This is a genomic window from Pseudomonas sp. BB438 (assembly GCF_057180225.1).
Genome location: NZ_CM170001.1, coordinates 4,710,892 through 4,767,005, shown reverse-complemented (window position 1 = coordinate 4,767,005; position 56,114 = coordinate 4,710,892). Strand labels below are relative to the sequence as shown.

Here is a 56,114-nt window from a genome sequence, read left to right as displayed (position 1 = left end):
TAGTGCGGGCGCCAGTCCAGCAGGCCTTCGAGGTAGGCGATGTCTGGCACGCCAGGCAGGAAGTTGCCCATCAGCAGACGCCCGCCGGGAAGCAGGCGGGCGAACAGGTTGCGCGTCAGGTCGCGGGCGTCATGGTCGTCCAGCACCTCGTACAGGCCCGGCGAGTAGATCAGGTCGAAATGGCTCAGGTCCTGGCGTCCGTAGAACAGGTCGTCCAGCGTGCATTGCTGTGCCTGAACGCCGAGCGCGGCGTAGCTGGCCTCCACCGTCTGCAGCGACAGCGCCTGGGCATCCAGCGCTGTGAACTGGCGGAAGTGGCCATGGCGCAGCGAGCGCGCGAGCTCGACCTCACGCAGGTGTCCGCAGCCCACGCAGAGGATGCGCGCCTGCCCGCTGAGCTGTTCACAGCAGCGGTCGATCTCCCGCGCCAGCAACTGGCGGCGTGAGCGCAGCGCGCGCGATGCGGGGGCAGAGCTGGCGTAGCGGAACAGTTCTTCGGTGGGGCCGTCGGGCAGCAGCGAGCGCAGGGTGCTGTCGATGCCGTAGAGGTAGTCCATCAGCACGGCATTGCCGGCGCCTTCGCCCATCGGCCGTTCGCGGCGGCGGGGGAAGGGCACCACGCGGGGGGCTTCCGCTGGCGGCGCAGTGCCGCTGGCGAGCGCCAGCAGGCCGGTTTCGTCATCCCGGAGGTGACGCAGCTGCTGTTCGAGTTGCTCGATGGCTTCGGTGAGTGAGTCCGGATGTTGCTGGGTGCCGTTGTCCATGCCGTTCACCTGGGATACCGCTCAGTGAGAAGAAAGCGCCACCGGCTCGGCCGGTGATCCGTTCAACACCTTAGGGGGCGGTTGGCCCCGGGCCATCATCTGAATGAATGACGGCCGCGAAAATTCAGCGTTGCCCCAGCCTCACCAGCAGGCTGACCAGCTCGGCCTGGCGGCTGGTGTGAGTCTTGCGGAACAGCGCGCGCAGCTGGCTGCGCACCGTGTTGATCGAGGTGCCGAGCTGGTCGGCGCATTGTTCGGGGGGCAACCCGCGAACCAGCAGGTCACCCAGGCGCTGTTCGGCCGGGGTGAGGCCGAACAGCTCGCCGAGCAGGCGGCTCTGGCGGTGCGCATCGAGCAAGGCCAGCAGCACCAGCGGACGCTGAAACGGCTGGTTGAAGCTCGCCTCGGCGGGGACCGGCGTGACCAGCAGTTCCTGCCCGCTGCCATCATCCAGTGGCAGCCAGCCGGCCCTGGCCTTGCCGGTGCGTGGTGCGGCATGGCGGACCAGGGCCTGGAGCTTCGCGTCGTGCCGGCGGCAATGCAGACGGCCGAAGACTTCATGGAACAGCCCGACACGCCGCCCCAGCAACTGCCGCGCCGCCTGGTTGGCGTAGAGCACGCGGGCGTTCCCCTCGAGGAGCCACAACGGCGTGGGGTGCTGGTCGAGCAGCAGGTCGCGGTGGGCCAGCTGCTGGCGCATGTCGTCGATACGTCCGAACATCTGCGCGGCGCGGATCAGGTGTTGACTCAGGCGGGACAGCAGGGTCTGTTCCAGCGCATCGGGATAGCGTGCGCCAAGGCTGGTCAGCACCGACAGGTAGACGCCCGAGTTGGCTTGTTCGTGGAGCTTCAGGCAGGACACGTTGTGCATTCCGTTGGGCCGCTGGAACTCCTGGTAATAAGGGTCCCGGGCCATGCGCTGCGAGCCGAATTCCTCGCGGTCGTGGTACCACTGGCCGACTGGGCGGTGGAGCATGAAGCCCTTGGATGGATCGATGGTGCAGAACTCGCGGTTGTAGATCTCGATGGCGCCGGGGTCGCACAGGTTGATCTCGCTCGCCAGTGCGCCACTTTCGGTCTGGTCCCAGAACAACAGGGCGCCCTGCTGGCGACCGCTGGCGGAAATCAGCTCGGTGAGCAGCGGCAGCCAGTTCGCCTCGTCGAGTACGCACTCATAGGTCAGGCCCACCAGCCGGTCGTACTGCCTGTCCATATCCCGACGTGGCATGGCGGCTCCATCCATTGATTGGGATTGCCCGGTCTACCGTGCAGATTGCACTTTGCAGATTGCACGATCGTCTGAGGTATGGCACATGGCCTTCGCTGTCGCAAGGCCATTAATCGGCTGGCGCTGTTCGCTGCCGGGTGGCGATCGAGGGCCTTTCACGCTGTGGAATCGAACTTTTCCGCCGGACGGTGCGCGTAGGGCCTATCCAGCTCATGCCGGACGGTTTGAGGAATTCCCGCGATCGGCTAGAAGTTAAGGAAGGGGCGGCCTGACAGAAAAGTCCCGGGGTGAGGCGTTAGCGCCCCACCTGTGGCCTGCCAGGAATTGATAGAAGGAAGCCGAAACTGGTGATGGATGCAATGGGACTGTTGCCGACCCGGCGTACGACGCGTCTGCTGAAGCTGGTCTGGCCGTTCATGGTCGTTGTCCTGCTACAGACGCTGATCGGCAGCGGAAGCTTCTTCATCCTCTCCGGTGTGCGCGCCTACGTCGGTGGCGAAAGCCTCTGGTCCAAGGGTCAGAAGGACGCCATTCATTACCTGCAGCTCTATGGCCAGAGCCATGATCAGAATGATTACGAGCGCTACCGCACGGCCATTGCCATTCCCCAGGGCGACCGCATGTTCCGCGCCGCCCTCGACCTCAGCCAACCCGATCTGGAACTGGCACGTGCCGGCGCCTTGCAGGGCGGTATCCATCCCGATGATGTCGGCGCGCTGATCTGGCTGTACCGCTGCTTCCACGAGTACAGCTACTTCGACCAGGCGGTGCGGATGTGGATCATCGGCGACGCCTACCTCGACCAGTTGGAAGAACTCTCCGACGAGATGGTCGCGAAGATTCGCGCGAACGACGTGCGACCCGGTGACCTGAGCTATTGGAACGACCGTATCCAGGCGATCAACGATGGTGTCACGCCGGCTGCCATGGCGTTCTCCGCCGCGCTGGGGCAGGGGTCGCGGATGATCATGTGGGTCCTGCTGGTGGTCAACGGCCTGACCGGCCTGGCACTGATCCTGCTGGCGGTCTGGCGCACCCGCAAGCTGCTGCACCAGCAGCGCGCCTTCGAAAGTGCCCTGGACACCGAACGGGAGCGCGCGCAGACGACCCTGGCGGCCATCGGCGATGGCGTGGTGACCCTCGATGCGCACGAATGCATCGCCTACTTCAACCCGGCCGCCGAACGCTTGATCGGCTGGGACAACTCCATGGCCGTCGGCCTGCCGCTGCGCTCGCTGCTGCGGGTGTTCGACGAGAACTCCCAGGTCGAGGGCCTGCCTCTGGTGGGGCAGATCCTGCGGGGCGAGGTCGATGGTGGCAGCGAAACCAGCAAGCTGATCCAGCGCCTGGACGGCACCAGCGTCGCGGTGACCCTGGTGGCCACGCCCATCCATGCCGATCGCCGGGTGGTCGGCGTGGTGCTGGTGCTTCACGACATGACTCGCGAGCGTCAATACATGGCGAGCCTGTCCTGGCAGGCTACCCACGATGCGCTGACCGGCCTGACCAACCGCCGCGAATTCGAATTCCGTCTGAAGCAGGCCCTGGAAAGCTCGGCGGACTCCCACGACCCGCATTCGCTGATGTACCTGGACCTGGACCAGTTCAAGCTGGTCAACGACACCTGCGGCCACGCCGCCGGCGACGAGCTGCTGCGCCAGGTCTGCTCCGTGCTGCAGCAGTGCCTGCGCGACGGCGATACCCTGGCGCGCCTGGGTGGCGACGAGTTCGGCATCCTCCTGGAGCACTGCCCGGCCGATCTCGCGGTGCAGATCGCCGAACGCATCCGCCTGACCGTGCAGGCGCTGCACTTCATGTGGGAAGGCCGTGGCTTCAACATCACCGTGAGCATCGGCGTGGTGCATATTTCCACCCTGCTGGTGTCGGTGGAGGAAGCCCTGCGCTGCGCGGACATGGCCTGCTACATGGCCAAGGAAAAGGGTCGCAACCGCGCCCAGGTGTTCCGCCCGGACGACACCGAGCTGTCCAACCGCGTCGGCGAGATGGCCTGGGTGCAACGCATCCGCCTGGCGCTGGAGGAAGAGCGTTTCTGCCTTTATGCCCAGTCGATCTTCCCGGTCGAGCCGCGGGCCATGGAAGGGGCTCACGTCGAGTTGCTGCTGCGCCTGAACGACGAGTGCGGCCGGCTGGTGGCGCCGATCAACTTCATCCCCGCGGCCGAGCGCTACGGGCTGATGCCGGACATCGACCGCTGGGTGGTCGAGAACGCCTTCAGGACCCTGGCCGAACGCATCGCCGACGGTGGTTACGAACCGATCCACACCTGCGCCATCAACCTCTCCGGCGCCACCATCGGTGACGAGACCTTCCTCGACTTCCTCCGCGAGGTCCAGCCGCGCTACGGCATCGAGCCGTCCAGCGTGTGCTTCGAGATCACCGAGACCAGCGCCATCGCCAACCTGGTCAACGCCACGCGTTTCATCCAGGAACTCAAGTCGCTGGGCTACCGTTTCTCGCTGGATGACTTCTGCGCCGGCATGTCGTCCTTCGTGTACCTCAAGCACCTGCCGGTGGACTACCTGAAGATCGACGGCAGCTTCATCAAGGACATGCTCGAGGACCCCATCGACCGCGCCATGGTCCAGGTCATCAACCAGATCGGCCACGTGATGGGCAAGCGCACGGTGGCGGAGTTCGTCGAGACCCAGGAAATCCTCGAACTGCTGCGCGAAATCGGCATCGACTACGCCCAGGGCTACGGCCTGGCCCGGCCGCAGCCGTTCAATGACAGCTTCCTGCGTGAGACGCACGTCGCAGCCGTAGCATCTGACACAACCTCCGGACGGTGACGCGCCGCCAAGACAGGACTAACCTGAGGCCTGATTTACCGGTGCTTGCATGGATTGACCAGCAACGGAGTCCTGGATGAACGACACCTTTGTTCGCAGTGGGCCGCTCAAGGAGCTTTCCAGCTATCCGCACTGGGCCCAGCGCCTGGTGCAGGAGTGCGAGGCCAGTCGCCTGGCCGTCGTCGAGCACCCCCTCTACGCGCGAATGCGTGACGGCCAGCTGAGCCGCCAGACCATGCGCGCCTTCCTCATCGGTGGCTGGCAGGTGGTGGAGCAGTTCCCCCTGTACATGTCCCACAATCTGCTCAAGACGCGGTTCGGTCGCAGCCCCGGCGAAGACATGGCACGGCGCTGGCTGATGCGCAATATCCGCGTCGAGCTCAACCATGCCGACTACTGGGTACGCTGGGCCGAGGCCTACGGTGTCACCCTGGCTGAACTCAAGGCCCAGCTGGTGCCCGCCGAACTTCACGCCCTCGGCCACTGGTGCTGGCACAGCTGCGCGACCGAAGAATTGGCGCTGGCCATGGCGGCCACCAACTACGCCATCGAAGGCGCTACCGGCGACTGGTCGGCGCTGGTCTGCTCCACCGACACCTACGAACGCACCCTGCCGGCCGGCACCCGCAAGGACGCCATGCGCTGGCTGAAGATGCACGCCCGTTACGACGACGATCATCCCTGGGAGGCCCTGGAGATCATCTGCACCCTGTGCGGCCCGCAACTCGCCATGCCGCGCTGCCTGGCCCTGCGCGAGGCGATCTGCAAGAGCTACGGCTACATGCGCATGTTCCTCGACCAGTGCCTGGCGCTGGAACAGGTGCACGGGGACAAACGGCGGGGGCCGATGCAGATCGCCGGCTGAGAGGTGGACCTCCCAGCCGTATCCGCACTCAGGGCACGAGAATGATCTTCTCGCTGCTGCCTTCGTTGATCTCGTGGTAGCGCTGCACGCCTTCGCCCAGCGGCACTTCGCGCAGGCCGGTTGGTAGTGGCAGCCTGCCATCGTCGAACCACTGGCCGAACTGACGCAGCATCGCGGCGCAGGCCACCGTGTCGTACAGCAGCGAATTCACGCCCACCACCGAACCGCCCCGGCGATACAGCGCCAGGGCCGGCAGCTGCACGTGGCCGTCCACGGGAGCGGCGATGATGGCGATACGTCCGAAGGTGGCCAGGGCAGAAACCGCGGCCGGTAGCCAGAAACCGGTGGTGTCGAAGATCACCTCGGCGCCGCCGGGAAAGTGTTCTTCCACCTGCGCCGCCAGGGTGTCGGCCGACCCCAGCAGGAGGCTCGGCACGCCCTGGGCCTGCAGCTCCACCTGCGATTCGGCGCGGCGCACCGCGCCCAGCACCTGGGCGCCGCGCGCCTTGGCCAGGGAAATGGCCGCCGCACCGACGGCGCCGGAACCGATCACCAGCAGGCGGGTGCCGGCGCCGACCTGGCTGCGCTCCAGTGCGTCCCAGGCGGTGGTGAAGGGCACACCGCAGCTGGCCGCCTGGGCGAAGCTCATGCGCTTGGGCATCAGGGCCACGCCGCCGGCCGGCACGCTCATCAGCTGGGCGTGGCTGCCGTTGCGGGTGAAGCCCAGGCCCTTGCCGGTGCCCCAGACGGACTTGCCCAGCAGTTCGGCCGGGCCTTTCACCACGGTGCCGGCGAAGTCGCGGCCGGGCACACGGGGCAGGGTGGTGTAGGGGAAGCGGCCGAGGACGTTCTTCACGTCGCTGGGGTTCAGGCCGGCAGCCTGGATTTCCACCAATACTTCCTCGGCGGCGGGCACCGGGTCGGCGATCTCGGTGAAGCTCAGGGCGGCGAGGTCGCCGGTGCGGTCGAACTGCAGGGCTTTCATGGGCACGGGTCCTTGGCAATCAGTTGTAGGGGGGGACTCAGTGGAGCCAGCGGGTCAGCAGCGGCAGGACGTTCTCGCCGATCTGCATGCCCAGCAGGCCGACCAGCGCCACCAGCGGCGGCGCTGGCGAGCGGAAGTCGAGGAAGTGGTAGGCGAGGCCGACGGCGATGCCGATGGCCAGGGAAATCAGGTAACTCATGCTGTCCTCCGCGGGTGGTTCCGGCGGCTGGCGGGAATGGAGCCAGTCTAGGAGCCGCGCCGGGGCGCCGCCGGTCATTGGCTTCGGAATATCGGACAGATGTCGGTGGGGAGTATTGGATGGGCGTGTGCCCGCGTAGGAGCGGACTTCGTCCGCGATGTGCCTCCTCGCTCTGAAGTGTCCTGCGTCGCTTCGGTGTGCGCTGACGGATGGGGTTTCGCCTCTCGGCGAGTCCCTTTTGTCAAACGCCACAAAAGGAACCAAAAAGTCTTGCCCCTCCATCCGGTTTTTCGCTTAGGCGAAAAATTCCCTCGTTGAAGCGGAGTTTCAGGGGCATTCCGGAGCGCTTGGAGGTTTCTCTGGAAGTCTTCTAGAAACTGGAGCCAGAACCAGAACCAGAACCAGAACTAGAGCCAGAGCGTGTAGCAAGCTCGCTCCTACGAAAGGCCCGGCTTACCGCGCGCAATACTCTGAAGGCGCCACACCCAGCTCGCGGCGGAACATCTCGCTGAAACTCCCTGGCTGATACCCCAGCCCATCGGCGATCTGGCTCACCGCGATGCCTTCGTTGAGCTGCGCCACCGCGGTGGCCAGCTGCACCTGCCGGCGCCATTGGGCGAAGCCCATGCCCAGGCTGCGCTGGAACAGCCGGGCCAGGGTCCGCACGCTAGCGCCGGCGTCGGCGGCGTGCTGTTCGAAGGAAACCTCCTGGCTCGGCTCGGCCATCACTGCCAGGCACAGGTTCAGCAGGCGGCGGTCGGAGTCGTCCGGCAGCGGCACGCGCAACAGCAGGCTGCGGGCGCGTTGCAGCTCCAGCACGGCCAGTTGCGACAGCGCCTGGTAGTAGTCGGTGTCCGGCTCGTGCTCCTGTTCCACCAGCCGGACGATCAGCTCGCGCAGCAGTCCGCCCACTTCGAAGGCCTGCACCTGCTCGCCGAGGGCGTCCGCCGTTCCCGGCCGCAGGTAGATGTTGCGCATCTGCAATTCGCTGACCACGCGGATGCCGTGGGGCACCTGCGGCGGTAACCAGACGGCGCGGTTGGGCGGCACCAGCAGGGCTTCGGAAGGTGTCTCCAGCCACATCACCCCGGACATCGCGTAGAGCACCTGCCCCCAGTCGTGGGCGTGCGGTTCGATGTGCAGCCCACGCGGGTAGCTGCGGGCCAGGGCGCGAAGCGAGGCCGGTGTGGCGTCGAAATCAGGGGGAGCGGCGCGGGCCATAGTCCGATTCGGGCAGGGGAGATGGGCCGCATGGTAGCTGCCGCACGGCGCCCTGACGAGAGCGCGGCACTCGCACTGGCAGGCGGGCGCACCACCTTGTCACGATTTCTTTACGGTGCGGCGGCATGCCGCACGGGGCTGTGAGCGGTGTAAGGATTTCTTGCCGGGCGACCGTCGCCACTGCGTCGCGGGTGGTCCGTACCCGGCTTGTTCCGGGGCTCGCCGGCGGGTGAGATGAAGGCATTCCAGACGCCTGGACGGCCCTGTGCCGATCCAGCCGATAACGACAACGAGGAGGCCGGATGAACGCCGTGACCAAGATCGAACAACACAACCCCATCGGCACCGACGGCTTCGAGTTCGTCGAATTCACCGCCCCTGACGCCCAGGGTATCGAACAGCTGCGCCAGCTGTTCACCGGCATGGGCTTCACCGAGACCGCCAAGCACCGTTCCAAGGAAGTCTTCCTGTTCCAGCAGAACGACATCAACATCGTGCTCAACGGCAGCCCCACCGGCCACGTCCACGAGTTCGCCAAGAAGCACGGCCCGAGCGCCTGCGCCATGGCGTTCCGGGTGAAGAACGCCGCGCAGGCCGCCGCCTATGTCGAATCCCAGGGCGCGAAACTGGTGGGCAGCCACGCCAACTTCGGCGAACTGAACATCCCCTGCGTCGAGGGCATCGGCGGATCCCTGCTGTATCTCGTCGACCGCTATGGCGACAAGAGCATCTATGACGTCGACTTCGAGTTCATCGAAGGCCGCAGCGCCAACGACAACGCCGTCGGCCTGCTCTGCATCGACCACCTGACCCACAACGTCAAGCGCGGCCAGATGGATGTCTGGTCCGGCTTCTACGAGCGCATCGCCAACTTCCGCGAGATCCGCTACTTCGACATCGAAGGCAAGCTCACCGGCCTGCTGTCCCGCGCCATGACCGCGCCCTGCGGGAAGATCCGCATCCCGATCAACGAGTCGGCGGACGACAAGTCGCAGATCGAGGAATTCATCCGCGAGTACCACGGCGAAGGCATCCAGCACATCGCCCTGACCACCGAGGACATCTACGCCACCGTGCGCCAGCTGCGCGCCAACGGCGTGGACTTCATGAGCACCCCGGACACCTACTACGCCAAGGTCGACACCCGTGTCGCCGGCCACGGCGAGCCGCTGGATCAGTTGCGCGAGCTGAACATCCTGATCGACGGCGCACCGGGTGACGACGGCATCCTGCTGCAGATCTTCACCAACACGGTGATCGGCCCGATCTTCTTCGAGATCATCCAGCGCAAGGGCAACCAGGGCTTCGGCGAGGGCAACTTCAAGGCGCTGTTCGAATCCATCGAGGAAGACCAGATTCGCCGTGGCGTGATCTCCGACCAGTAACGCGCTTGCAGGGCGGCCGCGCAGTCAGCGTGGCCGCCTGCGGAGAACCGCCATGCTCACCCTGTATTCCTACTGGCGTTCCAGCGCTGCCTACCGCGTGCGCATTGCCCTCGGCCTCAAGGGCCTGGCCTACCGCCAGGTGCCGGTGCACCTGGTGAAGGACGGCGGCCAGCAGCATGCCGCCGAGTACAAGTCGCTCAACCCGCAGGCGCTGGTGCCGCTGCTGGTGGATGGCGACGCGCGCATCGCCCAGTCCCTGGCCATCCTCGAATACCTCGACGAAACCCATCCGCAACCCGGCCTGCTGCCGCGTGATGCGCTGCAACGCGCTCAAGTCCGCGCGCTGTCCCTGCACATTGCCTGCGATATCCATCCGCTGAACAACCTGCGCGTGCTGCACTACCTCAGCGGCCCGCTGGCGGTGACGGACGAGGCGAAGAACGCCTGGATCCGCCACTGGGTCGAGACCGGCCTGCGCGCGGTGGAGGAGGGCGTCGCCCACTGGAGCGGCCCGCTGTCCCTCGGCGAGCGCCCCGGCTATTTCGAGGCCTGCCTGATTCCCCAGCTGTACAACGCCCGCCGCTTCGATTGCGACCTCAGCGGATGCCCGCGCCTGCTCGCCATCGCCGCGCGCTGCGAGACCCTCGACGCCTTCCAGCAGGCCGCCCCGGAGGTGCAGCCCGACGCCCAGTAAGCCCCAGATCAGCCCGCTCGTTCCACCGCTCTTTAGCCTTGCCTTGCCCGCACCGTCTGGCCACAAGCCGGGCGGCCGATTCCCGTCACAGATAAAAACAACAGGTGACGCATGACGCGTGAAACTCAACACGCAGGCCAGCTCCAGCGCGGCCTGAAGAATCGCCATATCCAGTTGATCGCCCTCGGCGGCGCCATCGGTACCGGGCTGTTCCTCGGCTCGGCCGGGGTGCTCAAGTCCGCCGGCCCGTCAATGATCCTCGGCTACGCCATTGCCGGTTTCATCGCCTTCCTGATCATGCGCCAGCTCGGCGAGATGATCGTCGAGGAGCCCGTCGCCGGCTCCTTCAGCCACTTCGCACACAAGTATTGGGGCGGATTCGCCGGTTTCCTCTCGGGCTGGAACTGCTGGGTGCTCTACATCCTGGTGGGCATGTCGGAGCTCACCGCGGTGGGCAAGTACATCCACTACTGGTGGCCGGACGTGCCGACCTGGGCGACCGCCGCGCTGTTCTTCGTGGTGGTCAACGCCATCAACCTGTTCAACGTGAAGGCCTTCGGTGAGGCGGAGTTCTGGTTCGCCATCATCAAGGTCGCGGCCATCGTCGGCATGATCGCCCTGGGCTGCTACCTGCTGGCCAGCGGCACCGGCGGCGAGCAGGCAGCGGTGAGCAACCTGTGGGCCCATGGCGGCTTCTTCCCCAACGGCATCAGCGGGCTGGTGATGGCCATGGCGATCATCATGTTCTCCTTCGGCGGACTGGAGATGCTCGGCTTCACCGCCGCCGAGGCCGATCAGCCGAAAAAGGTGATCCCCAAGGCGATCAACCAGGTGATCTTCCGCATCCTGATCTTCTACATCGGCGCGCTCGCCGTGCTGCTCTCGCTGACGCCGTGGGACAGCCTGCTGCAGACCCTGAACGCCTCCGGCGACTCCTACAGCGGCAGTCCCTTCGTGCAGATCTTTTCGATGATCGGTAGCGGCACCGCCGCCCACGTCCTCAACTTCGTGGTGCTCACCGCGGCGCTGTCGGTCTACAACAGCGGGACTTATTGCAACGGCCGCATGCTGGTGGGCCTGGCGGAGCAGGGCGATGCCCCGCGTGCGCTGGCCAAGGTGGATAGCCGCGGCGTGCCGGTGCGCTCGCTGATGGTGTCGGCGGCGGTGACCTTCCTCGCCGTGCTGGTGAACTACCTGGTGCCGGCCCGTGCGCTGGAGTTGCTGATGTCCCTGGTGGTGGCCGCGCTGGTGATCAACTGGGCGATGATCAGCCTGGCGCACCTGAAATTCCGCGCGCGCATGGATGCCGACGGCACGCGCACTGCCTTCCGCGCCGTGGCGTATCCGGCGGCCAACTGGCTGTGCCTGGGCTTCGTGGTGTTCATCCTCGGCGTCATGCTGCTCACCCCGGGCATCCAGGTGTCGGTCTACGCGATCCCGGTCTGGCTGCTGGTGATGTACGGCTGCTATCGCCTCAAGCGCCAGGATTCGGTGCGTGGCGAAGCGCCGGCGGCGCTGGTGGACTGAGTCGCCCGACTTTGAGACGGGCCGCCCGTGATTGACCGCGCGGCCCGACCTTTCCTAGAGTGACCGGGCCATTTTTCGTCAGAGGGATACTCATGAAAAAAGCACTTTGGCTGCTCGCGGCCGCCGTGCCGGTCCTCCTCGTCGCCTGCGGCGGCGAAGAGAAGAAAGCCCCCCAGGTCGACGCGCTGGTCCTGCCCGGCGACGCCAAGCTGGACTCGCGCAGCGTCTCGTACAAGTGCGAGGACGGTCGCAAGATCAGCGTGCAGTACCTGAACAAGGGCGACAACAGCCTGGCCGTGGTGCCGGTGACCGATGCCTCCAGCCTGGTCTTCGCCAACGTCATCTCCGCCTCCGGCGCCAGGTACGCTGCTGGCCAGTACGTCTGGTGGACCAAGGGTGAAGACGCCACCCTGTACAAGGACTGGAAAGGCGGTGAACCCGCCGACGGCGTGGCCTGCAAGGAACGCTGATTCCTCTTGTGGCACCCGAACGAAAAAGCCCGGCAGATGCCGGGCTTTTTCATGGGCGGGCAGGAAGCGAACCCGCTGCCGGTCGGGTTCGCGAGCTCGCTCCTACAAGAGCAGGCCTACGCCAGATCCGTTTTTCGTAGGAGCGAGCTTGCTCGCGAACCACCGTCGCACCTGCCGCTAGAAGGTGAACTCCAGGTTCACCGTCGGCGTCGAGGTGCGCGTACCGCGTCCGCCATCCACGCCGAACTTGTTGTGCCAGTACTCGTAGCCCACGCCCAGCCACAGGTTCGGCTGGCGCTTGGTGCCGGGCAGGGTGGCGAACATCAGCGAGGTGCGGACCAGCGTTTCCGGCGCGGTGTCGTTGTCGTTGTAGTCCTCGCCCTTTTCCCCGGTGTAGTTCACGAAACCCTGGAACTTCGCCCCGTGGTCGCCCAGCTGGAACGGACGCAGCCACGTCAGGTTGACCATGTAGGTGGTGTCGAAGGTGTGGTCCGGGTGTTTCGCGTTGGGGATGCCGGAGTGGTTCTTCTCGCGGTAGTAGAACAGCGAGAGGTCGAGCACGCCGGGGCTGTTGAACTTGAGGGTGGGGCCGAACACCAGGGCGCGCTTCTTCGCCGAACCGAGGTTGTTGTTGCGGCTGGCGTCGAAGCCGAAGGTGAAGGCGTGATCCTTCACCAGGCCCGTGCCCTGCGGCAGGTCGAACACCCGCGAGGCGTACAGCTGGCTGCGGAATACGCCGTAGACCTCGCTGCTGCCGTGGTCGGTGCCCTTGCGCGGGTCATTGCTGTCGGACTGCAGCACATCGAGGTGGAAGAAGTTGCTGCCGTAGCGGTAACCGTCGGCGTGGCTGAAGCTGAAGATGCGCTTGCTGATGTCGTGCGGGTTGTTCGGGTTGGTGAAACCCTTGCCGTAGCGGAAGCCCAGCGTGTTGCTGGTCCACTCGAAGAAGCGATCATCGTCATCGGCCTGCGCCATGCCCAGCGGGGCAAGCACCAGCGCGGTACCGAGGGCGAACCGGCGGCCGTTGCTCAGGCGGCGGCTGGAACGCGGTTGGGAGCGGGCGGCGCCAAGGGCCGTCATCGCGGAAGAAACCATGCTGCACCTCTGTTCTTGTTTTTGTGGCTTCGGGGCCGGCGTCCCGCCGGGTGAACGGCGGTCGGTGACAGGCTGGGTTCTAATGGTGAATTGATGACATTGCAAGAAAAACTTGTACACAAATCCGTATACAAAAATTGACGCAAAAGTCAGGAACGGGCGCTTTGGCGCGAACCAGATGGCTTCGGGACAGGTGCGTTGGTGCGCGGTATCCTGACCTTCATTTCCGTACTGAATCCTTCCCATGCTGCAGATTTCCAACACCGTGCAGATCCCCGACGCCGAGATCGAGCTGAACGCCATCCGCGCCCAGGGTGCCGGCGGGCAGAACGTCAACAAGGTGTCCAGCGCCGTGCACCTGCGCTTCGACGTGCACGCGTCCTCCCTGCCGGCCTTCTACAAGGAGCGCCTGCTGGCCCTGAGCGACCAGCGCATCACCAGCGATGGCGTGGTGGTGATCAAGGCGCAGCAATACCGGACCCAGGAGCAGAATCGCGAGGACGCGCTGAACCGACTGGCGGCGTTGATCCTCAGCGTCACGAAGGTGGAGAAGAAGCGCCGCCCGACCAAACCGACGCTGGGCTCGAAGACGCGCCGGCTGGAAGGCAAGAGCAAGCGTGGGGCGATCAAGGCGGGGCGGGGGAAGGTGGATTTCTGAAGCATCGCCGCCCCTGTAGGTGCGGGCCATGCCCGCGATTGCGCGCATGGCGCGCTCCTACAGGGAACTGTGTCGCGGGACGTCAGTGCACCAGCATTCCGGTGAACACATACGCCTGCGCCAGCGTGATCAGCCCGATGAACGCGGCGAAGATCAGGCTGTGCTTGACCGTGAAGCGGAACAGGTCCGACTCGCGCCCGACCATCCCGGTCGCTGCGCAGGCCACGGCGATCGACTGCGGCGAGATCATCTTGCCGGTCACACCGCCGGTGGTGTTGGCCGCCACCAGCAACGTGTCGCTGACCCCGAGCTGGTGCGCGGTGGTTGCCTGCAGTGAGCCGAACAGGGCGTTGGACGAGGTGTCCGACCCGGTCAGAAACACCCCCAGCCAGCCGAGGAACGGCGAGAAGAACGGGAAGGCCGCGCCGGTTCCTGCCAGCACCAGTGCCAGGGTCGTGGACATCCCCGAGTAGTTGGTGACGAAGGCGAACGCCAGCACCATGCCGATGGTCAGCACCGGCCACTTCAGCTCCTTCAGCGTTTCGCCGAAGGTCGCTGCGCCGCTCTTCACGTCGATGCGCAGGATGGCCATGGCGATCAGCGCCGCGAGGAAGATCGCCGTACCGCTGGCCGACACCAGGTCGAACTTGTAGATCGCCGGCATGGGCGTCGGATTGGCGACAATGGGCGCGGCCTTGAGCACCAGCTGATCGAGATAGGGCACGGCAATCACCGCCACCCAGTTTTCCAGCGTACCGCCGGGCAGGAACAGCGCCTTGAACGGCTTCATGGTCCAGAGGGTCACCAGCACGGTGAGGATCAGGAACGGCGACCAGGCCTTGAAGATCTGCCCGATGCTGTACTGCGATTCCCGGCGTTGACCGCCACCACCACCGACGCCGCCCAGCGTCGCGGTGCCGTCGGCGTTGAGGCTGGAGAACTCGGTCTCACGCACGTTCGCCGGCTGCCACACGCGCAGGAACAGGGTCAGGCAGACCATGCTCAGCAGTGCCGAGGTGATGTCAGGCAGTTCCGGGCCGATGAAGTTGGAGGTGAGGAACTGGCTGATGGCGAAGGTGCCGCCGGCCACCAGCAGCGCCGGCCAGGTCTCGCGGATGCCGCGCCAGCCGTCCATCATCGCCACCAGCCAGAAGGGTACGATCACTGACAGGATCGGCAGCTGTCGCCCGGCCATCGCGCCGATCTTGAAGGCGTCCACCCCCGATACCTGCCCGGCGACGATGATCGGGATGCCCAGTGCGCCGAAGGCCACCGGCGCGGTGTTGGCGATCAGGCACAGCCCGGCGGCGTACAGCGGGTTGAAGCCCAGGCCGACGAGCAGCGCCGCGGTGATCGCCACGGGCGCGCCGAATCCCGCCGCGCCTTCGAGGAAGGCACCGAAGGAGAAGCCGATCAGCACCACCTGCAGGCGCTGGTCGACAGTGATCGACAGCACCGAGCTGCGGATGATCTCGAACTGCCCGCTCTTCACCGTCAGCTTGTAGAGGAACACCGCCGCCACGATGATCCAGGCGATCGGCCAGAGTCCGTAGAAGAAGCCGTAGACCGCCGAGGCCAGCGCCTTGTCCACCGGCATGTGGTAGACGCTGATGGCGATCAGCAGCGACAGCACCAGGGTGATGGTTCCGGCGACGTGGCCCTTCAGGCGCAACACCGCCAGGGCGAGGAAGAAGAAGATGATCGGCACGAGGGCCGCCAGGGCCGACAGGCCGAGGCTGCCAAGCGGGGTATAGAGCTGCTGCCAGGTTTGCATGGGGATTGTCCCTTGTTGTTGTCGGAGGCAAAGCGTCAGCGGTGGATAACTCTTCTCGGTGGTTCACTTCCGGGAGGCGCATGCCTGGGCGGCGCACGCGCCGGCAGGCATTGAAAAAGCCCCGCAACGCGGCGCGTAGCGGGGCTTCTGCAAGCGGATTCAGGCAAGCTGTTCGGGGTGTCGTCGCCGGCTCGCTTGAGGCCGGCGACGACCACCTCCCGGCTGGTGGCTGTCCGTCGCCAGGGGCGCGTGAGCGCTTTCAAAGCGCGGCCACTCCGGCGCTGGCGACCTGCGCATCCTCGCCGGCCCTCACCCCGGAAACGCCCACCGCGCCGATCACCTGGCCGTCCAGCACGACCGGCACGCCGCCTTCGAGCGAGGTGATCAGCGGCGCGCTGACGAAGGCGGTGCGGCCGCCGTTGACCATGTCCTCGTAGCCCTTGGTTTCGCGCCGGCCGAGTGCCGCGCTACGGGCCTTCTCGGTGGCGATGTAGGCGCTGGCCGGGGCGCAGCCGTCGAGGCGTTCCAGGGCCAGCGGGTGGCCGCCGTCGTCGACCACCACAATGGATACCGCCCAATGATTGCGCTGCGCTTCGGCACGCGCGGCGGCGAGGATGCGGCCGACTTCCTGCTGCGTCAGAACGGCTTTGTTGAGCATGCTTGCACCTCGCCTTGGGGTTGCGGCGCGTCGGCCAGGGCTTCTTCCACCAGTTCGATCCAGTGCCGCACCGGTGTGCGGCCGGCACCGCCCAGGTGCGTCTGGCAGCCGATGTTGGCGGTGACGATGACTTCCGGAGCACCGCTCTCCAGCGCCTTCAGGCGGTTGTCGCGCAGTCGTTTCGACAGCTCCGGCTGGGTCAGCGAATAGGTCCCGGCGGAACCGCAGCACAGGTGGCTGTCCGGCACGCCGGTGAGGCTGAAGCCCAGGCGCGTGAGCACGCCTTCCACCGCACCGCCAAGCTTCAGCGCGTGCTGCAGCGTGCACGGGCAATGGAAGGCCAGGCGCCGGTCGCCGTGCAGGTGCAACTCCTCCAGCGGCTCGTCGCGCAGCACGTCGGACAGGTCGCGCGACAGCTCGCTGACCCGCCGGGCCTTGGCCGCGTACTGCGCATCGCGCGCCAGCAGATGGCCGTAGTCACGGACGAAGGCGCCGCAGCCGCTGGCCGTCTGCACGATGGCCTCGGCGCCAGCCTGGATCGACGGCCACCAGGCGTCGATGTTCCTGCGCGCCCGCTCCAGCCCCTGTTCCTGGGCGTTCAGGTGATAGTCCACGGCGCCGCAGCAGCCGGCATCCGCCGCCGGGATGATGCTGATGCCGAGGCGATCCAGCACCCGCGCGGCGGCGGCATTGGTGTTGGGCGAAAGGGCCGGCTGCACGCAGCCTTCGAGCATCAGCATGCGCCGCGCGTGACGCGGCTTCGGGCGCTCCACGGGCGGGTGCGGATGACGCGGGAGTTTGCTCTGCAGGCCTTCTGGCAGCAGCGGATAGAACGTTCGCCCGGCCTTGGCCAGCGCGCCGAACAGTGCGGCATTCGGCACCACGGCGCGCAAGCCCTGGCGGATCAGGCGTTCGCTGAAGGGGCGCGGCACCTGCTCCTCGACCACTGCGCGACCGATATCCAGCAGGTTGTGGTAATCCACGCCGGAGGGGCAGGTGGTTTCGCAGTTGCGGCAGCTCAGGCAGCGGTCCAGGTGCTCGCGGGTGCTGGCGCTGGGCTCGGCGCCTTCGAGCACCTGCTTGATCAGGTAGATGCGCCCGCGCGGGCCGTCCAGTTCGTCGCCCAGCAACTGGTAGGTCGGGCAGGTGGCGGTGCAGAAGCCGCAGTGCACGCAGGAACGCAGGATGCGCTCGGCTTCCTCGGCGCGCGGCAGGTGCCTGGCCTGTTCGCTCAGGTTGGTTTGCATCAGAGCTCCCTGTACATCCGGCCGGGATTGAAGATGCCCTGCGGGTCGAGCTGTTGCTTGAGGCTGCGGTGGTAGCGCAGCAGCGCGGCGGGCAGTGGGTGGAAGCCATCGTCCCCCGGTGTGTAACGCGTGGCATGGCCGCCGACTTCGGCGACGCTGTGGCGGATCAGGCCCGCGTCCGCTTCGGACTTGAGCCAGCGCTGTGCGCCGCCCCAGTCGATCAGCTGTTCGCCCGGCAGGGAGAGTGCCGGCGTGGCGTTGGGCAGTGACAGTCGCCACAGCGTGCCGGGACCGGCGAAGAACCCCAGGCGCTGCTCGCGCAGGTCCTGCCAGTAGCCGCTGTCGATCTCCTCGCCACCCAGGCGCAAACGTGCGGAGCACACCGAGCCTTCGCCGCCTTCCAGGCGCAGGTTCAGTGCGCTGCCGTCGTGGCAGGCGGCAGTGATCGGGATCGGCTGCACGCCCCATTCCGCGAGTTCCCCCAGCGCCTGGTGAACATCCATTTCCAGGCGCAGGCTGGCGCACATCCGGGGTTTGGGCAGCACCTTCATCGAGACTTCGGTGATCACCCCCAGGCAACCGAAACTGCCCGCCAGCAGGCGCGACAGGTCGTAGCCGGCGACGTTCTTCATCACCTCGCCGCCGAAGCGCAGCAGCTTGCCGTGGCCGGTGATCAGCCGGGTGCCCAGCACGTAGTCGCGTACCGAGCCGGACCAGGGCCGGCGCGGCCCGGACAGACCGGCGGCGACCATGCCGCCGAAGGTGGCGCCGCCCCCGGCGGAGCCGTTGGAGTAGTTTGGGGGCTCGCACGGCAGCATCTGGCCGGCGTCCTCCAGCGCGGCTTCGATCTCCGCCAGCGGGGTGCCGGCGCGGGCGGTGAGCACCAGTTCGGTCGGGTCGTAGCGGACGATGCCGCAGTGGGGGCGGGTGTCCAGCTCCACGCCGTTCACCGGGCGGCCGAGCAAGGCCTTGCTGTCGCCGCCACGGATGCGCAGCGGTGTTCGCAGGTTGAGCGCGTGGTTCACCTGCTCGAGCAGGTCGGCGCTGGCATCGGGCATCAGAAGCGCTCCAGGTCGGGGAAGGGCAGCTGCCCGTGGTGCACGTGCAGTGCGCCGAATTCCGCGCAGCGGTGCAGGGTCGGTATGTTCTTGCCGGGATTGAGCAGACGGTCCGGGTCGAACGCCGCCTTCACGGCGTGGAACAGGGTCAGCTCGTCGCTGTTGAACTGCGCGCACATCTGGTTGATCTTCTCGCGCCCGACGCCGTGTTCGCCGGTGATGCTGCCGCCCACCGCCACGCAGAGTTCGAGGATCCTGCCGCCGATGGCTTCGGCGCGTTCCAGCTCGCCGGGCACGTTGGCATCGAAGAGGATCAGCGGGTGCATGTTGCCGTCGCCGGCATGGAACACGTTGGCCACGCGCAGGCCGAATTCTTCCGACAGCTCGGCAATGCCGTGCAGCACACGTGGCAACTCACGGCGCGGGATGGTGCCGTCCATGCAGTAGTAGTCCGGCGAAATACGCCCCACCGCCGGGAAGGCGTTCTTGCGCCCGGCCCAGAAGCGCACGCGCTCGGCCTCGTCGCAGGCCAGGCGCACGTCGGTGGCGCCGGCCGCGCGCAAGACGCCGTCGACGCGCTCGCAGTCGTCCTGCACATCGGCTTCCACGCCGTCCAGTTCGCACAGCAGGATGGCCGCGGCGTCCACCGGATAGCCGGCGTGGATGAAGTCCTCGGCGGCGCGGATCGACAGGTTGTCCATCATCTCCAGTCCGCCGGGGATGATGCCGGCGGCGATGATCTCGGCCACCGCACGGCCGGCCTTTTCCACCGAATCGAAACTGGCCAGCAGCACCCGTGCCACCTGAGGGCGCGGTAGCAGCTTGACGGTGACCTCGGTGACGATGCCGAGCATGCCCTCGGAACCGGTGAACAGCGCCAGCAGGTCGAGCCCGGGGCTGTCCAGGGCGTCGCTGCCCAGCGTCAGGTGCTCGCCCTCGACGGTGAGGATGTCCACCTTGAGCAGGTTGTGCACGGTCAGGCCGTACTTCAGGCAATGCACCCCGCCGGCGTTCTCGGCGACGTTGCCGCCGATGGAGCAGGCAATCTGCGAGGAGGGGTCCGGCGCGTAGTACAGCCCGTGCGGCGCGGCGGCCTGGGAAATCGCCAGGTTGCGCACGCCGGGCTGCACGCGGGCGAAGCGCCCCTGCGGGTTCACTTCGAGAATGCGGTTGAAGCGCGCCATCACCAGCAGGATGCCTGTCTCCAGCGGTAACGCACCGCCGGAGAGCCCGGTGCCTGCGCCACGCGCCACCACCGGCACCTTGCGCGCATGGCAGAGCCTGAGCAGCGCCTGTACCTGCTCGATGCGCTCGGGCAGCGCCACCAGCATGGGCACGGTGCGGTAGGCAGACAGGCCGTCGCATTCGTAGGGCCTGAGGTCCTCGGCGCGGTGCAGCAGTTCGAGGTCGGGCAGGGCTGCGCGCAGCTCGGCCAGCAGGGCGGATTTGTCGACGGCAGACAGCGCGCCATCGACGCGCTCGTCGTAGAGAATGTTCATGGGCTGACGGTGCTCTGATCTTGTTCTTGTTCGATGGCATCAAGCTTCGCGTCGCCAGGCGGTCGCGCGGAGCCACGGCACCGTGAAAATGCGACCGCCGATCAGGCGGCGTCCACCGGCGGCGGCACTGGTCCTACCAGTTCTTGTACGGGCGCCCACTGGAAAGGCCCCGTCCTGACGGCTAGGGTTCTGGGCAGTTGTGCAGGCGAGAGCCTGCTGGTCCTACCAGTGACGGAGAGCCGTGATGACGACGTATGCACAGGGCAAGCCGCGCGTTGCCGACCAGGTGGCCGAGAAGATCGAGCGGCTGATCGTCGATGGCGTGCTCAAGGTCGGCCAGGCGCTGCCCTCGGAGCGGCGTCTGGTGGAGAAGCTCGGCTGCTCGCGCTCGGCGTTGCGCGAAGGGCTGCGGGCGCTGCGGGGGCGCGGCATCGTCGATACTGAGCAGGGTCGCGGTTCGTTCGTCGCCGACCTGAATGGTTCCGAGGATGTGTCGCCGCTGCTGCACCTGTTCCGTTCGCAGCCGCGCACGCTCTACGACCTGCTGGAGGTTCGCGCGCTGCTGGAGGGGGAATCCGCGCGCCTGGCCGCGCTGCGCGCCACCGAGGCCGATCTGGTGCTGATCGGCCGGCGCTTCGAGGAAATGCACGCCGCCTACGACCAACCGCAACCCCTGGACCCGCGTGAGCATGCGCGGCGCGACCATGCTTTCCACCAGGCGATCAGCGAGGCGTCGCACAACCCGGTGCTGGTGCACACGCTGCAATCGCTCAACGAGCTGATGCTCAGCACTGTGTTCGCCTCGGTGAACAACCTCTACAACCGCCCGCCGCAGAAACGCCAGATCGACCGCCAGCACGCGCGGTTGCACCGCGCCATCAGCGAACGCCAGCCGGAGCAGGCCCAGCGCGCCGCCCGAGAACATATCCACAGCGTGCGGGACAACCTGCGGGAGATCGAGCAGGAGGAGCAGCGGCTGGTGCGCGCGACTTTGCGGCTGGAAGGCTGGACATAACCTTTGGGGCGCGTGAGAAGTACCCCATCGGAGCGGACCATGCTGGCGATCGCGTGACAGGCAGGCCAGCGGCCGGACCGCGAAATCAGGGTTCGGTGGGGGCGGGGCGCTTGGCTGAAGCAGCGGACTTGGTCTGCTCGTCGCGGGCATGGCCCGCTCCTACAGGTTTCGCGGAATGGCTCCGGGTTTTTCGTTCGCGCATCTCGGCCAGCATGCGCTCGGCATTGGCCTGGCAGCCCATACCTTCGGGCTTGTTCTCGATATCGTCGATCACCGCCAGCAGGCGCTCGCGGTTCTGCCGCAATTGCTGTTCCATCGCTTCGATCTCCGCCACCTTGCGGCGCAGGCCGGCGACCAGTTCGCCGTGGCCGTTCTCGACAGGGTTGGTGTGCGGCAGCAGGTTGCGAATTTCCTCCAGGCTGAAGCCGGTCTGCTGGGCGCTGCGGATGATCTCCAGCAGGTCGAGGGTTTCCGGCGGATACGCGCGGTAGCCGTTGGCCAGGCGGCGCGCTGGGGCGATCAGGCCGCTGGCTTCGTAGAAGCGGATGCGCGAAGGGGCAAGGCCGCTGAGGTTGGCCAGTTCACCGATTTTCATGAGGGTCTCCGAAAGGGGCTTGACCTTGAAGTGAACTTTAAACTTAACCTCGCCGGCACCACAACCAAGGAGCCGCGCCATGTCGCCCTTCCAGCCCCTGCGCCTGCCCAACGGCGGCGAAGTTCCCAACCGTATCGCCAAGGCCGCCATGGAAGAGAACATGGCCGACGCCGACCAGGCGCCCTCGGCGGCGCTCCTGCATCTGTACCAGGCCTGGGCGGACGGCGGTGTCGGCCTGATCCTCAGCGGCAACGTGATGATCGACGGCCGCGCGATGACCGGCCCTGGCGGCGTGGTGCTGGAAAACGACCGGCATCTGGATCGCTTCCGTGAATGGGCACGCATCGGCCGTTCCCACGGTGCGCAGTTCTGGCTGCAGCTCAACCATCCCGGTCGCCAGGTGCAGACCAACCTCGGCCAGGGCGCCATCGCGCCGTCGGTGGTGCCGCTGGAGATGGGCAAGTTCTCCAAGCTGTTTGCCGTTGCCCGCGAGATGACCGAAGGCGATATCGCCGAGGTGATCCAGCGTTTCGTCCGCGCCGCCAGGCTCGCCGAACAGGCCGGTTTCACCGGTGTGCAGATCCACGCGGCGCACGGCTACCTGCTCAGCCAGTTCCTCTCGCCGCTGGCCAACAAGCGCCAGGACCGCTGGGGCGGCTCGCTGGAAAACCGCGCGCGGCTGTTGCTGGAAGTCGTCCGCGCGGTGCGCGCGGAGGTGTCGCCGGCGTTCTGCGTGGGGGTGAAGATCAATTCCGCCGATTTCCAGCGCGGTGGCTTCGACGCCAGCGACGCGCGCCAGGTGATCGAGTGGCTGAACGACGAGAAGGTCGACCTGGTCGAGCTCTCCGGTGGCAGCTACGAAGCACCAGCCATGCAGGGCGACGCCCGTGATGGCCGTACCCTGGCGCGGGAGGCCTACTTCCTCGAATTCGCCCGCGAGATGCGCGACGCAGCACGCATGCCGCTGATGGTCACCGGCGGCATCCGTCGCCTGCCGGTGGCGGAGCAGGTGCTGGACAGCGGGCTGGAGATGGTCGGTATCGGCACCGCCCTGGCGCTGGAGCCGGAGCTGGTGCTGCACTGGCAGCGCGGTAGCCAGACCCAGCCGGAGCTGCCGGCAATCCGCTGGCGTTCCAAGCCGCTGGCGGCGCTGGCCTACATGGCGCTGGTCAAGCTGCAGTTGCACCGCATCGGCGCCCGCCGCGCGCCCAACCCGCAGGCTTCGCCGTGGCGCACGCTGGTGATGGAGCAATGGCGCACGCTGCGCCGGGCCAAGCAGTACCGGCGCTGGGCGGCGCGCCAAGCGGTTTGATCCTCACCGACTGACGCCTTCGCAGGATGGCGTGGAGCGAAGCGATATCCATCGACTCCTGCCGCATTGGGTATCGCTTAGGCTCCACCTATCCTACGGGGCTGTAGGAGCGGGCCATGCCCGCGATCGCGCGCATGGCGCGCTCCTACATTCAGGTTGATCAGGCCTGCTGCCGGGTCGCCGCGAGCACGATCTCACGGATGCACACGCCCTGCGGCTGGTCGTAGGCGTAGCGAATGGCGTTGGCCACATCGTCGGCGCTGAGCACCTTGCCACCCATCTCGCGCTTCCAGTCCTGGTAGCCGCTCTTGATCGCCTCGTTGGTGGTGTGGCTGAGCAATTCGGTCTCCACCGCGCCGGGGGCGATGGTGACGACGCGGACATTGTGCGCCGCGACTTCCTCGCGCAGGTTCTCGGAGATCGCATGCACCGCGAACTTGGTGCCGACGTAGGCGACATGGTTGGGGAAGGTCTTGCGCCCGGCCACCGAGCTGACGTTGATCAGCGTGCCGCGGTTGCGATCCACCATGCCCTTGAGTACGGCGTGCACGCCATTGAGCAGGCCCTTCACGTTGACGTCGAGCATGCGCTCCCACTCGGCCGGGTCCTGCTCGACCATGTTGCCCAGCAGCATCACGCCGGCGTTGTTCACCAGCGCGTCGGCCGGGCCGAAGCGCTTCTCGGCGTCTTCCACGGCGGCCAGCAGGGCGTCGCGGTCGGTCACGTCCACGGCGCGGCACAGTGCGTTGGGTAGTTGCAGTGCCTCCAGGCGCTCGATGCGGCGGGCGAGCAGCAGCAGTGGGTGGCCCTGTTGGGAGAAGAGGCGGGCGGTCGCTTCGCCGATACCGGAACTGGCGCCGGTGACGATGATCAGGGGCTTGCTCATGGGATTCTCCTGCTATCGGAAATCTGGATGACTGAACGATGCAGTGAAGTATATTGAGCGCTATTCAGCCTGAAAAATGGCTTATTCCTGTGCCTGGTATCGGGTTTGCCTATGGATATCCGACAGCTGGCCGCCTTCGTCGCGGTCTTCGAAGAACGCAACATTACCGGCGCCGCGCAGCGCCTGTTCGTCAGCCAGCCGACGCTGTCGGTGACCATCCGCCAGCTGGAGGAGGCGCTGGGCACCGAGCTGTTCCTTCGCCAGGCGCGCGGGGTGGAAGTCAGCGAAGCGGCACGCGCCTTGTATCCGCGCGCCCGCGCTTTGCTGGCCGAAGCCGAGGGGCTGCGCAACATGTTCCGCCAGTCCACGGCTCGACAGCCGTTGCACCTGGGCGTGGAGGGCGACGTCAGCGCCGAGCAGGTCGAAGGCTTCGTCACCCTCGCGCAGCAGGCGGTGCCCAATCTGCTGCTGCACCTGGAAGAGGGCTGCGTCGGCGATGCGCGGTTGGCGGTGGAGGAATTCTGCTGCGAGGACGAGCTCTTCGTGCCGGTCTGGGAAGACCCGTACGTGCTGGCGTTGCCGCCGGGCGTGGAGGATACGCTGGGCTGCGGCTGGATCACCTGCCCGACGCACCCGTCCCATCAGCGGCTGATGACCGCCTACGGCGGCGCGCCGGTGATGGCTCAGGCCGGCACCCTGAACCTGGCGCTGCGTCTGGTCAGCGCGGGTATTGGCGCGGCGATCCTGCCGGCATCGCTGTTGAGCGGGGCGCCGGCAGTACGCAGCGGCACGTTGAACCTGCCGCTGCCGATCCGACGCATCGGCCTCTGCCACTCCGCCCAGGCGCTGGAGCACCCGGCAGTGCGCGGGCTCTACGACTTCCTGCGGGCCCGCGAGGCGGCTTGAGTCAGGCCTGCGCCTTCTGCGCAGCGGGCGCGCGCAGGGACAGTAGCAGGACCAGCGAGGCCGCCAGAATCTGCAGGCTGGCATAGCCGTTGGTGGTGGCGATCAGGCCGTAGCGCTGGATCGCCAACCCGGCGAGGATCGCCGGTACGCTGAAGGCCAGGTAGCTGAGTACATAGAAGCTCGCCATCAGTGCGCCGCGCTCGTGGGCGTGGGCCAGCGGCACCACCGAGCGCAACGCGCCGAGGAAGGCGCCGCCGAAGCCCAGCCCGGCCACCGCGGTGCCGAGGAAGAACAGCCAGAGGTTGGCGCTGTCCACGCCGAGCAGGGTGACCAGCAGGCCGAAAATCAGCGCCAGGCCGCCGCGGCGCAGGATCACCGTCGCCGATTGATTGCGCAGGCAGACGATCGCCAGCGCGCCGCACAGGCACAGCAGCGACACCAGCCCCCCACCGATCATCGGCACCTGCAGGCCGGTGACCTGGCGCGCCAGGGTCGGCCCCAGCGACAGGTAGAAACCGCCCAGCGCCCAGAGGCTGGCGTTCAGCGGCGCCACGCTCCAGAACGCGCGACGTGCCTGCGGCGGAATGCGGATGCGCGGCTTCAGCGAGGCCAGTGCGCCGGGCTGCCGGCTGATGCTTTCCGGCAGCCAGCGCAGCAGCACGATGCCCAGGGCGAACACCGCCAGCAGCCAGACGTAGACCTCATGCAGCGGATCAGCGCCGAACTGCACCAGCGTGCTGCTGCCCAGCGCGCCCATGGCCATGCCGAGCATGGGCGCGACACTGTTGATCAGCGGGCCGCGCTCGCGGTCGATGTCCAGCATCGCCGCGCCCAGCACGCTGGTGGCGATGCCGGTGGCAAAGCCCTGGAGCAGGCGCGCGATGATCAGCAACTCGACCGAGTTGGCGTAAAGGAACACGGCCATCGCCAGCAATTCGAGGATCAGCGCGGCGCGGATCACCGGGCGCCGGCCGAGGTGGTCCGACAGCGAGCCAAGCACCAGCAGCGCCAGCATCAGGCCGCCCGCGTAGATGCTGAACACCAGGGTCAGCAGGGCCGGGGAGAAGTGCCAGGACTCGCGGTACAGCGCATACAGCGGCGTAGGCGCGGCGGCGGCGGCGAGGAAGGCCATGAGGATGGCTGTCAGCAGCCAGGCGGAGACTCCGGGCGAGAAGCCGGACGCGCTTTTCGATTGGGTGTGTGCCATGATTCAGCTCGCAAAGGCTAAGATTTTGCTTTTGCGTGATGCTGGACCCGTTTCGGGATAAAAGCAAATTCTTTGCGTTAAGGTGCTTATGGCAATCAATCAGGGTGTTCGACCGGGCGGTCGCAGCGCACGGGTGCAGGCCTCGGTGCACAAGGCCGTGACGGAGTTGCTGGAGGAGCGCGAGCGCGCCGAGCTGACGGTTCCGCTGATCGCCTCACGGGCCGGCGTCACGCCGTCGACCATCTACCGGCGCTGGGGCGATCTCAACGAACTGCTCGGCGACGTCGCCCTGCAGCGCATCCGCCCCGACGCCGAACCGGCGGACACCGGCAGCCTGCGCGGCGACCTGCTGGCCTGGGGCGAGCAGTACATGGAGGAAACCGCCTCGGTGCCTGGCCGCGCGGTAGTGCTCGACCTGCTGGCAGCCGGTGGCGGCTGCTCGGGGCGCTGCATGGCGATTGCCTGCGGCCAGTTCGACATCATCCTGCTGCGCGCCAGGAAGCGCGGCGAAAAGCTGCCGGAGCTGGACCGCATCGTCGACCGGCTGATGGCGCCGCTGGTCTATCGCATCCTGTTTTCCGGCGAGGAACTGGAAGTGGCCTATGTTGAGCGATTGGTCGATTTGACGCTGGAAGGGTTGTAACGGATTCGTGGGCAAGCTCCGCGCCTGCCATTGACCTATTCGTAGGATGGCGTGGAGCGCAGCGATACCCATCGATCCCGACACCTGTTACCCATGTCTCCAGGCAGAACACCTAGGCTCCGCCCATCCTACGTTTCAGTTCGGCGCTCCTGCAGGTCAGCGCCGTTGTTTCGAATGGCACCTGCCCACGCTTGCAGAGCTTTGCAAGCCGCATGCGCAATTTCCTCATCGCTACGCCCGGCAAACACCCGCTCCAGCGCATCCGCCGCGATCAGCCCGGCAACGGTCGGCGTGCCCACGGCGTCGGTGAGGTCCAGCCACTCGCCGAAGCTGGCCGGCGTGTCGTACCAGCGCAGGTAACCTGACGGCGAAACCGGCCACCAGCGCTCGTCGAATTGCAGCACGACTTTCTCCAGTTGCCCCATGCCCAGGTGGTCGAGCGCATCCTGTTGCGCTGCCGGCAGGGGCGGGGTGAAGCGGATGGCGGGGAGTACGCCGAGGGGGGTGGTACAGATGCAGAAGTCGGCGCTTTCAGCACCCACACGTACCTGCTCGCCAGACCAGTCGATAGCGGTCACCGGCTGGTTGAGGCGGATATCCAGCCCTCCGGCGAGCTGCTCGACCAGTTGTGAATAACCCTGCGGCAGGAAGCGGTCGCCGGCGCCGACGCCTTCTTCGTCGAGGGCATCGACCGACAGCGACTCCAGCGGCAGGCAGGCCTCCAGGACCAGGTTGGCGTCCAGGGCGAAACGAGTGGCGCGACGGGTTTCATCGTCGCGATCTGCGAGATAGCGCGCGACACCGTCCACCAGCGGCAGGTTGCGATCGATCCCGGCGCGCAGGGCTTCCCAGGCTGAGTCGATGTCCGGAACCGGACCGTCCGCCGCGGCAGCCAGGGGCTGGCTGAAATCAGTTTCCCGCAGCGGCAGGCCGAGCTGCCGGGCGCAGGCGGCCAGCGGGTTGTCGTCGAAGTGCTGCAGCCAGGCGGCGCCTTCGTCCACCCGTACCGGGCCGAGGGCGATGCTGTGGACACGGCCACCGATGCGGGCGCGGGCTTCCAGCACCACGCAGTCGATGCCGGCTTCGCGCAGTCGGCGCGCGGCGGCGATTCCGGCGAAGCCCGCGCCGATCACCAGCACCCGGCGGGCGCCATTTTCAATGGCAACGTCGGCCGCGCGCAGGCCGTCGTTCCACGCACCGTGGGTCATGGCCGGCGCGACGGGATTGCAGGCCTCGCCGGCCAGCACCAGCTTGCCGCCGATGACCTCGCCCAAGCGGCGTCGATGCGCCGGCGTGCCACCGGGCAGCAGGGTGCTGTAGGCGCCGCGGCTGAACGGATCGTCGCTCCAGTGGGTGACGTGGAAGGCGGCAGGGCGGTGGCGAAGGCTGTCCATGGCGGTCTCGCTCAGTGAAAGAGCGACGACCTTAGAGGTGCGGCGGGGAGCAGTTCAAGACTCAGATGCCGCGTTCTTGGCAGAAGCAGCATCAGGCGCGGCTCAGGCGGATCACCGTGCGAGCGACCGAGACGCCGGTGAACAGCACCACGAACAATCGCAGCGTCTGCATTGCCAGCACCAGGCCGACGTCGGAGTGGGTGTCCACCGCGATGATCGCCATGGCATCCAGTCCGCCGGGGCTGGTGGCGAGGTAGAGGGAGAGGAAGTCCATCCCGGTGATGGCGGCCAGCGCCCAGGCGAACAGCGCGCAGCTGGCGATCAGCCCCAGTGCGCTGACGATCATGGCCGGCAGGTGCCGGCCAACGTAGGCCAGGCTTTCGCGGTCGAAGCGCAGGCCGATGTAGCAGCCGATCACGCCATACGCGGTGGCCAGCAACCAGTGCGGCAAGGTGATGTGCAGCACGCCGGTGAGGTGCAGCACGGCGCCCGCCACCAGCGGCACCAGCAGCGGACCGGCCGGTAACTTCGCGCCGGCGGTGGTGCAGACGAAGATCAACAGCAGGCAGTTGATCAAGTCGGGCAGGGTGGCAGTGTCGATGATCGGCGTGCTGTGCGCCGTTGAGCCTCCCCCTTCGATGCCCAGCAGGCGACCGACCAGGGCGCCGGCCATGACCACGCAGACCACCCGCACGTATTGCATGGTGGCGACCACGCGCGGGTCGGCGCCGTTGGCTTCGGCCATCGACACCATGGCCGCCGCGCCGCCCGGTGCGGTGCCCCAGGCGGCGGTGCTGCCGGGGATGCCGCCGAAGCGCACCATGGCGTAGCTGACCACGGCCGAGAGCAGCACGGTGAGTACGGTGGCGCTGAGCATCAGCGGCCAGGAGGCGACCATCGCCTGCAGCACCGACCAGCTCATGGCGTGGGCGACCAGCAGGCCGATGCAGCCCTGGCTCAGGCGGAAGGCGCTGCGCGGCAGGCGGATTTCCGCACCGCTGACGCCGAAGGCGATACCCACCAGCATGGGCCCGAGGAACAGCGCGGCGGGAATGCCGAGCCAGGTCAGCAGTTGCCCGGCGCCTCCGGCTCCGAGCACCAGGACCAGCCATTGCAGACTGACGGGGATGCGGGCGACGGACAGGGCAGGACGGCTGGACACGGACGGCTCCGGGCGGGGAAGACGGGAGAATTATCGGTAGCCGAATCGATCAAGTCTATTTTCTAATAGTCATGAATCCATTCCTGGAATTTATCGGTTGGCCGCCATGGACCTGCGTGATCTCGCCTACTTCGAAACCATCGCCGAGCTCGGTCACCTGGGCCGCGCCGCCGAGCGCCTGGGGCGAAGCCAGCCGGCGCTGACCAAGAGCATCCAGCGCCTGGAGGAATCCCTCGGTGCGCGGTTGTTCCAGCGCGACGGCCGACGTATTCGCCTGACACCGGCCGGCGAACTGATGCTGCAGCGTGCGCGGCAGTTGCGTCAGGACATCGAGGAAACCCGCCGCGAGGTGCGCGATTTCGCCAGCGGCGTGGTGGGCAATATCCGCCTCGGCTGCGCCGCGACCATGGCCGAATACCTGTTGCCGCGCCTGACCGAGGACCTGCTGGCGCGCGCACCGGACGTCACCATGAGCCTGGTGCTGGGCCAGGACGACGTACTGCGCGAAGCATTGCGCAGCGGTCGGCTGGACATGGCGATCTGCTCGCGGATCGTCGACGACCCGCAGCTGAGCAGCGAGCCGCTGTTGCAGGACCAGGTGGTGGTGGTCGCCAGTCGCGACCATCCGATCTTCGACGGCCCGGTCGCCATGGCCGACCTGTGCCGCTATCGCTGGGTGTTGCCGGCCACCGGGGTGTCGTCGCGGCGCTGGATGGACTCCACCTTCCAGGCCCACCAGCTACCCATGCCGCAGGTGCAGATCGAGACCAACGCGATTCCCATGTTGCCCAACCTGATTGCCCGAACTCGTTTGCTCAGCTTCATCGCCCGCGAGGCGCTGGCCGGCGGCCACGGCATGGACCAGCTGCGCGAGGTGGAGCTGGCCGAGACGACATTGACGCGGACCATCGGTCTGGCGGTGCGGGAGGGCGCCTACCTGTCGCCGGCGGCCCAGTTGCTGCGGGGGATGCTGCGCGAGCATGCGCAGCGGTTTGGCGCGGCGTTGTAACCGCCGGCGGAGCACCCTGCAGGAGCGGACCATGCCCGCACCTGCAGGGTGGCGCGGGATCACGGCGCGTCGGGCTAGCGGCTCGGCACTTCGCCGACGACGGTCGTGCGATACATCTCCCGCCGCATGCCGTGGTAGTCCGACACTGGATAATGCCAGGTACTGCGATTGTCCCAGATCGCCAGGGTACCGGCGCTCCAGCGCATGCGGCAGGTGAACGCCGGCTGCGTGGCGATGCTGAACAGGTAATCCAGCAGCGGCTGCGATTCGGCCGGACGCATGCCCTTGATGCCGCTGGTGTACGCCGGATTGATGTAGAGGATCTTCTTGCCGGTCTCCGGGTGCCGGATCACCAGCGGATGCGAGCGCACTTCGCCCTCATGGCTGCCATAGCGCACCGCCATGTTTTCCATCAGGTCGTTGTGCTTGGCCTCGGCGCCATAGGCGCGTTCGGGGCTGTGGATGGCGTCGAGGGTCTCCAGTTGCGCGCGCAGTTTCGGCGACAGCCATTCGTAGGCCAGCGCCAGGTTGGCGTAGAGGGTGTCGCCGCCAAACGGCGGGATGTCGTGGCCGTAGAGCAGGGTGAAGGCCGGCGGGCGCTCCTGGAAGGACCAGTCGCTGTGCCAGGCGCCGCCGAATACCACCGGGGTCTTCTCGTTGGCTTCCTTCACCACCCGCACCACATGCGGGTGATCGTCCATGCCGACGACATAGGGCTCGCGGCCGAACTCGCCAAAGCGCAGGGTCACGGCTTCGAGGTTTTCTACGCTCAGGTTCTGCCCGCGGATGAACAGCACCTTGTGCGCCAGCAGCGCCTGGCGCAGCTCGGAGTAGCCGGCGTCGTCCAGCGTGGTCAGGTTGACGTCGCTGACGTCCGCGCCGATCGCGCCGGTGGCGGGGACGATGCGGAAGTGACGGTAGTCGGCCGCGCGGTTCTGGCTCGGCAGTGCGTAGAAGAACTCGAACATGGGGACGCCTCTTGTGTGTGTTATTGGCACCTGAAGCATGGTCAGCGCTGGCGCTTTCTTCCATGATCAACTCCGCCAAAAATTGATGTTCTCCGCCATGTCGTACTTTCCCGCCACAGGAGTCCGCGATGGACTGGCGTCAGACCCGCGAGATCACCGGAGTGCGTTACCTGCTCGACAGTGCCCGTGAAGAGGGACTTGGCGCGGACGAGTGCCTGGTGGGCAGCGCGATCTCACCGGCCGACCTGCAGGCGCGCGCCGGGCGCATCCAGGCCTGGCAGGAACTGGCGGTGATCCGCAACCTGTTGCAGCACACTGGCAGGCCAGGGCTGGGACTGATCACCGGACGGCGCTATCACCTCACCTCGCTGGGCTTGCTCGGTTTCACCATGCTCGCCAGCCGCACGTTGCAGGAAGCCTTCGAGACCTTCGGGCGTTTCCAGAGCCTGGCGCTGACGCTCTGCCCGGTAAGCAGCGAGGTGGATGCGCGTGGGCTGTGGCTGGTGTACGACGACCGTGTGCTGCCCGAGGATGCCCGCGCCTTCGTGGTGGAGCGCGGCATTGCCGGATGCTGGCAGCTGTCCGGCGAACTGCTGCAACGGCCGCTGCAACCCCTGGCCATCGACCTGCGCTGTCCGGCGCCGGGCGATACCCGCGCGTTCCGCGAGACCTTCGGCATCGAGCCGGTGTTCGCGGCGCCACGCAACGCCATGCTCTTCGCCCAGGAGGACCTGCTCGCGCCGTTACCGCAGGCGCAGATCAGCGCGCGCGACAGCGGTGAGGCACTCTGCGAACGCCTCTGTGGCGAACTGGCGCTGACCCTGGCGACTTCACCCACCGCGCGGCAGGTGCAGCAACTGCTGCTGCGCGACTCCGCCAGTCTGCTCGGCGCGTCGGCAGTAGCCGAACGCATGGGCCTTTCCGAGCGCACGCTGCAACGGCGTCTGGCGGAGGAGGGGCAGAGCCTGCAGGGGCTCAACGATGGCATCAAGCAGCGTCTCGCCGAGCGCCTGCTGCGTGAATCGCGGATGGACCTGCACGGCATAGCCCAGTGCCTGGGCTATGCCGAGGCGGCAAGTTTCTCCCGCGCGTTCCAGCGTTGGACGGGGCAGTCGCCCGGGCGTTGGAAACGTCAGTCCGGAACCCTCCCGGCGCACTGAAGTCGAACCGCCCGCGACGCCTCTGGCACGGGTGAAAGACGCGAGATAGAGCCTTCCGGTGTGGCTGATTGCCATCGCTCACGGGCTAATTTCGCACGCTTCCCATCCGTTGCCCTCAAGAGGCGCGTCGCCTTTTTTCGCGAGGCGTCCAACAAGAAAAGGAGAAACCATGTCCTCAGCAACCTGCCTGCGCGCGTGCCTCGGAAGGCGCGGCGCGATGACCTTCAGCGCACTGCATTGGCGGCCGTGAACCGCCATCCACTCCTCGCACCGGCACCGCGCGAGCGGCGCGGCCGCGTGCCACTGGCCGGGCATCCGGCCGTCATCCGAGCATTGAGGGAATCAATGAGCAAGACCTTCCGACTGGCCGCCGTGGCCGGCAGCCTGATGGCTGCCGGACTGCCTGCGCTGGCCCATGGCGCCGAACTCGAAGCGCAGATCCGCTGGACCCGCTATGGCATCCCGCATATCCAGGCCAGGGACGAACTGGGCCTGGGCTATGGCATCGGCTACGCCTATGCCCGCGACAACGCCTGCCTGCTGGCCGAGGAAGTCCTCACCGCGCGGGGCGAACGCTCGCGCTACTTTGGCGTCGACGGCAGGACCTCCGCCGGCATCGGCAACCTGCCTTCGGACTTCTTCTATACCTGGCTCAACGACAACGAATCCCTGCGACGCATGCGCAGTGCCCAGCCGCAGCCGATCCGCGACCTGCTCGATGGCTACGCGGCCGGTTACAACCGCTGGTTGTGGGACACCCAGGCCGCCGGCACGCAGTGCGCAGGCAAGGCCTGGCTGCGTCCGCTGGAGGCCGACGACCTGTTGCGCCTGACCCGTCGCCTGCTGGTGCAGGCCGGCGCCGGGCAGTTCGCCGAGGCGATGATGGCGGCCACGCCGCCGGGGCAGGCAACCTCCTCCGTCGTCAGCGACGGCGAGGTACTGGCGGCGATGGACCGCCGCGAGAATTTCCACCGCGACCACGGCAGCAACGCCGTCGCCGTGGGGCGCGAGCGTTCTTCGGACAGCAACGGCCTGCTGCTGGCCAATCCGCATTTTCCCTGGTTCGGCGCGCTGCGCTTCTACCAGCTGCACCTGACCATTCCCGGCCAGCTCGACGTGATGGGCGCCGCCCTGCCGGGCATGCCGCTGGTGAACATCGGCTTCAGCAAGGACCTGGCCTGGAGCCACACGGTGGATACCTCCAGCCACTTCACCCTGTACCGCCTCGACCTCGATCCGCAGGACCCGCACAGCTATCGCGTCGACGGCCAGTCGCGGCCGCTGAAGGAAATCACCCTGCGCGTTCGCGTGCTGGAGCCCAATGGCCGCGTGGGTTCGCGCAGCCATACGTTGTACGAGTCCGAGTACGGCCCGCTGCTCAGCGTGCCGGGCAAGCTGCCCTGGAATGCCAGCGAAGCCTTTGCCGTGCGCGACGCCAACCTGGGCAATGACCGTGTCCTTCAGCAGTGGTACGCCATCGATCACGCCCGCAGCCTCGACGAACTGCGCGACAGCATCGAGCACGTGCAGGGCATCCCCTGGGTCAACACCCTGGCGACCAGCGCCGAGGGTACGGTGCTCTACCTGAACCAGTCGGTGGTGCCGCACCTGAGCCCGCAGCAACTGACCGACTGTGCCATTGCCGAGTACCAGCAGCAGGGCCTGCCGGTGCTGCAGGGCGGGCGCCGCGCCTGCAACTGGTCGAGCGCGCCAGGCACCCGCCATGCCGGGTTGACGCCGCCGGAACAGATGCCGGCGCTCGAGCGCCAGGACTTCGTGCAGAACTCCAACGACAGCGCGTGGCTGAGCAACCCGGCGCAGCCGCTGACCGGGTTTTCACCGCTGGTGAGCCGCGATTCGGTGCCGGTCAGCGCCCGCGCGCGCTTCGCCCTGGAGCGTTTGAAGGGCGACGGCAAGATCGGCCCGGACGACCTGCAGAAGATGGTCACCGACAACCGCGTCTATGTGGCCGACATGCTCCTCGACGACCTGCTGCAACTGTGCAAGCCGGCTCCGGCGGGCACCGAGGCAGCCTGCGCCGCGCTGGGTTCGTGGGATCGCCACGTCAACCTCGACAGCAACCCCGGCTTCGCCTACTTCCAGGCCTTCGTTACGCGCTTCCTGAAGATCGACGGCGGCTGGCGCCTGCCTTTCGATTCCAAGCTGCCGCTGGCCACGCCGTCGGGCATCGCGCTGGACAAGCCGGATGTGCGCCAGCAGGCACAGCAGGCGCTGGTGGCGGCGGCGCAGGAGATCGACGGCCGCAAGATCCGCGCGGACGAGACCTGGGGCGAGCTGCAACTGACCGGCGATGTCGCCAACCCGCTGGGCATCCCTGGCGGCGCAGGCAACGAGGGCGTGTACAACGCCATCACGTCCGAGTGGCAGGGCGACCATTACCGCGTGCTCAGCGGCAGCAGCTATATCCAGCTGGTGGACTTCACCGCTGGTGGACCGAAGGCGCGCGGATTACTGGCGTTCTCGCAGTCCAGCGAACCCGGCTCGCCGCATCACCGTGACCAGACCGAGCTGTTCGCCCGGCAGCAGTGGCCGGAGCTGCCGTTCACCGACGAGCAGATCAAGGCCGATCCGGAGCTGAAGATGATGGAGTTGCGCGAGCGCTAACGCCTGCATATACGGCAGGCGTGCTTTTCGTAGGACCGAGGGGGACGCCTAGTCCTTGCTCGCGAACCGCTCAACTCCGAGTCACCGGGGAGCACCGTTCGCGAGCAAGCTCGCTCCTACAGCTCTACCGAACGCTGTCACCAGCCTGACACCGAGCACACCTAGTCTGGCGGCAAAGCCCCGACGTGTAGGCCGCCGACATGCCCCTGACCCAAGAATCCGTGATCCGCCGCATCCATCGCGAACTGCTCGACCACAGCGACGAAGAGCTGGAGCTGGAGCTGCTGGAGGACGTGCGTAACCTCGATGAACTGTTCGACGAGCACGCCGATGTCGACGAGGAAAAGCTCGCGCGCCGGCGCTACTTCAGCGAGCTGTTCCGCTTGCAGGGCGAGCTGGTGAAGCTGCAGAGCTGGGTGGTGAAGACCGGCCACAAGGTGGTGATTCTCTTCGAGGGCCGCGATGCGGCGGGCAAGGGCGGGGTGATCAAGCGCATCACCCAGCGCCTCAATCCGCGCGTCTGCCGGGTCGCCGCGCTGCCCGCGCCGAACGACCGCGAGCAGACCCAGTGGTACTTCCAGCGCTACGTCTCGCATCTGCCGGCGGCGGGGGAGATCGTCCTGTTCGACCGCAGCTGGTACAACCGCGCCGGGGTCGAGCGGGTGATGGGCTTCTGTTCGGACGACCAGTACGAGGAGTTCTTCCGCAGCGTGCCGGAGTTCGAGCGGATGCTGGCGCGCTCGGGCATCCAGCTGATCAAGTACTGGTTCTCGATCTCCGACGACGAGCAGCACCTGCGTTTCCTCAGCCGCATCCACGACCCGCTCAAGCAGTGGAAGCTCAGCCCGATGGACCTGGAGTCGCGGCGGCGCTGGGAGGCCTACACCAAGGCCAAGGAAATCATGCTCGAGCGCACCCACATCCCCGAGGCGCCCTGGTGGGTGGTGCAGGCCGACGACAAGAAGCGCGCGCGACTGAACTGCATCAGCCACCTGCTGAACCTGATTCCCTACGAGGATGTGGAGCACCCGACGGTGATCCTGCCGCAGCGCCAGCGCCACGAGGATTACGCACGCACGCCGACGCCGCGCGAAATCGTCGTGCCGGAGGTTTATTGAGGCTCGTTGCGCAACGCTTGACGTGGCAGCGAGCTTGCCCGCGAACCAGCACTCGCTCCCTGGTGCCAGTCGGTTCGCGGGCACGCTCGCTCCTACACTGTTCGACTCTGCGTAGAGACATAACTTGTAACATTCCCTGCCGATCATGACCGGGACATCCCACCACGCGGACTCCCAGCATGACCACCGATACCCTGGCCGCCGGCGACCTTCCCGTCGTCGAAGACCGGCCCCACCTGGAACACAAGCCCGGCCGCATGACCGCCTTCATCTTCTTTGCCGTGCTCGCCGTCGGCCTGTTGTTCTCGGCCTGGAGCCTGGTGCGCGACGTCGATGACGTCACCGCCGCGGTGACCACCTGGACACCGTTCCTGCTGCTCGGCGTTGCCCTGTTCATCGCCCTGGGCTTCGAGTTCGTCAACGGCTTCCACGACACCGCCAACGCGGTGGCCACTGTCATCTATACCCACTCGCTGCCGCCGCACTTCGCGGTGGTCTGGTCGGGCTGCTTCAACTTTCTCGGCGTGCTGCTCTCCAGCGGCGCGGTGGCCTTCGGCATCATCGCCCTGCTGCCGGTGGAGCTGATCCTGCAGGTCGGTTCCTCGGCCGGCTTCGCCATGGTCTTCGCCCTGCTGATCGCCGCCATCCTGTGGAACCTCGGCACCTGGTGGCTGGGCCTGCCGGCGTCGTCCTCGCACACCCTGATCGGCTCGATCATCGGCGTGGGGGTGGCCAACGCATTGATGCACGGCCGCGACGGCACCAGCGGCGTGGACTGGGCGCAGGCGACCAAGGTCGGTTACTCGCTGCTGCTGTCGCCGTTGATCGGCTTCGTCTGCGCCGCGCTCCTGCTGCTGGCGCTGCGACTGCTGGTGAGGAACCGCGCGCTGTACAAGGCGCCCAAGGGCAAGACGCCGCCGCCGTGGTGGATTCGCGGCCTGTTGATCCTCACCTGCACCGGCGTGTCCTTCGCCCACGGTTCCAACGACGGGCAGAAGGGCATGGGCCTGATCATGCTGATCCTGGTCGGCACCCTGCCGATGGCCTATGCGCTGAACCGCACCATGCCGGCAGACCAGACCGTGCAGTTCGTCGCCATCGCCGAAGTTACCCAGCAGGCGCTGGTCCGCGCCGCGCCGCAGCCGGCGCCGGCCGACCCGCGAGCGGTGCTGTCGGAGTACGTGCGCACCAAGGAAGCCAAGCCGGAGCTGGTTCCGGCCCTGGCGGCGCTGACCGGCGCCATCGGCGCGGAAGTGAAGGGCTACGGCAGCCTGGCCCGCGTGCCGGCCGAAGCCATGGGCAACGTGCGTAACGACATGTACCTGACCAGCGAGGCGATCCGCCTGATGGACAAGGACAAGGTCGGCAATTTCGACGCGGATACCACCGGCAAGCTGGCCGCGTTCAAGGGCAAGATCGACGAGTCGACCCGCTTCATCCCGCTGTGGGTGAAGGTCGCCGTGGCCATCGCCCTCGGCCTCGGCACCATGGTCGGCTGGAAGCGCATCGTGGTGACGGTCGGCGAAAAGATCGGCAAGACCCACCTGACCTACGCCCAGGGCGCGTCGGCGGAGCTGGTGGCGATGATGACCATCGGTGCCGCGGACATGTACGGTTTGCCGGTGTCGACGACCCACGTGCTGTCGTCCGGCGTCGCCGGCACCATGGCAGCCAACGGTTCGGGTCTGCAGATGCGCACCATCCGCAACCTGCTGATGGCCTGGGTGCTGACCCTGCCGGCGGCCATCGTGCTGTCTGCGTCGCTGTACTGGCTGTTCACCCACCTGTTCTGACCTGGGGTGATGCAGTGAAGACGCCGCTCCCTTGAGCGGCGTTCTCTTTGGCATCGAGGCCCCTGTAGGAGCCGGCCCTGCCCGCGATTCGCCGGCAGGGCCGGCGCTTTCTTTTGCTCTGGTGTTGTTGGTCTACTGTGTTGGCTTGGGTGTTCCAGCGTCGCTTTGGCGTGCGCGCGGACTGACTGTTTCGCCCCCTCGGGCGACCCACTTTGGCAAACGACGGATGGCCGCTCCACCCAAAGTGGGCAAAGGTCTCGCCCCGGACATCCGGTTTTTCACCTAGGCGAAAAATTCCCTCGTTGAAGCGAAGTTTCAGGGGCACGCTGCGAAGGGCCGTCCCTGGCGCATCGCAGCTCTCGCGACATCCATGTCGCTCACCCCCTGAAACTCCAATTCAACGAGGCCTCCTGAACGGGGCATTCGGTGCGTGCGGATGTCTCTCTGGAAGTCTCGTCAGAGCCAGAGCCAGAGCCAGAGCCAGAGCTGGAGTGACGTTGCTCTTCGTAGGACCGAGGGGGACGCCTGGTCCTTGCTCGCGTACCAAACAACGCCGAATTCCCCTCTAGGAGCGGGCCATGCCCGCGGTCGCGCGTATGGCGCGCACCTACAGGGAGCTTCCGCGTTTCCTGCTGGCCCCGCTTGAAATATCGAACGCGTGGTGCGTATTTTGTACGGGCTCGCGCACCTCGCGCGGCGTCCTGTTACCAGGACAAGAAGAACAAGGATAAGAAGTCATGAGTAGCGATCTAGGCATCCCGCTCGCCGAACGCCTGGCTGGAGTGGAAGAGATCGAGTGCGTCACCCCCGACCTCAACGGGGTGCCGCGTGGCAAGGTGATGACCGGCGAAGGTTTCCTCACCGGGCGCCGGTTGCAGCTGGCGCGCGGCGTCCTTCTGCAATGCATCATGGGCGGCTACCCGCCGGCGAAGTATTACGGCAGCGATGACGGCGACCTCGCCCTGGTCGCCGAGCCGACCCAGATCCATCGCCTGCCCTGGAGCGACGAACCCCGCGCCTTCGCCATCTGCGACGCGGTGGAGCTCGGCGGCAAGCCCTCCGGCCTGTCCACCCGCGGCCTGCTCAAGCAGGTCGTCGCGCGCTACGCCGAACGCGGCTGGAGCCCGGTGGTGGCAACGGAGCTGGAGTTCTTCGTCTTCGCCCCCAACCCTGACGCCAATGAAGCCTTCCTGGCGCCGCTCGGCCTCGATGGCCGCCGCGAGATCGGCCACTCGGCGTTCAGCGTGTCCTCCAACAACGGCTTGCGTCCGTTCTTCCAGGATGTCTACCGCTGCATGGACGCGGTAGGGCTGGAACGCGACACCTTCATGCACGAGATGGGCACCACCCAGTTCGAGATCAACTTCCTGCATGGCGACCCGGTGCTGCTGGCCGACCAGACCTTCCTGTTCAAGCACCTGCTCAAGGAAGTGGCGCTCAAGCACGGACTGATCGTGGTGTGCATGGCCAAGCCGCTGGCGCACACGCCGGGCAGTTCGATGCACATCCACCAGAGCGTCGTCGATGGCGAAGGCCGCAACATCTTCACCGATGCCCAGGGCGAGGCCACGCCGGCGTTTCGTCATTTCATCGGCGGCCAGCAGGCCTGCCTGGCGGATTTCACCCTGCTGTTCGCGCCGAACGTGAACTCGTTCCAGCGCCTGTGCCACCCGTACGCGTCGCCGAACAATGCCTGCTGGTCCCACGACAACCGTGCCGCCGGCCTGCGCATTCCGGCCAGCGCACCGGTGGCGCGACGCGTTGAGAATCGCCTGGCCGGCGCCGATGCCAACCCCTACCTGGCCATTGCCGCGAGCCTGGCGGCCGGTCTGCACGGCATCGAGCAGGCGCTCGAGCCCACCGCGCCGATCCAGGGCGAGTTCGAGGTTCCTGATGAGTTGCGGCTGCCCTGCACGATGTACGACGCGATGCAGCGCCTGAAACGCAGCGAACTGGCCCGCGAGGTGTTCGGCAATGAATTCATCGACGGCTACTGCGCGACCAAGTCCATGGAGCTGACCAGCTTCTTCGACGAAATCACGCCGTGGGAGCGCCGCGTCCTCGCTGCCCAGGCCTGATGCTGGGAGCCTGACGCGCGTGCCCGCCGACACAGCTGCGGCGAAAGTCTGATGCAGCTGTGATCGGCGGCTATTTCCAGGGGATCTTCCTGTCATCCTCGTTCATCCCGCCGACATCCGTAAAAGTGTCCTCCGACGGGCCTCGCGACCCGCTCTGTTCCAGGCCCGGCAGCCCTCTCGACGCGCCGATTGGCAAGCTCTAAGGTGTGAGCGCAAGTCCCGCTTTCCGCTGCCCGGACGTTGTGCCGGGGTTGTCCTGGACCAGGAGGTCCAATGCTTCGGATCGTCACTGCCTTCCGCGCTCTGTACTTCGCCGCCGTCATGCTCCTGACCGGTTCCGGTCTGCTCAGTACCTATCTCGCGCTGCGCCTGGGCGCGGAGAAGGTCGATGGGCTGTGGATCGGCGCCATGATGGCCGCCTATTACCTCGGTCTGGTCTTGGGCGGCAAGATCGGCCACCGGCTGATCGCCCGCGTCGGCCATATCCGCGCCTACGTCGCCTGTGGCGGGTTGGTGACCGCTGCGGTGCTGGGCATCGGCCTGCTGCCGTGGATCGGCTTCTGGCTGGTGCTGCGGGTCGCCATCGGCCTGGGGATGATGTGCCAGTACATGGTCATCGAGAGCTGGCTGAACGAGCAGGCCGAGGCGCGTCAGCGCGGATTGGTGTTCGCCGGCTACATGGTCGCTTCGTACCTGGGACTGGTACTCGGCCAACTGGTGCTGGTGGTGCACCCGGGGCTGGGGCCGGAACTGCCGATGCTGATCGCGCTGTGCTTCGCAATGTCGCTGATTCCGGTGGCGATCACCCACAAGGTCCACCCCGCACCGTTGCGCCCGGCGCCGCTGGAGCCGCGCTTCTTTATCCAGCGGGTACCGCAGTCGCTGACCACGGTGCTGGTGTCCGGGCTGGTGGTCGGTTCGTTCTACGGCCTGGCGCCGCTCTATGCGGTGGACCAGGGCCTGAGCACCGAGGAAATCGGCCTGTTCATGGGCGGCTGCATCTTTGCCGGACTGGTGGTGCAGTGGCCGCTGGGCTGGCTGTCGGACCGCATTGACCGCGCTGTGCTGATCCGCAACGCCGCCATCCTGCTGCTGGTGGTGGCCTTGCCGCTGGCGGCGCTGCCACTGCTGCCGGTGCCGCCGCTGAGCCTGGCGTTGCTGCTGCCAATGGGGTTCCTGGTCTGCCTGGTGCAGTTCACCCTGTATCCGCTGGCGGTGGCGTTCTCCAACGACCACGTCGAGGGCGAGCGCCGCGTCTCCCTCACCGCCATGCTGCTGGTGACCTTCGGTGTCGGCGCCTGTATCGGCCCGCTGGCAGCCGGCGCACTGATGAAGCTGTTCGGCGCCAACATGCTCTACGCCTTCGTCTGCGCCTGCTCGCTGATCCTCATCTGGCGCGTGCAGCCGGAGAAGGTCAGTGGTGTGCACCGGGTCGACGAGGCTCCGGTCAAGCACGTCGCCACGCCGGACAGCCTCGCGTCTTCGCCGCTGTCCGCTGCCCTCGACCCGCGGGTTGACGAAGCGGCCGTGGAAGAGCAGATGAAGGGCAATGACACCAGCGCGTCGGTACCCGAAGCGGAAACGGAAGCAGAGGAAGAAAGCCGGCCCGCATGAGGTGGCAAGGGACGGGCGGCAAGTGCTTGCCGCCCCAGGCGAACTAGAACAGTTCGTCCTTCTCGAAGCGCCGGGCTTCGCGTTGCAGCTGGTAGACGAAGCGCTCGATGTTGCGCTGTGCGAGGCCGCTCATCTGGTGGAAGCGCATGCCGGCGAAGCTGTAGCCGACCTTCTCTTCGAAATGCACGTGGCGCAGTTCGACTTCCATGGTCAGGGCGCCAAAGGGCAGGCGCGCGGTGAATTCTTCGTAGACCTGGCCGGGTTGCAGGCGCTCGGCCGCGTTGCCTTCCAGGCGAATCTTGCAGCCGGTGGCGGAGATGTCGATCAGGTTGCCCTTGAGCGGCGACTTCAGCTTGCTGCCGCCGATCTCCACGGGCACCGGCTGGCCCTGGCCGACGGGCGCGCGGAAGGCGTTGCGGCGCTGGTGGTAGAGCATCTCGGCCGGTACCGGCAGCCAGTAGCAGCGGGCGCCGTCGATCTCGGAGAAGAAGGCGTTCTGGGTGTTTTCCCAGGCGATGCGTACGCCTTCGTGGAAGGCTTCGATACGGAATTGTTCGCCGTTCTGCAGGAAGCGCTCGCCGTCGTTGGGAATCAGCTCGTCGAGGGCGACGATGTTGCGTTCGCGGTTGACCTCGACAACGAAGCTCTGGAAGCGCTGGCTGCGCCCTTCGAAGGTGACCACCAGGGGATCGTGACTGTCCATCAGCGTTTTCAGGCTGGCGTGGATCTCCACCGGAGCTTTCAACACCTTCGGTGGTTGAGGGCCATTTTCCTCGGCGAACAGATTCGACACGGTCCGCGGGTCTCCATTGTGTTTGTTATGAGTCTTGCACGGGGCAGGGCGGGTGATGGCATTTTGCCCTACGGCAGGCGGCCAGACCAGCACTGACTGTCGGCGGTCAGGCCTGGCTGAGCGGGCGCTGGCGACTGCTCTGGGTGGAGCCGCCGTAGCGATCGTAGAGACGTGGGGTGTCCTGGCCGCGCAGGATATCGAGCGTGCGCTCGGTGCTGGCCTGGCCGGAGCGGATGACGCGGCCGTTGCGCTGATTGGCTTCCTGGCAGCGTTCGAGCAGTGCGCCGAGCGCTTCTGCTCGCGCGGTGAGGGCGACATTGCCGGTGGCCTGGGCGATTTGTGCGAGCCCCTCGCGATCAACGCTGACCCCGGCCTGTTGCAGCACCTGGGTACGAATACGGCCGTTCTGCTCGAGCTGTTGCAGCAGCGGCAGTTTGCTGTCGAGCAGCTTCTGCAGCTGGTCCAGGTCGCGCGCTTGCAGCGCCTGGTACTCGTCGTCGATCAGCTGCAGCAGGTTGCTGGCTGCTTCGATGTCGCCGTTGATCAGGGAAAGCAGGGCTTCAGACATCTTGGGCTCGGCGTACTAGCGGTTGACCCGGCGCTGAGCGAACTCAGCGCTGGGATTCGAAATCGAGCAGCTTGCTGGCGACTTTCTGGCTGTCGACCTGGTAGCTGCCGTCAGCGATGGCCGCCTTGATGCGAGCCACTTTCTCGTTGTCGACCACGGGCTGGTCCTTCAGTTGATCGCTTACTTTCTGTAGTTGCTGCGCGGTATCGCTCAGCTGTACCGACTCGCCGCTCTTGGCCGGGGCGTTGACGGAGGCATTCTCTGCGGCGGCTTCGCTGCGACCGCTCTGGGCAGCACTGCTACGGCCAGTGTTGGCTGTCGTAGAGGCCGGGTTCAGCCGGTTGAAGTCGATGACCATGGTGGAAACCTCTGGAGGTATTGGACGCTTGCCAAGCTTTTCGGCCGTCCTGAGAGAAACTTTAGGCCGAATTTTCGTGCGCCCGAGCACATTTTGCAGAGGGCTGCGCCCATCATGCCAGAAAAAGCCGGAAGCAGAGCCCTACAGGCTGACTTCCACCGTTCCTGGCTCGATGACGCGAGCCCTGACGATACGCTGGGAACGCAGGTTGCGCACGCGGATCTGCTCCCCGGTGACCCCGTCGGACAGCGCTTCGCCCGGCATGAACACGTTGATCGCACTGGTCCTGGCACGAATCACCACCTGGTCGCCCTTGCGCACGGCCGCTGCCTGTTCAAGGAAGACCGGCGCCAGTACCTGGTCGTTCACCGTCGGGCGCTTGAGCTTCATGCCGACCACCTGGTTGGCGTCGGTCAGGTAGCCCTGGCTCAACTGGCCGACATCGCGTTCGACCACGCTGATGTCGCCCGGCTCGATAATGTGGTTGCGCTGCAGGGGCAGGGTGGTGACGACAACTTGACGGTACAGTTTGACCGTCGCCGGCACGAACACCGTCCAGGGCGAACTGCCTTCGCAGATGACTCGCACGGTAACCCGACCAACGGGCTGCGCCGGGCTTTCCAGCTTCTGCGTCAGGTCCTTGTCGCACTGCGCCAGGCGCAGACGGGGATCGATGCGGGCGACTTCGATCTCGTAGCGTGCGTCTATGCCGGAAGTCTGCAGATAATCTTCCACCTTGAACTCAAGAAAGCCCTGGGTGGAGCCGATAAGTATCTCAGGCGCGGTGAAGCCTTCCGCCCCAGCCGGGGAGAGGGTCAGCGCACCCGTCATGCCGAGCAGCGCAGCCACCAGGGCGCGCGCGGTTCTCAGCTGTCGGAAAAATGTCGTTGCGTGTTTCATGCAACGATCCAAGCAATGGTCATGCCGCCTTCGTGAGTCGGGCGGCGTTGCGTGCACAGGAGGCTCAATGGCCGGAGTCATGGATTCGGTCAACCAGCGTACGCAGCTGGTTGGCCAGAATCGTCTCGAACTGCTGCTGTTCCGCTTGAACGGCAGCCAGCTTTACGGGATCAACGTGTTCAAGGTGAAGGAGGTGCTGCAGTGCCCCCGCCTGACCGTGATGCCCAAATCCAGCCAGGTGGTCCGCGGGGTGGCGAACATCCGTGGCGGCACCATTCCGATCCTTGATCTGGCGCTGGCCACGGGGCGTCACGCCCTGCGGGACATCAGCAACAGCTTCGTGATCATCACCGAGTACAACACCAAGGTGCAGGGCTTCCTGGTGCACTCGGTGGAGCGCATCGTCAACATGAACTGGGAGTCGATCCATCCGCCACCCAAGGGAACCGGTCGCGATCACTACCTGACGGCAGTGACGCGGGTGGACAACCAGTTGGTGGAAATCATCGACGTGGAGAAGATCCTCGCCGAAGTGGCGCCGACCTCGGAGGACATTTCCGAAGGCGTGCTGGATGCCGACACCCAGGCCCGCGCGGTCAGCAAGCGTGTGCTGGTGGTGGATGACTCTTCGGTGGCGCGCAAGCAACTGGTGCGTTGCCTGGAAACCGTCGGCGTGGAAGTGCTGGCGCTCAACGATGGCCGCCAGGCGCTGGATTACCTGCGCCAGATGGTGGAAGCCGGTGGGCATCCGGGCAGCGATCTGCTGATGGTGATCTCGGATATCGAGATGCCGGAGATGGATGGCTACACGCTCACGGCGGAAATCCGTCACGACCCGCGCATGCAGGATCTGCACATTCTCCTGCATACTTCGCTGTCCGGGGTGTTCAACCAGGCCATGGTGAAGAAGGTCGGCGCTGACGACTTCCTCGCCAAGTTCCGTCCCGATGACCTGGCGGCCCGCGTGTCGGACCGCATCAAGGCAGTGGATGGCGCGACGGCCTGATCCGGCGCGACGAGATGCGGGTGGCGCCGGTGCCGCCCGCATCGTCTATGGTTTTTTTGAGCACCGGTCAGGCAGCTGCCGTCGTAACGCCGGCAGCCGTCCACGAGCAAAGAGGCGTATCTGTGACATCCACCAATTCTGAATTCGAGCTGTTCCGGGATTTCCTGGAGAAGACCTGCGGCATCCTCCTGGGCGCCAACAAGCAGTACCTGGTCTCCAGCCGCTTGAACAAGTTGATGGAGCAGCAGGGCATCAAGTCCCTGGGCGAGCTGGTGCAGAAGATCCAGGTCCGCAGCCAGCTGCGCGAGCAGGTGGTCGACGCGATGACCACCAACGAGACCCTGTGGTTTCGCGATACCTACCCCTTCGAGGTACTGAAGAATCGCGTGCTGCCGGAGATGATCAAGGCGTCGCCCGGCCAGCGCCTGCGCATCTGGTCGGCGGCCTGCTCCTCCGGGCAGGAGCCCTATTCGCTGTCGATGGCCATCGACGAGTTCGAGCGTACCAACCTCGGCCAGCTGAAGGCGGGCGTGCAGATCGTCGCCACCGACCTGTCCGGCTCCATGCTCACGGCCTGCAAGGCCGGTGAGTACGACAGCCTGGCCATCGGCCGCGGCCTGTCGCAGGAGCGCCTGGCGCGCTACTTCGATCAGAAGACGCCGGGTCGCTGGACGGTGAAGCCGCCGATCAAGAGCCGCGTGGAGTTCCGCGCGCTGAACCTGCTGGACAGCTACGCCACGCTGGGCAAGTTCGACATGGTGTTCTGCCGCAACGTGCTGATCTATTTCTCGGCCGAGGTGAAGCGCGACATCCTGCTGCGCATCCATGCCACGCTCAAGCCGGGTGGCTATCTGTTCCTCGGCGCCTCCGAAGCGCTCAACGCGCTGCCGGACCACTACCAGATGGTCCAGTGCAGCCCGGGGATCATCTACAAGGCCAAGTGATCGGCCGCAGCCCCGCCTGTTCGGGCGGGGTTCTTGCTACTGCATTCACCTGATCGCGGACTCTGTCCGCGATCTGCATGTCTGCGTACGTCGAATTCGCGGCAGAGCACGGCCGTAGGATGGGGGTGCTTGCGATACCCAGGCTGTCGGTGCCTCGGAATCGATGGGGGCGCTGCGCTCCATGCCATCCTGCGAGCGCGTTTGTCGGCAGGGAGGCACCGTCTCCCTTGCAGGAGCGGGCCATGCCCGCTATCCGTCGACAAGGATGAAGTCTCCCTCTGGTTCGTGAGCTGGCCGAGCGCTGCATCGGCAACGGCCGAGGAGCGCGGCAATGCGTAGCGGCAAGCTTGCCGTCTTGCCTCCGGCGGCAAGGAAACCGATTGCCGCTTTGCCGCTGTTTGCCGCCTCTTGCCGCTGCCGCTATCCGTTCAAGCCCTTGATTATCAAGGAAATACAAATATGGCACGCACCTTGCTGAAGTGTTGGCAAGCCCACACCGGCAAACAGGTTCGTGACCATGAGCATCAGTTTCGACAAAGCCCTCGGCATCCACCAGCAAGCACTGAGCTTCCGCTCCCAGCGCGCTGAAGTGCTGGCCAACAACCTGGCCAACGCCGACACGCCCAATTACAAGGCGCGTGACCTGGATTTCGCCTCGGTGCTGGCGGCCCAGTCGGACAAGATGAAGAACGGCACCTTCAGCGCCACCCTGACCAATGCGCATCACATTGCCGCTGACGGCTTCGGCATGGGCGATGAGTCGGTGAAGTACCGCATCCCGAACCAGCCGTCGGTCGACCAGAACACCGTCGATGAGCAGATCGAGCAGGCCAACTACGCGGAGAACTCCGTGCAGTTCCAGGCCTCGTTCACCTTCCTCAACAGCAAGTTCAAAGGGCTGATGAACGCCCTGCGCGGGGAGTAATCGCCATGTCGCTCGCCAGTGTCTTCAACATCGCCGGTACCGGCATGAGTGCCCAGACCACCCGTCTGAACACCACCGCCTCGAACATCGCCAACGCCGAGAGCGTCTCGTCGAGCATCGACAAGACCTACCGCGCCCGTCACCCGGTGTTCTCCACCATGCTGCAGAACGCCCAGGGTGGCAGCGACCAGGGTTCGCTGTTCGGCGAGACCGATCAGGCCGGCTCGGGTGTGCAGGTGCTTGGCGTGGTCGAGGACCAGAGCCCGCTGGTGCCGCGCTACGAGCCGAACCATCCGGCCGCCGACAAGGACGGTTATGTGTACTACCCCAACGTCAACGTGGTGGAGGAGATGGCCGACATGATCTCCGCCAGCCGTTCGTTCCAGAGCAATGCGGAAATGATGAATACCGCCAAGCAGATGATGCAGAAGGTCCTGACCCTGGGTCAGTAAGCGCAGAGGACGCCCCATGAGCATCAATACCGATAACAGCACCACGAGTTCGATCCTCTCGTCCCTCAACTCGGGACAGAAGAGCTCGTCGACCACCACCGAGACCGGCACGAGTGCGCTGGGCAAGGACTCCTTCCTGCAGCTGCTGGTGACCCAGCTGAACAACCAGAACCCGCTGGATCCGCAGGACAACACCGAGTTCGTATCTCAACTGGCGCAGTTCAGCAGCCTGGAGAGCATGCAGAACCTGGATACCACTCTCGGCACCTTCTATTCCTCGTTCCAGTCCTCGCAGGCCCTGCAGGCCTCCTCGCTGGTCGGCCGCTCGGTGATCGTCAACTCCAGCAAGGTGCAGGTCGACGACCCGTCCGCCGGCGTCAAGGGTTCCCTGGTGATGCCGTCCAAAGGCGATGGCGTGACCCTGAAGATCTACGACGACTCCGGTGATCTGGTGCGTACCGTCGACATGGGCAGCCAGAAGGCCGGCAACATCGACTTCACCTGGGATGGCAAGGACGACAGTGGCGAGCTGGTGGGCGCCGGTACCTACACCGTCAAGGCCTCCGCGACCCTGGACGGCACCAGCACTGCCCTGACCACGTACCTGCCTGCCACGGTCAACAGCGTCACGCTGGGCCAGAACGGCGGGGAAATGACCCTGAACCTGGCTGGTATCGGCGCCGTTTCCGCTTCCAGCATTCAGACCATCGGAAAATAACGCCGCGTTTCGGCACAGGAGCAACACATGTCTTTCAATACCGCCCTGAGTGGACTCAACGCCGCGTCGATGGACCTGAACGTCACCGGCAACAACATTGCCAACGTCGGCACCACCGGCTTCAAATCGTCGCGTACCGAGTTCGCCGACCTCTACGCCTCCTCGATGCTCGGCACCGGCCGCATCGCCGTGGGTAACGGCGTGGTCACCCAGGCCGTCTCCCAGCAGTTCACCCAGGGCAACCTGAGCACCACCGGTCGCAGCCTGGACCTGGCGATCAGTGGCAACGGCTTCTTCATGACCAGCGACAACGGCGCTCGCGTCTACACCCGCAACGGCACCTTCAACACCGACTCCAGCGGCTACATCGTCGACGGTGCCGGCAACCGCCTGCAGGGTTATGGCGTCAATGCCAACGGTTCGATCGTCAACGGCGTGATCACCGACCTGAAGGTCGACACCGCGAACCAGCCGCCGAGCCCAACCTCGAAGATCAGCTCGACCCTGAGCCTGAACTCCAATGCCACCACGCCGACCACTACGCCGTTCGATGCGGCCGACTCGGACAGCTACAACTGGTCGACCTCCGTGGACATCTATGACTCCCAGGGCAACTCGCACACCATGACGAACTACTTCGTCAAGGACGCCAGCAACAACTGGAGCATGTACACCCTGGTGGATGGCCGTAATCCGCAGACCCCGACCAGCACCACGCCGCTGAGCAGCGACCTGACCTTCAACAGCGCCGGCCAGCTGACGGGCATTACCTCCACCGGCATGACGGTCAACGCTGACAAGACCATGACCCTGACCGGCTGGACCCCGGCGGCCGTCACCGATTCCACCACCAGTCCGGTGACCTGGGGTGCCAACGGCGCGGCGGGGGCGACTGGCGGCATCAGCATCGACCTGACCAAGACCACCCAGACCAATGGCTCGTTCGCCGTTACCGCGGTGACCCAGGATGGCTACGCCACCGGCCAGATGTCCGGGCTGTCGTTCTCCCAGGATGGCCAGATGTACGCCACCTACACCAACGGCCAGTCCAAGGTGATCGGTCAGGTGGTGCTCGCCAACTTCGCCAACACCCAGGGCCTGACTCCGGTGGGCAACACCGGCTGGAAGGAATCGTTGGCCTCCGGCCAGGCGGTGATCGGCACCCCGACCTCGGGCACCCTCGGTGCGATCGGCTCGGGCACCCTGGAAGACTCCAACGTCGACCTCACCGCACAGCTGGTGAACCTGATCGTGGCGCAGCGCAACTACCAGGCGAACGCCAAGACCGTCCAGACTGAAAGCACCATCTCCGATACCATCATCAACCTGCGTTGATGACGGCAACGTCCCCTTGCCGCAGGCGGCAGTCCTTCGCCGCCTGACGGCCCTCAAGGCTCCTTCGGGAGCCTTTGCTTTTTCATATTCCCTGTTATTTCAACGTCTTGAGCTGATTTTTCGTGTTCTGGCACAGCCCTTGCTGAGGTCACTCCAGCACCGCCGGGAATCCGACCCGGCACTGGAGGAATGCCTTGGACAGAATGCTGTATGTCGCCATGAGCGGCGCGAGCCAGAACACCAAAGCCATGCAGGCTCACGCCAACAACCTGGCGAACATCTCCACGACCGGTTTCCGTCGCGACTTCGAGCAAGCGCGCGCCATGCCGGTCTTTGGTGACAGCTTTCCGGCGCGCGTCTTTGCCATGAGCGAACGCCCGGCCACCGACTTCACCGCTGGCGCCCTGCAGGAAACCGGTCGTGATCTCGACGTCGCCGCCAAGGGCGACGCCTGGATTGCCGTCCAGGCTCCAGACGGCGGTGAAGCCTACGTCCGCACCGGCAGCCTGGAAATCGACGCCCTCGGCCAGCTGCGCACCGGCGACGGCATGCCGGTAATGGGCAATGGCGGGCCGATCGCCATACCTCCGGAAGAGAAGATCGACATCGGCGAGGACGGCACCATCACCGTCCGTGGCCAGGGCAACAACCCCAACGCGTTGGCCACCGTCGACCGTATCAAGCTCGTGACCCCTGATCCCAAACAGCTGGAGAAGGGCAGCGATGGCCTGATCCGCATGAAGTCCGGCCAGCCCGCACCGCAGGTCGATGCCAATGCCAGCGTGCAGTCCGGCGTGCTGGAAGCCAGCAACGTCAACGCTGTCGACGAAATGACCTCGATCCTGGCGCTGTCTCGCCAGTTCGAGCTGCACGTGAAGATGATGAAAACCGCCGAGGATGATTCCCAGGCGATGGCGCGTGTTTTGCAGTTCAGCTGATTAGAACCTGATTAACCGTTCGAGGCGCCACGAAACCGGCGCCCGAGGAGAACGACATGCTTCCGGCACTTTGGGTCAGCAAGACCGGTCTGTCCGCCCAGGACATGAACCTGACCACCATTTCGAACAACCTGGCGAACGTGTCCACCACGGGCTTCAAGCGCGACCGCGCGGAGTTCCAGGACCTGCTTTACCAGATCAAGCGTCAGCCTGGCGCCAACTCGACCCAGGACACCCAGCTGCCTTCGGGTCTGCAACTGGGTACCGGTGTGCGCATCGTCGGCACCCAGAAGAACTTCACCGCCGGCAGCCTGCAGACCACCGACAACCCGCTCGACATGGCGGTCAACGGTCGTGGCTTCTTCCAGGTGCTGACCCCGGACGGCACCGTCGCCTATACCCGCGACGGCAGCTTCCACCTGAACTCCGACGGCCAGATCGTCACCTCCAATGGCAACGCCCTGGAGCCGGCCATCGTCGTCCCGGCGGAAACCCAGACCTTCACCGTCGGCAACGACGGCACCGTCTCGGTCACCGTGGCCGGCAATGCCACGCCGCAGATCATCGGCAACGTCCAGACCGCCGACTTCATCAACCCGGCCGGCCTGCAGGCCACCGGCAACAACCTGTTCCTGGAAACCGCCGCCAGCGGCGCGCCCCAGGTTGGCACCCCTGGCCTGAACGGCCTGGGCACCGTGCTGCAGAACACCCTGGAAAACTCCAACGTCAGCGTGGTGGAAGAGATGGTGAACATGATCACCACCCAGCGCGCCTACGAGATGAACTCCAAGGTGATCTCGACGGCGGACCAGATGCTCTCCTTCGTCACCCAGAACCTGTAACAACCGGCCCTTGGGCCACTTGTGATCCCGTAGTCGCTCTCCCCGAGAGGTAGCTGTAGATGAACCGTTCCCACCTCCTTCCGCTGCTGGCCATCGCCGCGTTGGCAGGGTGCGTGAGCCCTCCGCCGAAACCGGATGACCCCTATTACGCGCCGGTGTTGCCGCGTACGCCTTCGCCGGCAGCGCAGAACAATGGGTCGATCTACCAGGCTGGGTTCGAGAACAACCTCTATGGCGACCGCAAGGCCTTCCGCGTGGGTGACATCATCACCATCACCCTCAACGAGAAGACCCAGGCCAGCAAGAAAGCCAGCTCGGACATCTCCAAGAACAGCAAGAACAAGCTGGGGCTGACCTCGATGTTCGGTAGCAGCCTGACCACCAACAACCCGGTGGGCAGCGGCGACCTGAGCCTGAGCGCCGAGTATGCCGGCGACCGCGAGAGCAAGGGCGACAGCCAGGCCGGGCAGAGCAACAGCCTGACCGGTTCGATCACCGTCACTGTGGCCGATGTCATGCCCAACGGCATCCTCGCCGTGCGCGGCGAGAAATGGATGACCCTGAACACCGGCAACGAGCTGGTGCGCATCGCCGGCCTGATCCGCGCCGACGACATCGCCACTGACAACACCGTCGCTTCCACCCGTGTGGCCGATGCACGCATCACCTACTCGGGCACCGGTTCGTTCGCCGATGCGAGCCAGCCGGGCTGGTTCGATCGCTTCTTCCTCAGCCCGCTGTTCCCGTTCTGAGGGTGATGAGCATGATCTTCTCTGGCAATGCGTGGGTGGCGATCGCGGACAAGCTCCGCTCCTGCGTCCTGGCCGTGCTCTGCGCCGTGCTGGTGGTGCCGGTCGCCCATGCCGAACGGCTGAAGGACATCGCCACCATTCAGGGTGTGCGTAACAACCAGCTGATCGGCTACGGCCTGGTGGTCGGCCTCAACGGCACGGGTGACCAGACCACCCAGACGCCGTTCACCCTGCAGACCTTCAACAACATGCTGGCGCAGTTCGGCATCAAGGTGCCGGCGGGCTCGGGCAACGTGCAGCTCAAGAACGTCGCGGCGGTGTCCATCCATGCCGATCTGCCGCCGTTCGCCAAGCCGGGCCAGGCCATCGACATCACCGTGTCCTCCATCGGCAACGCCAAGAGCCTGCGCGGCGGTAGCCTGCTGATGACCCAGCTCAAGGGTATCGATGGCCAGACCTATGCCGTGGCCCAGGGCAACCTGGTGGTCGGCGGTTTCGACGCTGAAGGCCGCGACGGCTCCAAGATCACCGTCAACGTGCCGTCGGCCGGCCGCATTCCGGCTGGCGCCACTGTCGAACGCGCGGTGCCGAGCGGCTTCGACCAGGGCAATACCCTGACCCTGAACCTCAATCGCCCCGACTTCACCACCGCCAAGCACATCGTCGACCGCATCAACGAGCTGCTCGGCCCGGGCGTCGCCCAGGCCGTGGACGGTGGCTCGGTTCGCGTCAGCGCGCCGCTCGACCCGAACCAGCGCGTGGACTACATGTCCGTGCTGGAGAACCTCGACGTGCAGGCTGGCGAGGCCGTGGCCAAGGTCATCATCAACTCGCGCACCGGCACCATCGTGATCGGCCAGAACGTGCGCGTGTCGCCGGCCGCCGTGACCCACGGCAGCCTGACCGTGACCATCACCGAAGACCCCATCGTCAGCCAGCCTGGTCCGTTCTCCAACGGCCAGACCGCCGTGGTGCCGCGCTCCAATGTGAGCGCCAACCAGGAAGCCAAGCCGATGTTCAAGTTCGGCCCCGGCACCACGCTGGATGAAATCGTACGCGCCGTTAACCAGGTGGGCGCTGCGCCCGGCGACCTGATGGCGATCCTCGAAGCCCTGAAACAGGCCGGCGCGCTGCAAGCCGACCTGATTGTGATCTGAGGACGCCGACGTGGACGCCCGACTGCTTTCTTCCAGCACTTCGAATACCGACTCCGGGTCCTACACCGACCTCAATCGCCTGTCGGCGCTGAAGACCGGCTCGGGCCGCGACAGCGCGGGCAACATCCGCAAGGTCGCCCAGGAATTCGAATCGCTGTTCATGAACGAGATGCTGAAATCCATGCGCTCGGCCAACGAGGTGTTCGCCAAGGACAACCCGATGAACAGCGAGGCGGCCAAGCAGTACCAGGACATGTACGACCACCAGCTGTCCGTTTCCCTGGCCACCCAGGGCCACGGTATCGGCCTGGCCGACGTGCTGGTCAAGCAGATGGAAAAGATGCAGGGCGTGCGCCACACCGGCAACAATCCGTTCGCCCAGGCTGGCGCGCAAACCGTCGCCGATGGCACGCAGAGCGCCGCAGCCGTCGCTTCGGCGTCCGACCGGCAGAAGACCCCGAGCGTCTTTGCCTCCAACGGCAAGGCCTTGCCGCAACCCGAAGCCGGCCGTGACGACCGCCAGGCGCTGAACGCGCGGCGCCTCGCACTGCCGGGCAAGCTTGCCCAGCGCATCGCCGCTGGCCTGGTGCCGGCCAGCGACAATGGCAACGCCGTCGCCTCCAGCGCCAATCAGCCGGCGCAGCTGGCCAGCAACGACTGGCGCGGCAGCCGGGCCTATACCCAGCAGATCGACACCACCGTGCCGGTGACCGATATCGACACCTCGGCGATCTCCACCAAGCCGGGCAAGTCGATGTTCGCGTCTGCCGACGACTTCATCAGCACCATGCTGCCCATGGCCGAACGCGCGGCCAAGCGCATCGGCGTCGACCCACGCTACCTGGTCGCCCAGGCCGCGCTGGAAACCGGCTGGGGCAAGAAGATGATCGCCCAGCGTGATGGCAGCAGCAGCCACAACCTGTTCGGCATCAAGACCGGCTCGAGCTGGAAGGGCGACTCCGCCCGCGCCACCACCACCGAATTCGAGAAGGGCAAGCAGGTCAAGGAAGTGGCGTCGTTCCGCGCCTACAACTCCTTCGAGCAGAGCTTCCAGGACTACGTCAGCTTCCTGCAGAGCAACGACCGCTACCAGGGCGCGCTGGATTCCGCCTCGCGCCCCGACCAGTTCATGAAGGAACTGCAGCGCGCCGGCTACGCCACCGATCCGCAGTACGCGCGCAAGGTGAACCAGATCGCCAAGCAGATGCAGGTCTACCAGACCGTCGCGATGACCGACGCCCCGACTCGCACCCTGTGAAGCCCTTGAACAATGGACTGCTCTAAGGAAAGACCATGAGCCTCTTATCCATCGGACTGTCCGGCCTCAACGCCTCGCAAACGGCGTTGAGCACCACCGGCAACAACATCACCAACGTCAACACGGCCGGCTATACCCGCCAGTCCACGTCGCAGGTGACCTCCGCCGAGCAGTTCGCGGGGCAGTACTACGTCGGTACCGGTACCACGGTGCAGGACGTCCGCCGGATGTACAGCGAGTTCCTGGCGAACCAGCTGCGTGGTGCCACCTCGGTGGACAGCGATGCGCAGACCTACCTGGCGCAGGTCAACCAGATCGATTCGCTGCTGTCCGACAGCACGACGGGGCTGTCCAAGGTGATGCAGAACTTCTTCGCCTCGCTGCAGACCGCCGCCGCGACGCCGACCGATGCCGCCTCGCGCCAGTTGGTGCTGACCCAGGCCAATAACCTGGCGCAGCGCTTCAACTCGATCTCCACCCAGCTGGGCACCCAGAACAGCTACGTCAACACCCAGATGGACAGCCTGGCCGGGCAGGTCACCGACCTGGCCAAGACCATCGCCAAGTACAACCAGGCAATCATTGCGGCCGAGGCCGGTGGCGCCAGCGCCAACGACCTGCAGGACAAGCGCGACCAGGCGGTGCTGCAGCTTTCCGACATGATTGGCGTCAGCGTGGTCAAGCAGGGCAGCAGCCTGAACCTCTACCTGGGTTCCGGCCAGCCGCTGGTGGTCGGCGCCAATGCCTCGACCCTGACCGCAGGCCCAAGCGCCAACAACCCGTCGCAGTTCAGCCTGAGCCTGAGCTCGGGCAGCTCGACCATGGACGTCACCTCGGTGGTTACCGGTGGCCAGATGGGCGGCCTCCTGCGCTACCGCAGCGACGTGCTGGATACCACTCAGAACGAATTGGGCCGCATGGCCATCGTGCTTGCCGACACCTTCAACAGCCAGCTTGCCCAGGGGCTGGACCTGAACGGCAACTTCGGCGCGCAGCTGTTCAAGGACATCAACGACGCCAGCGTCGTCGGCAACCGCAGCCTGGCCAACACCCACAACACCGGCACCGGCAACCTCAACGTCAACATCACTGACAGCAGCGCGCTGACCACCAGTGACTACGAGGTGACCTTCACTTCCGCCACCGGCTACACCATCAAGCGCTCCTCCGATGGCACGGTGTTGGGCAGCGGTGACCTGACCGACAATCCGCCCAAGGAATTCGACGGCTTCAGCATCAGCCAGCAGAGCGTCGGCACGGTTCAGGCGGGCGACCGCTTCACGGTGATCCCGACCCGGACCGCAGCATCGGACATCTCGGTCACCATGACCGACTCCAACCGCCTGGCCTTCGCTTCGCCCGTGGTCGCCAGCACCACGACCGGCAACACCGGCAGCGGCACCATCAGCGGCACCATCCTGACGAGCAAGCTGGATGCCAGCAACGGCACCGCGCTGGCTGCCTCGATCAAGGCTGGCCTGCCGGTGAAGCTGGTCTTCGATGCCGCCAGCGGCGGCACGCAGGGCTATACCATCTACGATTCGGC

The 56,114-nt window shown here is 66.1% G+C and carries 52 protein-coding genes (2 of these 52 only partly in view); 31 read left to right on the top strand and 21 right to left on the bottom strand.

The features are described from left to right. Both AC1ZV1_RS21840 and AC1ZV1_RS21835 read right to left on the bottom strand, forming a co-directional pair. On the bottom strand, positions 1-764 hold the 5' portion of the coding sequence (locus AC1ZV1_RS21840) for a class I SAM-dependent methyltransferase (RefSeq protein ID WP_484293589.1). Its footprint begins 124 nt before the window's first position; 764 of the gene's 888 nt are visible here — the first part of the coding sequence; the start codon lies at positions 762-764; the stop codon falls past the left edge of the window. A 124-nt stretch (positions 765-888) separates the two neighbouring features. Continuing rightward, complete coding sequence (locus tag AC1ZV1_RS21835; protein WP_484293588.1) at positions 889-1,992, bottom strand: helix-turn-helix transcriptional regulator; 1,104 nt, start codon at positions 1,990-1,992, stop codon at positions 889-891. 359 nt (positions 1,993-2,351) lie between these two features. Between AC1ZV1_RS21835 and AC1ZV1_RS21830 the strand changes: the two genes are divergently transcribed. Further along, positions 2,352-4,802: an EAL domain-containing protein gene (locus tag AC1ZV1_RS21830; protein ID WP_484297602.1), complete on the top strand. Its 2,451-nt coding sequence runs from the start codon at positions 2,352-2,354 to the stop codon at positions 4,800-4,802. 76 nt (positions 4,803-4,878) lie between these two features. After that, the gene (locus tag AC1ZV1_RS21825; protein ID WP_484293587.1) at positions 4,879-5,667 is read left to right on the top strand and encodes an iron-containing redox enzyme family protein; all 789 of its coding nucleotides are present in this window, start codon (positions 4,879-4,881) and stop codon (positions 5,665-5,667) included. 28 nt (positions 5,668-5,695) lie between these two features. Here AC1ZV1_RS21825 and AC1ZV1_RS21820 read toward each other — a convergent pair whose 3' ends face one another. The 3 genes from AC1ZV1_RS21820 to AC1ZV1_RS21810 form a co-directional block, all read right to left on the bottom strand. Continuing rightward, entirely contained in the window at positions 5,696-6,652 is a 957-nt protein-coding gene (locus AC1ZV1_RS21820; protein WP_484293586.1) for a quinone oxidoreductase family protein, read from the bottom strand. A gap of 37 nt (positions 6,653-6,689) precedes the next feature. Next, positions 6,690-6,851 carry a DUF1427 family protein gene (locus AC1ZV1_RS21815; RefSeq protein ID WP_484293585.1) on the bottom strand — a complete coding sequence of 54 codons (162 nt, stop codon included), beginning with the start codon at positions 6,849-6,851 and terminating at the stop codon, positions 6,690-6,692. Positions 6,852-7,304: 453 nt separating this feature from the next. Beyond that, positions 7,305-8,072, bottom strand: coding sequence for an AraC family transcriptional regulator (locus tag AC1ZV1_RS21810; RefSeq protein WP_484293584.1), 768 nt, complete (start codon positions 8,070-8,072; stop codon positions 7,305-7,307). A 302-nt stretch (positions 8,073-8,374) separates the two neighbouring features. Between AC1ZV1_RS21810 and hppD the strand changes: the two genes are divergently transcribed. The 4 genes from hppD to AC1ZV1_RS21790 all read left to right on the top strand — a co-directional run bounded on the left by hppD (position 8,375) and on the right by AC1ZV1_RS21790 (position 12,148). After that, on the top strand, positions 8,375-9,457 hold the full coding sequence (gene hppD, locus AC1ZV1_RS21805; RefSeq protein ID WP_484293583.1) for a 4-hydroxyphenylpyruvate dioxygenase: 1,083 nt from the start codon (positions 8,375-8,377) through the stop codon (positions 9,455-9,457). 52 nt (positions 9,458-9,509) lie between these two features. Next, positions 9,510-10,151, top strand: a complete 642-nt coding sequence (maiA, locus tag AC1ZV1_RS21800; RefSeq protein ID WP_484293582.1) for a maleylacetoacetate isomerase — start codon at positions 9,510-9,512, stop codon at positions 10,149-10,151. A gap of 111 nt (positions 10,152-10,262) precedes the next feature. Continuing rightward, on the top strand, positions 10,263-11,678 hold the full coding sequence (locus AC1ZV1_RS21795; RefSeq protein WP_484293581.1) for an amino acid permease: 1,416 nt from the start codon (positions 10,263-10,265) through the stop codon (positions 11,676-11,678). A 92-nt stretch (positions 11,679-11,770) separates the two neighbouring features. Beyond that, positions 11,771-12,148 (top strand): MliC family protein, encoded by a 378-nt coding sequence (locus AC1ZV1_RS21790; protein ID WP_484293580.1) that lies wholly within the window; start codon positions 11,771-11,773, stop codon positions 12,146-12,148. Between the two features lie 177 nt (positions 12,149-12,325). Here the strand turns inward: AC1ZV1_RS21790 and AC1ZV1_RS21785 are convergent, their stop codons facing one another. Continuing rightward, positions 12,326-13,123 (bottom strand): nucleoside-binding protein, encoded by a 798-nt coding sequence (locus tag AC1ZV1_RS21785; RefSeq protein ID WP_484297601.1) that lies wholly within the window; start codon positions 13,121-13,123, stop codon positions 12,326-12,328. A 364-nt stretch (positions 13,124-13,487) separates the two neighbouring features. Here AC1ZV1_RS21785 and arfB point away from each other — a divergent pair, with 364 nt between their 5' ends. Further along, positions 13,488-13,901, top strand: coding sequence for an alternative ribosome rescue aminoacyl-tRNA hydrolase ArfB (arfB, locus tag AC1ZV1_RS21780; protein ID WP_484293579.1), 414 nt, complete (start codon positions 13,488-13,490; stop codon positions 13,899-13,901). Positions 13,902-13,983: 82 nt separating this feature from the next. Here the strand turns inward: arfB and AC1ZV1_RS21775 are convergent, their stop codons facing one another. From AC1ZV1_RS21775 to glcD, 5 genes are all read right to left on the bottom strand, one after another. Then, positions 13,984-15,675, bottom strand: coding sequence for a lactate permease LctP family transporter (locus AC1ZV1_RS21775; protein ID WP_484293578.1), 1,692 nt, complete (start codon positions 15,673-15,675; stop codon positions 13,984-13,986). 259 nt (positions 15,676-15,934) lie between these two features. After that, entirely contained in the window at positions 15,935-16,333 is a 399-nt protein-coding gene (locus tag AC1ZV1_RS21770) for a heme-binding protein (RefSeq protein ID WP_484293577.1), read from the bottom strand. Then, positions 16,312-17,580: a glycolate oxidase subunit GlcF gene (gene glcF / locus AC1ZV1_RS21765; RefSeq protein WP_484293576.1), complete on the bottom strand. Its 1,269-nt coding sequence runs from the start codon at positions 17,578-17,580 to the stop codon at positions 16,312-16,314. The genes AC1ZV1_RS21770 and glcF overlap by 22 nt, the downstream gene beginning before the upstream one ends. Further along, the gene (gene glcE / locus AC1ZV1_RS21760; protein ID WP_484293575.1) at positions 17,580-18,638 is read right to left on the bottom strand and encodes a glycolate oxidase subunit GlcE; all 1,059 of its coding nucleotides are present in this window, start codon (positions 18,636-18,638) and stop codon (positions 17,580-17,582) included. The genes glcF and glcE overlap by 1 nt, the downstream gene beginning before the upstream one ends. Continuing rightward, the gene (gene glcD, locus AC1ZV1_RS21755) at positions 18,638-20,137 is read right to left on the bottom strand and encodes a glycolate oxidase subunit GlcD (RefSeq protein WP_484293574.1); all 1,500 of its coding nucleotides are present in this window, start codon (positions 20,135-20,137) and stop codon (positions 18,638-18,640) included. Before glcD ends, glcE begins: the two co-directional genes overlap by 1 nt. 244 nt (positions 20,138-20,381) lie before the next feature. On the opposite strand from glcD, the gene glcC reads away from it, so the two are divergent. Beyond that, positions 20,382-21,152 carry a transcriptional regulator GlcC gene (gene glcC, locus AC1ZV1_RS21750; RefSeq protein ID WP_484293573.1) on the top strand — a complete coding sequence of 257 codons (771 nt, stop codon included), beginning with the start codon at positions 20,382-20,384 and terminating at the stop codon, positions 21,150-21,152. An 85-nt stretch (positions 21,153-21,237) separates the two neighbouring features. Here glcC and AC1ZV1_RS21745 read toward each other — a convergent pair whose 3' ends face one another. Further along, a complete protein-coding gene (locus AC1ZV1_RS21745) occupies positions 21,238-21,747 on the bottom strand; it encodes a MerR family transcriptional regulator (protein ID WP_484293572.1) in 510 nt (169 codons plus the stop codon). Positions 21,748-21,826: 79 nt separating this feature from the next. Here AC1ZV1_RS21745 and AC1ZV1_RS21740 point away from each other — a divergent pair, with 79 nt between their 5' ends. Next, positions 21,827-23,059 carry an NADH:flavin oxidoreductase/NADH oxidase family protein gene (locus tag AC1ZV1_RS21740; RefSeq protein ID WP_484293571.1) on the top strand — a complete coding sequence of 411 codons (1,233 nt, stop codon included), beginning with the start codon at positions 21,827-21,829 and terminating at the stop codon, positions 23,057-23,059. Between the two features lie 160 nt (positions 23,060-23,219). On the opposite strand, the gene AC1ZV1_RS21735 is transcribed toward AC1ZV1_RS21740, so the two are convergent. Beyond that, positions 23,220-23,945: an SDR family oxidoreductase gene (locus AC1ZV1_RS21735; protein WP_484293570.1), complete on the bottom strand. Its 726-nt coding sequence runs from the start codon at positions 23,943-23,945 to the stop codon at positions 23,220-23,222. 111 nt (positions 23,946-24,056) lie between these two features. Here AC1ZV1_RS21735 and AC1ZV1_RS21730 point away from each other — a divergent pair, with 111 nt between their 5' ends. After that, entirely contained in the window at positions 24,057-24,851 is a 795-nt protein-coding gene (locus tag AC1ZV1_RS21730; RefSeq protein WP_484293569.1) for a LysR family transcriptional regulator, read from the top strand. 1 nt (position 24,852) lies between these two features. Here AC1ZV1_RS21730 and AC1ZV1_RS21725 read toward each other — a convergent pair whose 3' ends face one another. Further along, positions 24,853-26,058 (bottom strand): MFS transporter, encoded by a 1,206-nt coding sequence (locus AC1ZV1_RS21725; RefSeq protein WP_484293568.1) that lies wholly within the window; start codon positions 26,056-26,058, stop codon positions 24,853-24,855. Between the two features lie 88 nt (positions 26,059-26,146). Between AC1ZV1_RS21725 and AC1ZV1_RS21720 the strand changes: the two genes are divergently transcribed. Then, positions 26,147-26,701: a TetR/AcrR family transcriptional regulator gene (locus tag AC1ZV1_RS21720; RefSeq protein ID WP_484293567.1), complete on the top strand. Its 555-nt coding sequence runs from the start codon at positions 26,147-26,149 to the stop codon at positions 26,699-26,701. Positions 26,702-26,829: 128 nt separating this feature from the next. Here the strand turns inward: AC1ZV1_RS21720 and AC1ZV1_RS21715 are convergent, their stop codons facing one another. Together AC1ZV1_RS21715 and AC1ZV1_RS21710 are read right to left on the bottom strand one after the other, a co-directional pair. Then, the gene (locus AC1ZV1_RS21715; protein WP_484293566.1) at positions 26,830-28,095 is read right to left on the bottom strand and encodes a flavin monoamine oxidase family protein; all 1,266 of its coding nucleotides are present in this window, start codon (positions 28,093-28,095) and stop codon (positions 26,830-26,832) included. Between the two features lie 91 nt (positions 28,096-28,186). Then, on the bottom strand, positions 28,187-29,257 hold the full coding sequence (locus AC1ZV1_RS21710; protein ID WP_484293565.1) for an AbrB family transcriptional regulator: 1,071 nt from the start codon (positions 29,255-29,257) through the stop codon (positions 28,187-28,189). 106 nt (positions 29,258-29,363) lie between these two features. Here AC1ZV1_RS21710 and AC1ZV1_RS21705 point away from each other — a divergent pair, with 106 nt between their 5' ends. Then, positions 29,364-30,266 carry a LysR family transcriptional regulator gene (locus tag AC1ZV1_RS21705; protein WP_484293564.1) on the top strand — a complete coding sequence of 301 codons (903 nt, stop codon included), beginning with the start codon at positions 29,364-29,366 and terminating at the stop codon, positions 30,264-30,266. Between the two features lie 74 nt (positions 30,267-30,340). Here AC1ZV1_RS21705 and AC1ZV1_RS21700 read toward each other — a convergent pair whose 3' ends face one another. Then, complete coding sequence (locus tag AC1ZV1_RS21700; RefSeq protein ID WP_484293563.1) at positions 30,341-31,234, bottom strand: TauD/TfdA dioxygenase family protein; 894 nt, start codon at positions 31,232-31,234, stop codon at positions 30,341-30,343. A gap of 128 nt (positions 31,235-31,362) precedes the next feature. On the opposite strand from AC1ZV1_RS21700, the gene AC1ZV1_RS21695 reads away from it, so the two are divergent. From AC1ZV1_RS21695 to AC1ZV1_RS21670, 6 genes are all read left to right on the top strand, one after another. Then, positions 31,363-32,394, top strand: a complete 1,032-nt coding sequence (locus tag AC1ZV1_RS21695) for an AraC family transcriptional regulator (RefSeq protein WP_484293562.1) — start codon at positions 31,363-31,365, stop codon at positions 32,392-32,394. A 345-nt stretch (positions 32,395-32,739) separates the two neighbouring features. Further along, positions 32,740-35,019 (top strand): bifunctional acylase PvdQ, encoded by a 2,280-nt coding sequence (pvdQ, locus tag AC1ZV1_RS21690; protein ID WP_484293561.1) that lies wholly within the window; start codon positions 32,740-32,742, stop codon positions 35,017-35,019. 200 nt (positions 35,020-35,219) lie between these two features. After that, positions 35,220-36,137 (top strand): polyphosphate kinase 2, encoded by a 918-nt coding sequence (gene ppk2, locus AC1ZV1_RS21685; RefSeq protein WP_484293560.1) that lies wholly within the window; start codon positions 35,220-35,222, stop codon positions 36,135-36,137. A 179-nt stretch (positions 36,138-36,316) separates the two neighbouring features. Continuing rightward, positions 36,317-37,930 (top strand): inorganic phosphate transporter, encoded by a 1,614-nt coding sequence (locus tag AC1ZV1_RS21680; RefSeq protein ID WP_484293559.1) that lies wholly within the window; start codon positions 36,317-36,319, stop codon positions 37,928-37,930. A gap of 839 nt (positions 37,931-38,769) precedes the next feature. After that, positions 38,770-40,008 carry a glutamine synthetase family protein gene (locus tag AC1ZV1_RS21675; protein ID WP_484297600.1) on the top strand — a complete coding sequence of 413 codons (1,239 nt, stop codon included), beginning with the start codon at positions 38,770-38,772 and terminating at the stop codon, positions 40,006-40,008. A gap of 273 nt (positions 40,009-40,281) precedes the next feature. After that, a complete protein-coding gene (locus tag AC1ZV1_RS21670; RefSeq protein WP_484293558.1) occupies positions 40,282-41,622 on the top strand; it encodes an MFS transporter in 1,341 nt (446 codons plus the stop codon). 43 nt (positions 41,623-41,665) lie between these two features. On the opposite strand, the gene AC1ZV1_RS21665 is transcribed toward AC1ZV1_RS21670, so the two are convergent. The 4 genes from AC1ZV1_RS21665 to flgA form a co-directional block, all read right to left on the bottom strand. Next, positions 41,666-42,415 carry a flagellar brake protein gene (locus tag AC1ZV1_RS21665; protein WP_484293557.1) on the bottom strand — a complete coding sequence of 250 codons (750 nt, stop codon included), beginning with the start codon at positions 42,413-42,415 and terminating at the stop codon, positions 41,666-41,668. Between the two features lie 106 nt (positions 42,416-42,521). After that, the gene (locus AC1ZV1_RS21660; RefSeq protein ID WP_484293556.1) at positions 42,522-42,983 is read right to left on the bottom strand and encodes a flagella synthesis protein FlgN; all 462 of its coding nucleotides are present in this window, start codon (positions 42,981-42,983) and stop codon (positions 42,522-42,524) included. 43 nt (positions 42,984-43,026) lie between these two features. Next, complete coding sequence (flgM, locus tag AC1ZV1_RS21655) at positions 43,027-43,341, bottom strand: flagellar biosynthesis anti-sigma factor FlgM (RefSeq protein ID WP_484293555.1); 315 nt, start codon at positions 43,339-43,341, stop codon at positions 43,027-43,029. 141 nt (positions 43,342-43,482) lie between these two features. Continuing rightward, positions 43,483-44,172, bottom strand: a complete 690-nt coding sequence (flgA, locus tag AC1ZV1_RS21650; RefSeq protein ID WP_484297599.1) for a flagellar basal body P-ring formation chaperone FlgA — start codon at positions 44,170-44,172, stop codon at positions 43,483-43,485. A gap of 136 nt (positions 44,173-44,308) precedes the next feature. Here flgA and AC1ZV1_RS21645 point away from each other — a divergent pair, with 136 nt between their 5' ends. The 13 genes from AC1ZV1_RS21645 to flgK all read left to right on the top strand — a co-directional run. Further along, positions 44,309-45,247: a chemotaxis protein CheV gene (locus AC1ZV1_RS21645; RefSeq protein ID WP_484293554.1), complete on the top strand. Its 939-nt coding sequence runs from the start codon at positions 44,309-44,311 to the stop codon at positions 45,245-45,247. Positions 45,248-45,369: 122 nt separating this feature from the next. After that, entirely contained in the window at positions 45,370-46,191 is an 822-nt protein-coding gene (gene cheR / locus AC1ZV1_RS21640) for a protein-glutamate O-methyltransferase CheR (protein ID WP_448682179.1), read from the top strand. A 331-nt stretch (positions 46,192-46,522) separates the two neighbouring features. Beyond that, positions 46,523-46,669, top strand: coding sequence for a hypothetical protein (locus AC1ZV1_RS21635; RefSeq protein WP_484293553.1), 147 nt, complete (start codon positions 46,523-46,525; stop codon positions 46,667-46,669). A gap of 39 nt (positions 46,670-46,708) precedes the next feature. After that, positions 46,709-47,116, top strand: a complete 408-nt coding sequence (gene flgB, locus AC1ZV1_RS21630; RefSeq protein WP_484293552.1) for a flagellar basal body rod protein FlgB — start codon at positions 46,709-46,711, stop codon at positions 47,114-47,116. A gap of 5 nt (positions 47,117-47,121) precedes the next feature. Continuing rightward, the gene (gene flgC / locus AC1ZV1_RS21625; RefSeq protein ID WP_484293551.1) at positions 47,122-47,568 is read left to right on the top strand and encodes a flagellar basal body rod protein FlgC; all 447 of its coding nucleotides are present in this window, start codon (positions 47,122-47,124) and stop codon (positions 47,566-47,568) included. 16 nt (positions 47,569-47,584) lie between these two features. Continuing rightward, on the top strand, positions 47,585-48,286 hold the full coding sequence (gene flgD, locus AC1ZV1_RS21620) for a flagellar hook assembly protein FlgD (RefSeq protein ID WP_484293550.1): 702 nt from the start codon (positions 47,585-47,587) through the stop codon (positions 48,284-48,286). A 27-nt stretch (positions 48,287-48,313) separates the two neighbouring features. Then, complete coding sequence (flgE, locus tag AC1ZV1_RS21615) at positions 48,314-49,621, top strand: flagellar hook protein FlgE (RefSeq protein WP_484293549.1); 1,308 nt, start codon at positions 48,314-48,316, stop codon at positions 49,619-49,621. 194 nt (positions 49,622-49,815) lie between these two features. Next, the gene (gene flgF / locus AC1ZV1_RS21610) at positions 49,816-50,559 is read left to right on the top strand and encodes a flagellar basal-body rod protein FlgF (RefSeq protein ID WP_484293548.1); all 744 of its coding nucleotides are present in this window, start codon (positions 49,816-49,818) and stop codon (positions 50,557-50,559) included. A 56-nt stretch (positions 50,560-50,615) separates the two neighbouring features. Further along, complete coding sequence (gene flgG, locus AC1ZV1_RS21605) at positions 50,616-51,401, top strand: flagellar basal-body rod protein FlgG (RefSeq protein ID WP_484293547.1); 786 nt, start codon at positions 50,616-50,618, stop codon at positions 51,399-51,401. Between the two features lie 59 nt (positions 51,402-51,460). Beyond that, on the top strand, positions 51,461-52,153 hold the full coding sequence (gene flgH / locus AC1ZV1_RS21600; RefSeq protein ID WP_484293546.1) for a flagellar basal body L-ring protein FlgH: 693 nt from the start codon (positions 51,461-51,463) through the stop codon (positions 52,151-52,153). 11 nt (positions 52,154-52,164) lie between these two features. Beyond that, positions 52,165-53,310 carry a flagellar basal body P-ring protein FlgI gene (locus AC1ZV1_RS21595; protein ID WP_484293545.1) on the top strand — a complete coding sequence of 382 codons (1,146 nt, stop codon included), beginning with the start codon at positions 52,165-52,167 and terminating at the stop codon, positions 53,308-53,310. A 10-nt stretch (positions 53,311-53,320) separates the two neighbouring features. Continuing rightward, the gene (gene flgJ / locus AC1ZV1_RS21590) at positions 53,321-54,568 is read left to right on the top strand and encodes a flagellar assembly peptidoglycan hydrolase FlgJ (protein ID WP_484293544.1); all 1,248 of its coding nucleotides are present in this window, start codon (positions 53,321-53,323) and stop codon (positions 54,566-54,568) included. A 35-nt stretch (positions 54,569-54,603) separates the two neighbouring features. Next, a protein-coding gene (gene flgK / locus AC1ZV1_RS21585) for a flagellar hook-associated protein FlgK (protein ID WP_484293543.1) crosses the window boundary here: on the top strand, positions 54,604-56,114 show its 5' portion. The gene runs 487 nt beyond the window's last position; 1,511 of the gene's 1,998 nt are visible here — the first part of the coding sequence; its start codon is at positions 54,604-54,606; its stop codon lies beyond the right edge, outside the window.

Bases quoted from the DNA above. Each gene is read 5' to 3' on its own strand.
- ppk2 (WP_484293560.1), top strand. From the start codon at position 35,220: ATGCCCCTGACCCAAGAATCCGTGATCCGCCGCATCCATCGCGAACTG.
- AC1ZV1_RS21825 (WP_484293587.1), top strand. From the start codon at position 4,879: ATGAACGACACCTTTGTTCGCAGTGGGCCGCTCAAGGAGCTTTCCAGC.
- AC1ZV1_RS21810 (WP_484293584.1), bottom strand. From the start codon at position 8,072: ATGGCCCGCGCCGCTCCCCCTGATTTCGACGCCACACCGGCCTCGCTT.
- AC1ZV1_RS21835 (WP_484293588.1), bottom strand. From the start codon at position 1,992: ATGCCACGTCGGGATATGGACAGGCAGTACGACCGGCTGGTGGGCCTG.
- AC1ZV1_RS21830 (WP_484297602.1), top strand. From the start codon at position 2,352: ATGGGACTGTTGCCGACCCGGCGTACGACGCGTCTGCTGAAGCTGGTC.
- AC1ZV1_RS21735 (WP_484293570.1), bottom strand. From the start codon at position 23,945: ATGAGCAAGCCCCTGATCATCGTCACCGGCGCCAGTTCCGGTATCGGC.
- AC1ZV1_RS21820 (WP_484293586.1), bottom strand. From the start codon at position 6,652: ATGAAAGCCCTGCAGTTCGACCGCACCGGCGACCTCGCCGCCCTGAGC.
- AC1ZV1_RS21715 (WP_484293566.1), bottom strand. From the start codon at position 28,095: ATGGACAGCCTTCGCCACCGCCCTGCCGCCTTCCACGTCACCCACTGG.
- AC1ZV1_RS21745 (WP_484293572.1), bottom strand. From the start codon at position 21,747: ATGAAAATCGGTGAACTGGCCAACCTCAGCGGCCTTGCCCCTTCGCGC.
- AC1ZV1_RS21660 (WP_484293556.1), bottom strand. From the start codon at position 42,983: ATGTCTGAAGCCCTGCTTTCCCTGATCAACGGCGACATCGAAGCAGCC.
- pvdQ (WP_484293561.1), top strand. From the start codon at position 32,740: ATGAGCAAGACCTTCCGACTGGCCGCCGTGGCCGGCAGCCTGATGGCT.
- flgM (WP_484293555.1), bottom strand. From the start codon at position 43,341: ATGGTCATCGACTTCAACCGGCTGAACCCGGCCTCTACGACAGCCAAC.
- AC1ZV1_RS21705 (WP_484293564.1), top strand. From the start codon at position 29,364: ATGGACCTGCGTGATCTCGCCTACTTCGAAACCATCGCCGAGCTCGGT.
- AC1ZV1_RS21670 (WP_484293558.1), top strand. From the start codon at position 40,282: ATGCTTCGGATCGTCACTGCCTTCCGCGCTCTGTACTTCGCCGCCGTC.
- glcC (WP_484293573.1), top strand. From the start codon at position 20,382: ATGACGACGTATGCACAGGGCAAGCCGCGCGTTGCCGACCAGGTGGCC.
- AC1ZV1_RS21675 (WP_484297600.1), top strand. From the start codon at position 38,770: ATGACCGGCGAAGGTTTCCTCACCGGGCGCCGGTTGCAGCTGGCGCGC.
- hppD (WP_484293583.1), top strand. From the start codon at position 8,375: ATGAACGCCGTGACCAAGATCGAACAACACAACCCCATCGGCACCGAC.
- AC1ZV1_RS21795 (WP_484293581.1), top strand. From the start codon at position 10,263: ATGACGCGTGAAACTCAACACGCAGGCCAGCTCCAGCGCGGCCTGAAG.
- flgC (WP_484293551.1), top strand. From the start codon at position 47,122: ATGTCGCTCGCCAGTGTCTTCAACATCGCCGGTACCGGCATGAGTGCC.
- maiA (WP_484293582.1), top strand. From the start codon at position 9,510: ATGCTCACCCTGTATTCCTACTGGCGTTCCAGCGCTGCCTACCGCGTG.
- AC1ZV1_RS21790 (WP_484293580.1), top strand. From the start codon at position 11,771: ATGAAAAAAGCACTTTGGCTGCTCGCGGCCGCCGTGCCGGTCCTCCTC.
- AC1ZV1_RS21725 (WP_484293568.1), bottom strand. From the start codon at position 26,058: ATGGCACACACCCAATCGAAAAGCGCGTCCGGCTTCTCGCCCGGAGTC.
- AC1ZV1_RS21720 (WP_484293567.1), top strand. From the start codon at position 26,147: ATGGCAATCAATCAGGGTGTTCGACCGGGCGGTCGCAGCGCACGGGTG.
- AC1ZV1_RS21815 (WP_484293585.1), bottom strand. From the start codon at position 6,851: ATGAGTTACCTGATTTCCCTGGCCATCGGCATCGCCGTCGGCCTCGCC.
- AC1ZV1_RS21770 (WP_484293577.1), bottom strand. From the start codon at position 16,333: ATGCTCAACAAAGCCGTTCTGACGCAGCAGGAAGTCGGCCGCATCCTC.
- AC1ZV1_RS21695 (WP_484293562.1), top strand. From the start codon at position 31,363: ATGGACTGGCGTCAGACCCGCGAGATCACCGGAGTGCGTTACCTGCTC.
- glcF (WP_484293576.1), bottom strand. From the start codon at position 17,580: ATGCAAACCAACCTGAGCGAACAGGCCAGGCACCTGCCGCGCGCCGAG.
- flgE (WP_484293549.1), top strand. From the start codon at position 48,314: ATGTCTTTCAATACCGCCCTGAGTGGACTCAACGCCGCGTCGATGGAC.
- AC1ZV1_RS21645 (WP_484293554.1), top strand. From the start codon at position 44,309: ATGGCCGGAGTCATGGATTCGGTCAACCAGCGTACGCAGCTGGTTGGC.
- AC1ZV1_RS21740 (WP_484293571.1), top strand. From the start codon at position 21,827: ATGTCGCCCTTCCAGCCCCTGCGCCTGCCCAACGGCGGCGAAGTTCCC.
- AC1ZV1_RS21595 (WP_484293545.1), top strand. From the start codon at position 52,165: ATGATCTTCTCTGGCAATGCGTGGGTGGCGATCGCGGACAAGCTCCGC.
- flgG (WP_484293547.1), top strand. From the start codon at position 50,616: ATGCTTCCGGCACTTTGGGTCAGCAAGACCGGTCTGTCCGCCCAGGAC.
- AC1ZV1_RS21775 (WP_484293578.1), bottom strand. From the start codon at position 15,675: ATGCAAACCTGGCAGCAGCTCTATACCCCGCTTGGCAGCCTCGGCCTG.
- AC1ZV1_RS21785 (WP_484297601.1), bottom strand. From the start codon at position 13,123: ATGGCGCAGGCCGATGACGATGATCGCTTCTTCGAGTGGACCAGCAAC.
- flgB (WP_484293552.1), top strand. From the start codon at position 46,709: ATGAGCATCAGTTTCGACAAAGCCCTCGGCATCCACCAGCAAGCACTG.
- glcE (WP_484293575.1), bottom strand. From the start codon at position 18,638: ATGCCCGATGCCAGCGCCGACCTGCTCGAGCAGGTGAACCACGCGCTC.
- flgA (WP_484297599.1), bottom strand. From the start codon at position 44,172: ATGACGGGTGCGCTGACCCTCTCCCCGGCTGGGGCGGAAGGCTTCACC.
- AC1ZV1_RS21635 (WP_484293553.1), top strand. From the start codon at position 46,523: ATGCGTAGCGGCAAGCTTGCCGTCTTGCCTCCGGCGGCAAGGAAACCG.
- AC1ZV1_RS21730 (WP_484293569.1), top strand. From the start codon at position 24,057: ATGGATATCCGACAGCTGGCCGCCTTCGTCGCGGTCTTCGAAGAACGC.
- arfB (WP_484293579.1), top strand. From the start codon at position 13,488: ATGCTGCAGATTTCCAACACCGTGCAGATCCCCGACGCCGAGATCGAG.
- flgH (WP_484293546.1), top strand. From the start codon at position 51,461: ATGAACCGTTCCCACCTCCTTCCGCTGCTGGCCATCGCCGCGTTGGCA.
- AC1ZV1_RS21700 (WP_484293563.1), bottom strand. From the start codon at position 31,234: ATGTTCGAGTTCTTCTACGCACTGCCGAGCCAGAACCGCGCGGCCGAC.
- flgD (WP_484293550.1), top strand. From the start codon at position 47,585: ATGAGCATCAATACCGATAACAGCACCACGAGTTCGATCCTCTCGTCC.
- glcD (WP_484293574.1), bottom strand. From the start codon at position 20,137: ATGAACATTCTCTACGACGAGCGCGTCGATGGCGCGCTGTCTGCCGTC.
- AC1ZV1_RS21680 (WP_484293559.1), top strand. From the start codon at position 36,317: ATGACCACCGATACCCTGGCCGCCGGCGACCTTCCCGTCGTCGAAGAC.